Source organism: Bordetella hinzii LMG 13501 (genome assembly GCF_001548475.1).
Lineage (GTDB): Bacteria > Pseudomonadota > Gammaproteobacteria > Burkholderiales > Burkholderiaceae_B > Bordetella > Bordetella hinzii.
The window spans coordinates 112,164-160,273 of record NZ_LRUJ01000010.1; the positions used below are offsets into that span (position 1 = coordinate 112,164).

The following is a 48,110-nucleotide window of genomic DNA, read 5'->3' on the forward strand; positions in this document are numbered from 1 at the left end:
CCGCGAACTCCGGGGTCAGCGTCAGGCCGCCCTGGAAGTTGAAGCCCTTGAGCTCGGGCAAGGACAGCGTCAGCTGCATGCCGCTGGCCAGCCAGCCCACCACGGGGCAGGCGATGAGCAGCGCGATGGCGGCGCGGCCCAGCGGAAAGACCTGCCCGGTCGCGTGCTGCCGCTTCCTGGCCCAGTGTCCCAGCACCAGGGTGGCGATGATGGCCACCGCCAGCCCGGCCAGTATCCAATCCAGCGAAGCGCCCATGGCCTCGGGCACCTTGACGCCCCGGTTGGATATGAAAACGCCAGGCAGCGGATTGTGCGCCTGGCGTGGTCCGGGCATGTTCTCGGTGATGAGCGCATACCAGAAGAAGAGCTGCAGCAGCAGCGGCACGTTGCGCATGACCTCGACGTACATCGAGGTCAGGCGCGCGACCAGCCAGTTCTTGGACAGCCGTCCGATGCCGATCAGCGTGCCCAGGATGGTGGCCAGCACGATGCCGATGACCGCCACGCGCAGCGTGTTCAGCAGGCCCACCAGGATGGCGCGGCCGTAGGTGTCTGCGGGGGTGTAGGAGATGGGGGTTTCCCCGATCGCGAAACCGGCTTCCCTGTCGAGGAATCCAAAGCCGGTGGAGATGTTGCGCACCGCCAGGTTGTGCAAGGTGTTGGACACCAGGAACCAGGCGGCCAGTGCCACCAGGACCAGCGCGACGACCTGGTAGACCACGGCGCGCACGCCGGGGTCATTCCAGTTGAGACGACGTCGCGGAGCCTGGGCCGGGGCGTTTTTCTGGGTTGTCGCCATAGATGCTTCTGCCAATAACGGATTCAAGGCGGCTGGAGGCCGCCCATTGCTACCCGCTCCGCACGGGCTCGGCCGGGCGTCGTACGCCCGGCCGGTCTGCCTGTGCTCAGCGCACCGGCCAGCCGTACATCAGACCGCCCTGCTTGTAGGAAGCGTTCAGGCCGCGCTCCAGCTTCATGGGGCCGCCCTTGCCCAGGGTGGCCTCGAAGCTTTCGCCGTAGTTGCCCACCTGCTTGATGATGTTATACGCCCACTTGTCGTCCACGCCCAGGTTCTTGCCCATGCCCGGGGTCACGCCCAGGATGCGCTGGATGTTGGGGTTGGCGCTCTTGGCCTGCTCGTCGACGTTCTTGGACGTGATGCCGTATTCTTCGGCCTCCAGCATGGCGTTGAGGGACCAGCGCACCACGTTGAACCACTGCTCGTCGCCCTGGCGGACCATGGGGCCCAGCGGCTCCTTGGAGAAATCCTCGGGCAGGATGATGTACTTGTCCGGATTCTCGAGCGTGGTGCGGGTGGACGCCAGCTGCGACTTGTCGGTCGTGAAGGCATCGCAGCGGCCGGCCGAGAAGGCGCGCACGATTTCGTCGTACTTGTCGATCACGACGGGCTTGAATTCGATCTTATTGCCGCGGAACCAGTCGGCCAGGTTGAGCTCGGTGGTGGTGCCCGGCTGCACGCAGATGGTGGCGCCGCCCAGTTCCTTGGCGCTCTTGACGCCGAGATCCTTGGAGACCATGACGCCCTGGCTGTCGTAGTAGTTCACACCCACGCCGATCAGGCCCAGCGTGGTGTCGCGCGTCAGGGTGACGGTGGTATTGCGGGTCAGGACATCGACTTCGCCGGACTGCAGGGCGGTGAAGCGCTGCTGCGTGTTCAGGGGCGTGACCTTGAACTTGCTGGCGTCGCCGAACATGGTGGCCGCGATGGCGCGGCACATGTCGACGTCGATGCCTTTCCATTCGCCCTTGCTGTCAGCGATGGAGAAGCCAGGAATGCCGGTGGATACGCCGCACTGGACAAAACCTTTCTTCTTGACGTTGTCGAAGGTTGCGCCCGCATGGGCCGCCGAGGTTGCGGCGAACAAAGCGGCGCCCAGGGCGGCCAATTTCAGTGCTTTCATGGTGATCTCCGTGTAAGGATGACATCGAAGCGCCAGCCTGGTGGGCCAACGTGCTTGGGCGGATGGTAAAGGTTGGTTAAATTTGGGGACATGGGGGAAATCCCTTTCCGTATTTTCCTCATTTTGGGGACATATTTCGCTGCCCTGGCCCGGGATAAGACGCTTGCCGTTCCCCCGGACGGCGCACCTGGCACCCGGAGAGAAGGCGGAGTTACTATTGCGGCTTCATCTGCCTGCTCGCCATGATCGAATTCCAGCACGTATTCAAATCCTATGGGCGCGGCCGGAACATTCTGGCCGATATCAACTTCCGCGTGGATGCGGGGGAATTCGTGTTTGTTTCCGGGCCTTCGGGCGCGGGCAAATCCACCTTGCTGAAACTGATCGCCGGCCTGGAGCCGCCGACCCGGGGCTCCATCCAGGTGCACGGGCAACGCCTGGACAAGCTCTCGGCCCGCGCCCGTCCCTATTTGCGGCGCGCGGTCAGCGTCATCCTGCAGGACACCCATCTGCTCTACGACCGCAGCGCGCTGGCCAATGTCATGCTGCCGCTGTCGGTGACAGGTCAGGCCTCGGACTCGGCCGCCGCGCGCGCGCGCGCCGCCCTGGACAAGGTGGGCCTGGCGGGCAAGGAAGACCTCAACCCCATCGAACTGTCGGGCGGCGAGCAGCAGCGCCTGGCCATCGCCCGCGCCATCGTCAACCGGCCGGCCATCCTGATCGCCGACGAACCCACCGCCAACCTGGACGATGACAACGCCCAGCGCATCATGAATGTGTTCCGCGACTTCAACCGGGTCGGTGTCACCACCCTGATTGCCTCCCACGACCAGCAGCTGATGGCGCGCTATACGCGGCGCACACTGCGTATCGACCACGGCAAGTTCCTCGATACGCAAGGAGAGGCGGCATGAAGTCCTGGCTGCGGCAACATCGCTACGCGCTGGCCATCACCCTGAAGCGGCTGGCGGCCCAGCCTTTTTCCTGGCTGGCCAACCTGCTGGTCATGGCCCTGGTGCTGGCCCTGCCGCTCTTGGGCAGCGCCGTGCTGGTCTCGGTCCAGCCCCTGGCCCGGCAGATTTCCGTCACGCCGGAACTCACCCTCTACATCCAGCCGGCCGCCCCCGCGGGCACGGCCGCGGCCATCACCGACCGCATCGGACGGGAATTCAGCGGCCAGATCGCGGCCGTGCGCCAGGTGCCGCGCGACCAGGCCCTGAAGGCCCTGCGCCAGAATCCCGCCTGGGAAGAGGCCCTGGCCGTGCTGCCCGGCAACCCCCTGCCCGATGCCGTGGTGGTCACCCTGGCCGGCGGCGAGGACCTGGCCCAGCGGGCCGGCCTGCTGGCCGATGGCTGGCGCAAGTGGCAATACGTCGACCAGGTGCAGCTCGACAGCGCCTGGGTGCAGCGCCTGGAGGCCATCCTGCGCTTCGGCCGCCTGGGCCTGGGCTTTCTGGCGATCTGCGTGGCCGTGGTGGTGCTGGCCACCGTGTTCAACACGGTGCGCATGCAGGCCTTGACCCAGCGCGAGGAGATCGCCGTGGCCCGCCTGGTCGGCGCCACCGAGTCCTTCGTGCGCAGGCCCTTCCTCTACCAGGGCGCCCTGTCCGGCGCGCTGGCGGCCCTGTTGGCCATCGGCGCGGCGGCCGCCGCGCTGGTGCCGCTCAACCATGCCGTCCTGGGCCTGGCGCGCAGCTACGGCGCCGAATTCGCCCTGCACCTGCCCGAGCTGCCCGCCCTGGCCCTGGCGGTGCTGGCCGCCGGCATCCTGGGCGCGCTCTCGGCGCGCTGGTCAGTGACCCGCAGTACGCGCTTTTAAGTCCCTTAATCGTCCGAAAGAAAGCGCCCGCCCGGGACTACAGTCGCCGGACGGGCGCTTTTTTTGCGCCCCATTTGACCGGCTGCAAGACAAACTTCATGCTTGTCCGGCAAAATATTGCGAACGATAATAACAATTTGAAATTTTTCACCGGTTTTTGCGGCCTGACCCCCCGCTGAGTCTGCCCTATGCCTGCCCGCCTTGACGCCCGCGCGACGCGCCACTACTTCGACATCACCTTCGACCGTCCCGCGGTCAAGGTCTTGCCGAACGAGTACTTCGTCACCAGCGGCGAAGACATCATGCTGTCCACCGTGCTGGGCTCCTGCGTGGCCGCCTGTATGCGCGACCCTGTCACCGGCGTGGGGGGCATGAACCATTTCATGCTGCCCGAAGGCGACGCCCAGTCGCCGGCCTCCTCGACCATGCGCTATGGCGCCTTCGCCATGGAAGTGCTGATCAACGAACTGCTCAAGGCCGGCGCGGCGCGCGAACGCCTGGAAGCCAAGGTCTTTGGCGGCGGCGCGGTCCTGAGCGCCATGCAGCAGATGAATATCGGCGAGCGCAACGGGCAGTTCGTGCTGCAATATCTCAAGACGGAAGGTATCCCGGTGCGCGCCCAGGACCTGGGCGACATCCATGCGCGCCGCATCCATTACTTCCCGCGCGACGGGCGCGTCCTGGTGCGCAAGATGGCGCCCCACCACGCCCGCGCCGAGGAAGTCATCGCCCACCGCGAACAGCTGGCCGCCCAGAAGGCGCAGGACAACTCGCGCTCGGCGCCGCGCGTGGAACGTTTCGACCGCCCCAAGATGAAGGTCGAACTGTTCAACATGCCGCGCCGCCGCCCGGCCGACGTGCCTTCCTAGGCCCGGACGCCTGGCTGGCGCCAGGCGTCCGGCCCGCTCATGCCGCGCGCGCCCCGCCAATGGGCAGGACGGCGGCGCTGAACTCGCGCAACAGCGTCTCGCGCTTCTCGGCCGCGCGCGCCATCGCGGCCTCCTTGACGTGGCCATAGCCGCGGATCTCCTGCGGCAGGCTGGCCAGGGCCACGGCCTGCTCCAGGTTGCCCCGGTTGAGCTTGCCGATGATCGCCGTCATGTGTTCGGCGTACTCGCGTATCAGTTCGCGTTCGGCGCGCCGCTCCGCCGTGCGGCCGAAGACGTCCAGGGCCGTGCCGCGCAAAAAGCGCAGCCGCGCCAGCAGCGAGAAGACGCGCAACATGCCGGGCCCGTAAGCGCGCTTCTGCAGATGGCCCTGGCTGTCGCGCTTGGCCATCAGGGGCGGCGCGAGATAGAACTTGAGCTTCCAGTCGCCCTCGAACTGCGCCGCGACCTTCTTGAGGAATTCGCCGTCGCTGTAGAGCCGCGCCACCTCGTACTCATCCTTGTAGGCCATGAGCTTGAAGTAGTTGTGCGCCACCGCCTCGGCCAGGCGCGTGCCGCCCGTGGCCAGACGCTCGGCCTGGGCCACTTTGTCGACCAGGTCGGTATAGCGCTTGGCATAGGCGGCGTTCTGGTAGGCGGTAAGGAAATCGCGCCGCACCGCCACCAGTTGCTCCAGCCCCGTGGCCGGACGCTTGAAATCCACCACGGCCTGCTCGCCGCGGCGCACCTCGACGATTTCCGCCTCCTGGCTGGCCGGCGCCAGGCCGATCAGGGCCTGCACCGCCGCCAGGTCCTGGGCGGCGCGCCGGCCCCAGGCAAAGGCGGCCTGGTTGTTGGGCACCTGCTGGCCATTGAGCTCGATGGCGCGCAGCAGGGCCGCCTCGCCCAGCGGCAGCCAGCCCTTCTGGTAGGCATAGCCCATCATGAGCGGGTTGGCATAGATGGCGTCGCCCAGCAGGCCGACCGCCAGCGCCGCCGCATCGATATGGGACACCGCCGCGCAGGCGCGGCCCAGGTCGCCCTGCAGGTCGGAACCGGGCAGGGTCCAGTCGGGGTTGTGGACGAAGGCGGCGGTCGGCGCCACATCGGTATTGACCAGGGCGCGCGTGCGGTCGGGGCGCATGCGCGCCACGGCCTCCTGGCTGGTGCCCACGACCAGGTCGCCCGCCAGCACCAGGTCGGCCTCGCCCATGGCGACACGGGTATTCATCAGCTCGCCCGGGGTGGGCGCCAGCACCACATGGGAATAGACCGCGCCACCCTTCTGGGCCAGGCCCGCCATGTCCAGCACCGAACATCCCTTGCCTTCGAGATGGGCGGCCATGCCGATCAGCTGCCCGATGGTGACCACCCCGGTGCCGCCCACGCCGGCGATGAAGACGCCGTAGTGGCCGGCGATGTCGGGCGTGCGCGGCTCGGGCAGGCCGGCGGCGATGTCGCCTTCCGGGGCCAGCGCGCGGGGCTTGCGCAGCGTGCCGCCCTCGACCGTCACGAAGCTGGGACAGAAGCCCTTCAGGCAGGAGAAGTCCTTGTTGCAGCTGGACTGGTTGATCGTGCGCTTGCGGCCGAACTCCGTCTCCAGCGGTTCAACCGACAGGCAATGCGACTTCTCGGAGCAATCGCCGCAGCCCTCGCAGACACGCTCGTTGATGACCACGCGGCGCGCCGGATCCGGATAGGCGCCGCGCTTGCGGCGGCGGCGCTTCTCGGTGGCGCAGGTCTGGTCGTAGACCAGGATGGACACGCCGGGGTATTCGCGCAGTTCGCGCATGACGCTGTCGAGCTCGTCGCGATGCTTGACCGGCACGCCCGGCGCCAGGCCGGCGACCTGCTGGTATTTCTCGGGCTCGTCGGTGACGACGATGATCTTCTCGATGCCTTCCGCGGCCATCTGCCGCGTGATCATGGGCACGCTGATGGGACCGTCGACCGGCTGGCCGCCGGTCATGGCCACCGCATCGTTGAAGAGGATTTTGTAGGTGATGGGCGCCTTGGCCGCGACGGCCGCGCGGATGGCCAGCAAGCCCGAGTGGAAATACGTGCCATCGCCCAGGTTGGCGAAGACATGCTTTTCTTCGGTGAAGGGCGCCTGGCCTATCCAGGGCACGCCCTCGCCGCCCATCTGGGTGAACACCTGGGTATTGCGGCCCATCCAGGTGACCATGTAGTGGCAGCCGATGCCGGCCAGCCCCCGCGAGCCCTCGGGCAGGCGGGTGGAGGTGTTGTGCGGACAGCCCGAGCAGAACCAGGGTTTGCGATCGACCACCAGGCGAGGCCGGGACAAGGCTTTTTCGCGCTCGGCGATGAAGGCCAGCCGCGCCTCGATGCCGGCGCGCACGTCTTCGGGCAGCTCCAGGCGCAGCAGGCGCGCGCCCACCGCCTTGGCCACCATGGCGGGCGAAAATTCATAATGCGCCGGCAGCAGCCAATTGCCCTGCGGCACCGACCATTCGCCGCCGTCCTTGTCGTCGAACTTGCCGACCACGCGCGGGATCTTCTTGCCCGTGCCGATCCACGAAAACAGCTCTTCCTTCAGCTGGTATTCGATGACCTGGCGCTTTTCTTCGACCACCAGGATCTCGTCCAGGCCCTCGGCGAACTGCTGCATGCCGGTCGCCTCCAGCGGCCAGACCATGCCGACCTTGAACAGGCGCAGGCCGATGCGCTGGCAGATGGCCTCGGACAGACCCAGGTCGGACAGCGCCTGGCGCGTATCGAGATAGGCTTTGCCGGAGGTGATGATGCCGAAACGCGCGCGGTCTTGCGGCACGCTCCAGAGTTCGCGGTTGAGCTTGTTGGCGCGCGCATAGGCCAGCGCCGCATACAGTTTGTAGTCCAGCAGGCGCGCTTCCTGTTGCAGCGGCGTGTCGGGCAGGCGGATATTGAGGCCGTCGGGCGGCAGGGTGAAATCCTCGGGCAGCAGGATGCGCACGCGGTCGCAATCGACCTCCACCGAGGCCGAGACCTCGACGATGTCGGTAATGGTCTTCAGGCCGACCCAGACACCCGCGTAGCGGCTCATGGCCCAGCCGTGCAGGCCGAAGTCCAGGACCTCCTGCACGCTGGACGGAAACAGCACCGGGATCATGCAGGCCTTGAGGATGTGATCGCTCTGGTGCGGCAGCGTCGAGGACTTGGCCGGATGATCGTCGCCGGCCACCACCAGCACGCCGCCGTGGCGCGAGGTGCCCGCGGCGTTGGCGTGCTTGAAGACATCGCCGCAGCGGTCCACGCCGGGGCCCTTGCCGTACCACATGCCGAACACGCCGTCGTACTTCGCGCCGGGAAACAGATTGACCTGCTGCGACCCCCAGACGGCGGTGGCCGCCAGGTCCTCGTTGATGCCCGGCTGGAACTCGATGTGATGTTCCTTCAGGTACTTGGCCGCCTTCCACATGTTCTGGTCCACGCCGCCCAGGGGGGAGCCGCGATAGCCCGAAATGAAGCCGGCGGTATTGAGGCCCGCGCGCGCATCACGCTCGCGCTGCATCATGGGCAGGCGCACAAGGGCGTGGATGCCGCTCATCCAGGCACGGCCGGTTTCCAGGGTGTATTTGTCGTCCAGATGTACGGACTGAAGCGCCGCGCGCTGCGCGGGCGTGAGAGGGGCATTCATGTCTACTCCGTTGGTGTGGATTGCCGACACGAGCGCTCGAAACAGCCCTTGTGGGGCACACGGATCGCTGCGTCGGGCGCTTACGCCTGTTGTTTCCCCTCTTTTTACCTGTCCCCAACCGTCCCCGCAATAGGGCGATGCGATAATCCCGGCATGGAATTCGCCGCCCTCATCGCCGACTGGCAGGCCCGCCATGGCCGCCACCGCCTGCCTTGGCAGAACACCCGGGACCCCTACCGCATCTGGCTCTCGGAAATCATGCTGCAGCAGACCCAGGTCGCCACGGTCATCCCTTATTACGAGCGCTTCCTGGCGCGCTTTCCCGACGTGGGCGCGCTGGCCGCGGCCAGCCAGGAAGACGTCATGCCATACTGGGCCGGCCTGGGCTACTACGCCCGCGCGCGCAACCTGCACCGCTGCGCCCAGGAAATCATGGCCCACTGGAACGGCCGCTTTCCGCCCGATGCCGAGCGCATCGCCAGCCTGCCCGGCATCGGCCGCTCCACGGCGGCGGCCATCGCGGCCTTCGCCTACGGCGAGCGCTCGCCCATCATGGACGGCAACGTCAAGCGCGTCTTCGCGCGCCATTTCGGCATCGAGGGCGACCCCTCCAAGCGCGAAACCGAACAGAAACTCTGGCAGCTGGCCGACAGCCTGGTGGCGGCCGTGCCCAGTCTGGACATGACAGCCTATACCCAGGGCCTGATGGACCTGGGCGCCACGCTATGCACGCGCGGCAAGCCTGATTGCAGCCGCTGCCCGGTGGCGGACTCCTGTATCGCGCGCCGCGACGGGCGCCAGCAAGAACTCCCCACGCCCAAGGCCCGCCGCGCCGTGCCCGAGCGGCAGACGGCCATGCTGGTGCTGGAGCACGAAGGCGCCATCCTCTTGCAGCAGCGGCCTTCGCCGGGCATCTGGGGCGGATTGTGGAGCCTGCCGGAATTCGACGCCGCGGGCGACGCCAGGCAGGCCTCCGAGGCGCTCGGGCTGGAGCCGCAGGCGCATTACGAGCTGGCGGCCTTCGCGCATACCTTCACGCATTACCGCCTGCATGTGCGCCCCTGGTATGTGCCGGTGCGCGCGGCCGGCCTGCGCGCCGGCGGCCAGCCGGAACGCTGGGTGCCGGCCGCCGAACTGGGCGCGGTGGCGCTGCCCGCCCCCATCCGCAAGCTGCTGCTCGGCCTGGCCGAGGCCGGCCTGCCCGGCACGCTGGCGCTGCGCGCCTGAGCGCGGCCCTCAGGCCGCGGCGCCGCCGAAGACCACGCGCCGGAAGAACTCCGCCAGCACGTTTTCGGCCATCTCGGCCGACACCGCCTGGGGATCGAAGGCATAGCTGAATTGCACCCCGTCGCACAGGGCGATCAGGCCCAGGGCCAGGTGCTCGGGCGGCATGGAGAGCGGCGTGCCCGCCAGGGCCGAGAACTGCCGCGCATATTCCGTGATGGCTGCGCGCTGCTCGCGCATGAAGGCGATGAAGCCCACCCGGAAATCCGGATCGCGGGCCGCCTGCAGCTTGGCTTCTATCCAGAGCAGGAAACAGGAGTTGTCGCGGAAGTGCTGGCTATAGAAACGTAGCACCTGCTCTTCCATCTGGGCGCGGCCAGGCTGGGCCTCGAAGATGACCCGCATCTCGCCGATCATGTGTTCATGGTCGCGCCGCAGCAGCTCCAGGAACATCTCGGCCTTGGAGCTGAAATTCGAATAGAAAGCGCCCCGCGTGTAGCCGGCGGCCGCGGCGATGTCTTCCACGCTGCTGGCGGAATACCCCTGGCTCAGGAACAGCTCTTGCGCCGCGTCGAGCAGGCGCTGGCGCGTCTGTTCACGGCTCTGCTCTCGCGTCAAACGGACTTTTCCCATGAGCGCGAGTGTAGCACCGCCGGCGTTTTCAAATACAGACTTGTATTTGAAAACAGATGCGAATTAGAATCCGTCCTGCATTCCAATCCTAGACTCCACACGGGATGAGCCGCCTCGGCGCGGACCTCCTGGCTTGAGGTGATCGTGTCCGGTCCGCGTATTCCCCCCTCCCCGTCCCGCGCGCTGCGCGGCCTGGGCGCCGCCTGCGTCCTGCTGCTGGCAGCCTGCCAGAGCCGCGAAGAAGCGCCGCCGCCGCCCAAACCCGTGGTCGCCATGCCGGCCGAGCGTGATGCCGGCAGCGCCGGCCTGGCCGTGCCGGGGCAGATCGACGCGCGCTACAGCACGCCGCTGTCTTTCCGGGTGGGCGGCAAGATCATCGAACGCCAGGTCAGGCTGGGCGATGCCGTGCGGGTCGGCCAGGTGGTGGCCCGCCTGGACCCGGCCGACGCCGCCAAGAACGCCGCCAGCGCGCGCGCCCAGCTGACCGCCGCGCAGCACCAGCTTGAATTCGCCCGCCAGCAATTGGCCCGCGACCGGGCCCAGGCGCGCGAACAGCTGATCGCCGCCAGCCAGCTCGAACAAAGCCAGAACAACTATGCCGCCGCCCTGGCGCAGCGCGACAGCGCCGCGCAGCAGGCCGCGCTGGCCGCCGACCAGCTGTCCTATACCGAACTCAAGGCCGACCATGCCGGCCTCATCACGGCCGAGCGCGCCGACACCGGCCAGAATGTGTCCTCGGGCCAGCCGGTCTATACGCTGGCCTGGAGCGGCGAGGTGGACGCCGTGGCCAACATCCCCGAAAACGTGCTGGCGCGGCTGTCCATCGGGCAGACCGCCCGCATCACCCTGCCCGCCGCGCCCGGCACGACGCTGGCGGCCACGTTGCGCGAACTGGCGCCGGCGGCCGACCCGCAGACCCGCAGCTTTCGCGCCAAGCTGACCGTCCAGGATCCGCCGCCCGGCCTGCGCCTGGGCATGACGGCCACCATCGCGTTTGACGGCCGGACGGACGCCACGCCCACTTACACGCTGCCGGCCACGGCGCTGTTTCATGACGGCGCGGCCACGGCCGTCTGGGTGGTCAAGCCGGGCGAGGACATCCTGGAGTTGCGCCGGGTGACGGTGGAGCGCTACACCGACCGCCACATCGTGCTGTCCAGCGGCTTGCAGCCGGGCGAGCGCGTGGTGTGGCAGGGCGTGCACACCGTCTCAGCCGGGCAGAAAGTCAAGCCGGTGGCCCCGCTGCATCCCGAGGACTTCGCATCGTGAGCACGCCGCAGCGCCCCGATGCGCACCATGAAGAAGGCCGTTTCAACCTGTCGGCCTGGGCCCTCAGGCACCAGGCGCTGGTGGTGTTTCTCATCACGCTGGCCACCGTGTTCGGCGTGCTCTCCTACACCCGGCTGGCCCAGTCCGAGGACCCGCCCTTCACGTTCCGGGTCATGGTGATCCGGACCTTCTGGCCGGGCGCCACCGCCGACCAGGTGCGCGAGCAGATCACCGACCGGATCGCCCGCAAGCTGCAGGAAACCCCCTATACAGACTTCATCCGCAGCTATTCGCGTCCGGGCGAATCGCTGCTGTTCTTCACGATGAAGGATTCGGCGCCCGCCAAGGAAGTGCCCCAGGAGTGGTACCAGATCCGCAAGAAAGTGGGCGACATCCAGGCCACGCTGCCGCGTGGCGTGCAAGGGCCTTTCTTCAATGACGAGTTCGGCGACGTCTACACCAATATCTACACCCTGGAAGGCGACGGCTTTTCGCCGGCCAATCTGCGCGACTATGCCGATGCCCTGCGCACCGTGCTCCTGCGCGTGCCCGGCGTGGCCAAGGTGGACTACTTCGGCGAGCAGGAAGAACGCATCTATATCGAGATCCCGAACGCCCAGCTCGCGCGCCTGGGCATCTCGCCCGAGGAGATCGGGCGCGCCGTGGACACGCAGAACGGCGTGAACGCGGCCGGCACGCTCACCACGGCCGACGACCGTGTCTTCGTGCGCCCCTCGGGCCAAGTCAAGGATGTGCGCGCCCTGGGCGAGACCCTGATCCGCGTCAATGGCGGCAATGTGCGTCTGGGCGACATCGCCACCATCCGCCGCGGCTACACCGAGCCGCAGGTCACCGAAATGCGCGCCGGCGGCAAGCCCGTGCTCGGCATAGGCATCACCATGCAGCCCAACGGCGACGTGATCCGGCTCGGCCAGGCCCTGGATGCCAAGACCCGGGAGCTGCGGCAATTCCTGCCGGCCGGGCTGACGCTCACCGAGGTCTCCAGCATGCCGCGCGCCGTCTCGCATTCGGTGGACGACTTTCTGCGCGCGGTGGCCGAGGCGGTGGTCATCGTGCTCCTGGTCAGCCTGGTGTCGCTCGGCCTGCGCACCGGCATGGTGGTCGCGATTTCCATTCCCGTGGTGCTGGCGGTGACCGCGCTCTTCATGTATCTGTTCGACATCGGCCTGCACAAGGTGTCCCTGGGCACACTGGTGCTGGCCCTGGGCCTGCTGGTCGACGACGCCATCATCGCCGTCGAGATGATGGCCGTGAAACTCGAACAGGGCTGGAGCCGGGCGCGCGCGGCGGCCTTCGCCTACACCAGCACGGCCTTTCCGATGCTGACCGGCACGCTGGTCACGGTGTCGGGTTTCCTGCCCATCGCGCTGGCCAAGTCCAGCACCGGCGAATACACGCGCTCCATCTTCCAGGTGTCGGCCATCGCCCTGATCGCCTCCTGGTTTGCCGCGGTGGTGCTGATCCCGCTGCTGGGCTACCGCCTGCTGCCCGAACGCAAGCCGGCCGCCCACCTGCCGGCCGGCCACGAACACGATATCTACGACACGCGCTTTTATCGCCGGCTGCGCGCCTGGGTCGCCGGCTGCGTCGAGCGCCGCTATCGGGTGCTGGGCCTGACGGCGCTGCTCTTCGGCGGCGCGATGGCGGCCTTCAGCCTCGTGCCGCAGCAGTTCTTCCCCAGTTCGGACCGGCCCGAGCTGATGATAGATGTCACCCTCGGCGAGGGCGCCTCTTTCGCGGCGACCAAGCGCCAGGTCGAGCGTCTGGAGGAGACGCTGCGGGGCCGGCCGGAGATCGAGCACGTGGTCAGCTTCGTGGGCACGGGCGCGCCGCGCTTTTACCTGCCGCTGGACCAGAAACTGCCGCAACCCAATTTCGCGCAGTTCATCGTCACGGCCAAATCCGTCGAGGAAAGGGAACAGCTGGCACGCTGGCTGGGGCCGGTGCTGCGCGAGCAGTATCCCGCCATCCGCACCCGGCTCTCGCGCCTGGAGAACGGCCCCCCGGTAGGATTTCCGGTGCAGTTCCGGGTCAGCGGCGACCAGATCGCCACCGTGCGCGCCACGGCCGAAAAATTGGCCGATGTGATGCGCGCCGACCCGCGCACGGCCAATGTGCAGTTCGATTGGGACGAACCCTCCGAGCGCTCGGTGCGATTCGAGATCGACCAGAACAAGGCGCGCGAAGTCGGCATCACGTCCACCGACGTGGCCAATTTCCTGGCCATGACGCTGTCGGGCGCCACGGTCACGCAATACCGCGAACGCGACAAACTCATCGGCGTGGACCTGCGCGCGCCGGCCGCCGAGCGCGTCGATCCCTCCCGGCTGGCCACGCTGTCGGTGCCCACGCCGCAGGGGCCTGTGCCCCTGGGCAGCCTGGGGAGGGTGCATTACGACCTGGAATACGGCGTGATCTGGGAGCGCGACCGCCAGCCCACCATCACGGTGCAGGCCGATGTGCAGGGCGGCGCCCAGGGCATCGAGGTCACCCAGGCGATCGACAAGCAGCTGGCCGGCCTGCGCGCCGCGCTGCCGGTCGGCTACCGCGTGGAGATCGGCGGATCGGTCGAGGAAAGCCAGAAGGGGCAGTCCTCGATCAATGCCCAGATGCCCTTGATGGCCATCGCGGTGCTGACCCTGCTCATGATCCAGCTGCAGAGCTTTTCGCGCGTCATGATGGTGGTGCTGACCGCGCCGCTGGGGCTTATCGGCGTGGTGATCGCGCTGCTGGCCTTCGGCAAACCTTTCGGCTTTGTCGCCATGTTGGGGGTGATCGCCATGTTCGGCATCATCATGCGCAACTCCGTCATTCTGGTCGACCAGATCGAACAGGACATCGCCGCCGGCCACCCCCGCGTCGATGCCATCGTCAGCGCCACGGTGCGCCGCTTCCGGCCCATCACGCTGACCGCCGCCGCCGCCGTCCTGGCACTCATTCCGCTGTTGCGCAGCAACTTCTTCGGTCCCATGGCCACCGCCCTGATGGGAGGCATCACCAGCGCCACCGTGCTGACGGTGTTCTTCCTGCCGGCGCTCTATGCGGCCTGGTTCCGCGTGCGCAACGACGAGCGCGACGAACCGCCGGGCGTGCCTCCGGGCGCCGATGCCGGCCATTTGCAGGAGGCCCACTGAGATGAAACCCCGCCTGCTCTGCGCAGCCCTGCCGCTGGCGCTGGCCGGCTGCGCGCTGGCGCCCGACGGCCGGACCCCGGACATGCCCCATCCCGCGCACTATGGCGTGGCCGCCACGCCGCCGGCCACCGTGTCCGCGCAAGGCGTGGCGCAGCGCCTCATCCCGGGCGGCGGCGCCGTCGCGCAATGGTGGCGCGGCTATGGGTCGCCCGAATTGGATGCCTGGGTCGACGAGGGCCTGGCCAACAGCCCCGACCTGGCCGCGGCCGACCGCAGCCTGGCGGCCGCGCGCGAACAGCTGCGCGCCCAGGTGGGCGAATCCATGCTGCCCTCGGTGGACGCGGGCGCCCAGGCCAACCGCCAGCGCCAGCTGGGCCTGCCCGTCTTCGAATCGCCCACCGCCCTCTACAACACCTTTGTCGGCCAGGTGCGGGCCCAATACACGTTCGACCTGTTCGGCGCCTCGCGCTACGCCAACGCGGCGCTGGCGGCCCGCGTCGACCAGCAGGCCCTCAGGCTGGAGGCCTCGCGCCGCGCGCTGGCCGCCAACATCGTCACCACCGCCATCACCGCCGCCGCGCTGCGCGAACAAGTGGAGCTGACGCAGCGCCAGGCCACGCTGGCGCGCGAGGTCGCGCGCGATGCGCGGCGCCGCTTCGAACTGGGATCCGCCTCGCAGCAGGAAGCCCTGGACGCCGACCAGAATGCCAACGACATCGCCGCCGGCCTGCCGGGCCTGCGCAGCCGCTGGCAGGCCACGCGCCACGCCCTGGCCGTGCTGCTGGGCCGCACGCCCGACCAGGCGCCGCCCGACCTGGCCTATGCGCGTCTCCAGGTGCCGGCCGACATCCCGGTGAGCGTCCCTTCGCAACTGCTGGCCCAGCGGCCCGACATCCTGGCGGCCGACGCCGCCCTGAAGGGCGCGGCGGCCGAAGTCGGCGCGCGCACCGCCCAGATGCTGCCCCAGCTGTCCCTGTCGGCCTCCATGGGCCGCGGCGGCTTTGACTGGGGCCGCGCGCTGTCCGGCGCCGGCGGCGGCATCTGGGCCATCGGCGCTTCGCTGACCCAGCCGCTGTTCCATGGCGGCGCGCTCATGGCCGAGCGCCGCGCCGCGCAGCAGGAGTACGAAGGCGCGGCCGCGCAATACCGCCAGACCGTGCTGTCGGCCTTTCGCAATGTGGCCGACAGCCTGGCCGCGCTGGAAGCCGACAACGAAGCCTTGGCCGCGGCCGAGGCCGCGCGGCGCGCCGCCGAAGGTTCCTGGCGCAACACCGCTCGCCGCGTCGAATTGGGCGCCTTGCCCGGCTACCAGGGCCGCGCCGCCGAGCTGCACTATGTGCAGGCGCGCGTGGCCGAACTGCGCTACAGCAGCGACCGGCTCGGCGCCACCGCGGCGCTTTTCCACGCCATGGGAACCACGCAGCCGCCCACGCCGCCCTCCGGGCCGCTCAGGCCTGCGCCGGCTCGCGCAACAGCATCACCAGCTTGAGTTCCGGGTGGGTGGCCAGGCGGAAGGTCACCTGCTGCAAGCGCAACAGGCCGCGCGCGGGATGGTCGAAATCGCGCAGCCCGCCCTCGCGCTCGACCACCGCATGGCGGGTCCACCAGTGGGCGAACACGGCGCTGGAGCGCACCAGCTCGTCGATCAGGCCGCGCACATCGGACTCGTCGAGGTGGGCGCCGGCATCGGCGCGGAACTCCGCCACCACGCGCCGGGCGCGCTGCTCCCAGTCCACCACCAGCGAGCGGGCCGCCGGATCCAGAAAGATGTAGCGCAGCAGATTGGGCTGCGGATCGCGCTCGGGCCAATGGTCAAAGAGTTCGCGCATGGCGCTGTTGCTGGCCAGCACCTGCCAGGCGCGGTCCAGCACATAGGCCGGCGCGGAGACGGCGTCCACGCAGGCCTGCAACAGCAGGCCGGCGGCCCCGGCGGGTTCGTCGCGCGGATGCTGGGGGTCGGCGCATTCGGCCAGCTCGAACAGATAGGCGCGTTCGGCGCGCGCCAGCTGCAGCACATTGGCGATGCGCGACCACACCGCCGGCGAGACGGAAACCTCGCGGCCCTGCTCGATCCAGGTGTACCAGGTGACGCTGATATCCGACAGCTGGGCCACTTCTTCGCGGCGCAGGCCCGGGGTGCGGCGGCGCGAGCCCGCCGGCAGCCCGGCCATTTGCGGGGTGATGCGCGAACGGGCGTTGCGCACGAATTCGCCCAGGGTCTGGCGGCGCAGGGTGGAGCCCGGGGTGGCACTATTCATACCAGGATGGCCTATGGTCTTGTACGGGTACTGTCGATTGCCTATCTTAGCCGGCATCCCCCTACCCGCGCATAAAGGAAATTCCATGACCGCACCCAGCCATGACGCCGCCGTCCAACGCCAGTTCAGCCCCCAGGCCTCGGCCTACCTGACCAGCGCGGTGCACGCCCAGGGCGAAGACCTGAAACAAATGGCCGGCATCGCGGCCGCCCACCCCGGCGCGCGCGTGCTGGACCTGGGCTGCGGCGGCGGCCATGTGAGCTTCAATGTGGCGCCGTTGGTGGCCGAGGTGGTGGCCTACGACCTGTCGCAATCCATGCTGGACGTGGTGGCCGCCGAGGCCGCCAAGCGCGGCCTGGGCAATCTGCGCACCTGTCGCGGCAAGGCCGAGCAGCTGCCGTTCGGCGACGGCGAGTTCGACCTGGTGATGAGCCGCTATTCCACCCACCACTGGGAAGATCCCGGCCTGGGCCTGCGCGAAGCGCGCCGGGTGCTCAAGCCGGGCGGCCTGGCCGTCTTCGCCGACGTGGTCTCGCCCGGCCAGGCCCTGCTCGACACCTGGATACAGACCATCGAGGTGCTGCGCGATACCTCGCATGTGCGCGACTATTCGCAGGCCGAATGGCTGGCCATGCTGGCCGATGCCGGTTTCGTGCTGCAAGGCATGACCTTGCGCCGCCTGCCGCTGGAGTTTTCGTCCTGGGTGGCGCGCATGCGCACGCCCGAAGCCCTGGTGCGCGCGCTGCGCGAGATGACGGCGATCGCCCCGCAGCCGGTCAAGGCGCACTTCGAGATCCAGGACGACGGGTCCTTTACCAGCGACAACGCCGTCATCGTGGTCATCAAGCCTTGAGGCGCGCGCGCGCTCAGCCGCCCAGGTTGGGCGCCAGGGTGCGCCGCACGTCCTCCTCGGTCCGGCCGCTGCGGGCCACGTAGTCGGCCAGCTGGTCCTCGCCGATGGGGCCCACATTGAAGTACTGCGACTCGGGGTGGCTGAAGTAAAAGCCCGAGACGCTGGAGGCGGGGAACATCGCGTAGCTGTCGGTCAGCGCCATGCCGATGTCCTCGGCCTCCAGCACACGGAACATATCGGTCTTGACGACATGCTCCGGGCAGGCGGGATAGCCAGGCGCCGGGCGGATGCCGACATACTTCTCGGCGATGAGGGCCTCGTTGTCGAGCTGCTCGTCGGCCGCATAGCCCCACAGATCGCGCCGCACGCGGGCATGCAGGCACTCGGCGAAGGCCTCGGCCAGCCGGTCGGCCAGCGACTTGAGCATGATGCTGGAGTAGTCGTCCAGCGCCGCCTGGAACTCGGCCTCTTTTTTCTCGATGCCCAGGCCGGCGGTGACCGCGAACAGCCCGATATAGTCCAGCTTGCCGCTGTCCTTGGGCGCGATATAGTCGGCCAGGCTCTTATTGCTCACGCCTTCGCGCTTGACGCCCTGCTGGCGCAGGTTGCGGTAGGTGAACAGCACCTCGCTGCGGGTCTCGTCGCGATAGACCTCGATATCCTCGTCATTGACCCGGTTGGCCGGATAGAAGCCGATCACGCCGTTGGCGGTCAGCCAGCGGCCCTCGATGATGCGCTTGAGCATGGCCTGCCCATCGGCATAGACCTTGCGCGCCTGCTCGCCCACGACCTTGTCGTCCAGGATGGCCGGGAAGGCCCCGAATAGACTCCACGTGATGAAGAAGGGCCCCCAATCGATGTAGCGCGCGATCTCGGCCAGGTCATAGCTCTTGAAGGCGCGCCGGCCGATGAACTTGGGGCGCGGCGGCGTATAGCCGGCCCAGTCGATCTGCGGACGCGAGGCGCGCGCCTCGGCCAGCGGCATGAGCGGCGTGGCCTTGCGATTGGCATGGCGGCGGCGCACGTCTTCGTACTCTTGCGCCAACTCGTCCAGATAGGCTTGCGCCTGGTCGGACATCAGGCTGGTGGCCACGCCCACCGAGCGGCTGGCGTCGGGCACATAGATCACCGGGCCTTCGTAGTTGGGCGCGATCTTCACGGCCGTGTGCACGCGGCTGGTGGTGGCCCCGCCTATCATCAGCGGCGTCTTGCGCTCGCGGAAATAGGGATCCCGCTGCATCTCGGAGGCCACATAAGCCATTTCTTCGAGGCTGGGCGTGATCAGGCCGGACAGGCCGATGATGTCGGCGTTCTCTTCCTTGGCCTTGTCCAGGATCTGCGCGCACGGGACCATGACGCCCATGTTGACGACTTCGAAGTTGTTGCACTGCAAGACCACCGAGACGATGTTCTTGCCGATGTCGTGCACGTCGCCCTTGACGGTGGCGATGACGATCTTGCCCTTGGCGCGCACGTCGCCGCCGGAGGCCGCGATCTGGCGCTTTTCTTCCTCGATGAAGGGGATGAGGTGGGCCACGGCCTGCTTCATCACGCGGGCCGATTTCACCACCTGCGGCAAGAACATCTTGCCCGCGCCGAACAGGTCGCCGACGACGTTCATGCCGTCCATCAACGGGCCCTCGATCACCTCGATGGGACGCCCGCCGCGCGCGGCAATCTTCTGGCGCACCTCTTCGGTGTCCTCGACAATGAAGCTCGTGATGCCATGCACCAGCGCATGGGCCAGCCTCTCCTCGACCGGCTTGGCGCGCCAGGCCAGGTCTTCTTCCTTCTTGGCGCCCGAGCCGCGGATGGTGTCGGCGAACTGCACCAGGCGCTCGGTGGGCGTGCGCTCGTCGCCGGGCTCTGTCTTGCCCAGGGGCTCGGCGCGGTCCAGGATCACATCCTCGACCAGGTCGCGCAAGGCGGGATCCAGGTCGGCGTAGACGCCCAGCTGGCCCGCGTTGACGATGCCCATGGTCAGGCCTTCGCGGATGGCGTAATACAGGAAGACCGTGTGGATGGCCTCCCGCATCGGCTCGTTGCCGCGGAAGGAGAAGCTCACATTGGAGATGCCGCCCGAAATCCGCGCATGCGGCAGGTTCTGGCGTATCCAGCGCGTGCCCTCGATGAAGTCGACGGCATAGTGGTTGTGCTCGTCGATGCCCGTGGCCACGGCGAACACATTGGGATCGAAAATAATGTCCTCGGGCGGGAAGCCTTCTTCCTCGACCAGGATGCGATAGGCGCGGCCGCAGATCTCGCGGCGCCGCTGCAGCGTGTCGGCCTGCCCCTGTTCGTCGAAAGCCATGACGACCACGGCCGCGCCGTACAGCCGGCACAGGCGGGCATGTTCCCGGAAAGGCGCCTCGCCTTCCTTCATGGAGATGGAGTTGACCACCGCCTTGCCCTGCACGCATTTCAGGCCCGTCTCGATCACCTCCCACTTGGAGCTGTCGATCATGATGGGCACCCGGGCGATATCGGGCTCGGAGGCGATCAGGTTCAGGAAGCGGTGCATGCAGGCCACCGAATCCAGCATGGCCTCGTCCATGTTGATGTCGATGATCTGCGCGCCGTTCTCGACCTGCTGGCGCGCCACCGCCAGGGCCTCATCGTATTTCTCTTCGCGGATCAGGCGGGCGAACATCTTGGAGCCGGTGACGTTGGTGCGCTCGCCGACGTTGACGAAAAGGGTGTCTTCGTCGATGTTGAGCGGCTCCAGGCCCGACAGGCGGGTCTTGACCGGCACGTCCGGCACCACGCGCGGCGTCAGGCGCTCGATTTTTTCGGCGATCGCGCGGATGTGATCCGGCGTCGTGCCGCAGCAGCCGCCCGCCATGTTGACCAGCCCCGAGGCGGCGAACTCCTCCAGCAGGGCCGAGGTGTCGGCCGGCGTCTCGTCAAAGCCGGTCTCCGCCATGGGGTTGGGCAGGCCCGCATTGGGGTAGACGCAGACATAGGTGTCGCAGATCTTGGACAGCTCGGCCACATAGGGCCGCATCAAGGCCGCGCCCAGCGCGCAGTTCAGGCCGATGGTGACCGGGCGCGCATGGCGCACGGAGTTCCAGAAGGCCTCCACGGTCTGGCCCGACAGGATCCGGCCCGAGGCGTCGGTCACGGTGCCGGAGATCATGACGGGCAGCCGCACGCCGCGCTCGGCAAAGACCTGTTCGACCGCGAAGATAGCCGCCTTGGCGTTGAGCGTGTCGAAAATGGTCTCGATCAGCACGATGTCGATCTCGCCGTCGAGCAGGCCGTTCAATTGTTCGACATAGGCCAGGCGCAATTCGTCGAATGTGACATTGCGCGCGCCCGGGTCGTTGACGTCGGGCGAAATGGACGCCGTCTTGGGCTGGGGGCCCAGCGCGCCGGCCACGAAGCGCGGCCGCTCGGGCGTGCTGTAGGCGTCACAGGCCTCGCGCGCCAGCCGGGCCGACACCAGGTTCAGTTCATAGGCCAGCCCGGGCAGGTCATAGTCGCCCTGGGCGATCGAGGTCGCCCCGAAGGTATTGGTTTCGATGACGTCGGCGCCCGCCTCCAGGTACTGGCGGTGGATCTCCGAAATCACCTGGGGCCGCACCAGGGACAGCAGCTCGTTGTCGCCCTTCAGGTCCTTGTGGTGCTCGGCAAAGCGCTCGCCGCGGAAGTCCGCCTCGCTCAGCTTGTAGCGCTGGATCATGGTGCCCATGGCGCCGTCCAGTATCAGGATGCGCTCGCCCAGGAGACGAACGAAATCGGCGCCGCGCGTATAGGCGGACAGCGGATAAGGCATGCGGGGATAAGACACAACGAGGTCCCAGTGTGGCAAAAAAGGCAAAAAATGCCCGAAATGAACACTAGATGGTAACAAAATGGGCTTAATCCCGGCAGGACGGTGATACAGTTCCGACCCCGAACCGGTACTTTCGGCGCCCCCGGGCGTGCGCAAGATTTAAACGGGAAACAGGAAGGCCATGCCGCCGCGAGGCGGCCGCCCAGCCTGTGCTGCCCCCGCAACGGTCCCCACGGCGTTTCCGCCGTGGCAGCCCGACACCGGCCGGTTCGCTAGCCGGGCACGCCCCTCGCCGGGGCGGCCCTTATCCCGAGAACGACGTGCGGGGTCGCGCGTCAACCGAGAGCCTGTCAATGAAAACCCGCTCCCTCCGGCGCTACGCCGGTGTCCTCGCCGTGGCCGCCCCGGTTGCCGCCGGCGCCCAGCAAGCCGCCACGCCCGAACTCGCTCCCGTCGTGGTCACCGGCAGCCTTACCCAGCAAGAACAGAAAGACGCCCTCGGCGACATCAGCGTGATCGACCGCGCCGCCATCGAGCGCGCCGGCCAGAGCAGCGTGGCCGAGCTGCTGCAGCGCCAGCCTGGCGTGGAAATCAACAACAACGGCGGCCCGCAGACGGCCACCAGTATCTTTCTGCGCGGCGCCAACGCCAACCAGACGCTGCTGCTGGTCGACGGCCGCCGCATGAACACCGCCACCCTGGGCGCGGGCGACTTCCAAGGCATGCCCCTGGATAACATCGAGCGCATCGAGATCCTGCGCGGCACGGCCAGCAGCCTCTATGGCGCGGACGCCATCGGCGGCGTGATCAACATCATCACGCGCAAGGGCGGCGGCGACCGCCCCCTGAGCGTGCACGGCAATGTGGGCTATGGCACGCACGACACCAGCCGCGTAAGCGTGGGCCTGGACGGCGCCGCCAACGGCTGGCGCTACGCGCTGGATGCCGGCTATGGCCGCAGCCGCGGCTACAACGCCACGGCCAAGACCGTGGGCGGCGCGCCCAACTGGGGCTACAACGCCGACCGCGACGGCTACGAGCAAGACAATGTGTCCGGGTCGCTGGGCTACACCTGGAAGCCCGGCCAGGAAATCGCCTTCGACTTCTATCACAGCAAGCTCAACGGCCAGTTCGACGCCGGCGGCGGCACGCCGCCGATGAACGAATACGACGACCGCCTGCGCCAGATCATCAACCTCTACACGCTCAGCAGCACCAACCAATTGACCGGCTGGTGGCGCAGCACCCTGCGCCTGAGCCAGAGCAACGACACCCAGCGCAACCTGGTGGCCCCCGGCACCTACGGCTATCCGGAAGACGGCCGGACGCGCTTTCGCACCCGCCAGGAGCAATACACCTGGCAGAACGACTTCCAGGTGGCCGCCAACCAGACCGTGACCGTGGGCTATGAGTTCCTCAAGCAGCGCGTCGACGGCGATCTGTACGACGCCTCGGCCCCCTGGCCGGCGCCGCCCTCCATCGCCGGCTACGGCGTGGACTCGCGCATCACCAATTCCTTCTTCGGCGAATACCGCGCCCGCTTCGACCGCCACCATCTGCAGCTCAATGTGCGCAGCGACCACAACACGCTGTACGGCGGCAAGGTCACCGGCGGCGCCGAATACGGCTTCGATATCACCCCGAACCTGCGCGCCGGCATCGGCGCGAGCACGGGCTTCCGGGCGCCGACCTTCAATGACCTGTATTGGCGCAACGATGGCGGCACGGTGGGCAACCCCGACCTGAAGCCGGAGAGCTCGCGCAATATCGAACTCTCGCTGAACTACGCCGACGAAACCACGACCGCCGGCATCGTGGCCTACCGCAACCGCGTCAAGGACATGATCGTCTGGGCCGACCGCAACGACGGCTCCTTCCTGTGGTCGCCGATGAACATCGGCCGCGCCGAGCTGCGCGGCATCACCCTGACCGGCAGCCAGCGCTTCGGCCAGACCACGCTGCGGGCCAGCGCCGACTTCCAGGACCCGCACGACCGCGACAGCGGCAACGTGCTGCCCCAGCGCGCGCGCCAGGTCTACCGCGCCAGCGCCGAACAGCGCTTCGGCCCGGCCAGCGCCGGCATCGAGTACCTGTGGTCCGGCTCGCGCTACAACGACGCGGCCAACAAGCAGGAACTGGGCGGCTATGGCCTGGTCAATCTCACCGCCTCCTACGACGTGAGCAAGAACCTGACGGCCCAGCTGCGCTGGAACAATGTCTTCAACAAGGACTACACCTTGGCGCGCGGCTACCACACGCCGGGTTCGACGGTGTTCATGAACCTGGCCTGGCGCATGTAGACCGGCGCGGGTAGGATGGGCGGCGCAATTTCCTCCTTGAGGGCATGAGCTTGTTGCGGACCCTGCTTCTCGTCGCCTGGGCGCTGGCCGGCCTGCCGGCCGGCGCCCAGCCCATCGCGCTGACCGACGACGCCGGGCGCGCCGTCTCCCTGCCGGGCCCCGCCCGGCGGGCCATCGCCCTCACCCCCCACGCCACCGAACTGGCCTACGCGGCCGGCGCCGGCGCCTACCTGGCCGGCGCCGCGCGCGGCAGCGACTATCCCCCCGCCGCCCGCGAGCTGCCCAGCGTGGGCGACGCCTTCCAGCCCGACCTCGAACGCCTGCTGGGACTGGCCCCCGACCTGTTGATCGCCTGGCAGCCCTCGGCCACCGGCACGCTGGCCGGCCTGCCCGCCAAATGGGGGATCCCCATCTACTACAGCGATCCGCGCAAGCTGGACGACATCCCCGCCGCCATCGAGCAGTTCGGCCGGCTGTTCGGCACCGAAGCCGTCGCCCGGGACGAGGCGCGGCGGCTGCGCGCCCGTCTGCAGGAGCTGCGCCGCCGCTACGCCCACGTCAGGCCGGTGCGTGTCTTCGTCCAGGCGGGCGTGCAACCTCTGTACACCATCAGCGACAACAGCATCATCGGCGACGCCCTGCGCCTGTGCGGCGCAGTCAACGTCTTCGGCGCCTCCCAGCTGCTCGCCTCCCAGGTCAGCATCGAGGGCGTGCTGGCCGCCGCCCCCGAGGCCGTGGTGGCCGGCGTGAGCTCGGCGCGAGAGGCCGAAACCCTGCAGCACGATTGGCGCGCCACCGGCCTGCCCGCCGCCCGCGCCGGCCATGTCTATGCGGTGGACGCCGACACGCTGTACCGCCCGGGCCCCCGCCTGATCGAAAGCGCGGCGACGCTTTGCGAGCAGATCGACCGCGCCAGGCGGCAATAGGCGCGGCCGGCATAGGCGCGGCCGGCATCGGCGCGGCCGGCATCGGCGCGGCCGGACAAAGACCCGGCCGCCGCCAGGGTCGGGGCGGCGGCGGCCGGCGGGTGCTTTATCATTGGGGCGTCGCTTGTTTTCCGGCCGGGCCCCGCCCGCCGTCCCGTCCCGCATCGCCATGAACTCACCAGACCTTCTCACCATCGCCGGCAAAAGCTACTCGTCCCGCCTCCTGGTCGGCACCGGCAAGTACAAAGACTTCGAGGAAACCCGCGCCGCGCTGGATGCCAGCGGCGCGCAGATCGTCACGGTCGCCATTCGCCGCACCAACATCGGCCAGAACCCCGGCGAGCCCAGCCTGCTGGATTACGTGCCGCCATCGCGTTTCACGCTGCTGCCCAACACCGCCGGCTGCTACACCGCCGAAGACGCCGTGCGCACCCTGCGCCTGGCGCGCGAGCTGCTCGACGGCCACGACCTGGTCAAGCTGGAAGTCCTGGGCGACCCCACCAATCTTTTCCCCAACATGCCCGAGACGCTCAAGGCCGCCAAGACCCTGGTCGACGAAGGTTTCAAGGTCATGGTGTACTGCACCGACGACCCCATCCAGTGCCGCATGCTGGAGGACCTCGGCGTGTCGGCCATCATGCCGCTGGCCTCGCTGATCGGCTCGGGCATGGGCATCCTCAACCCCTGGAACCTGCGCCTGATCATCGACCAGACCCAGCTGCCGGTCATCGTCGATGCCGGCGTGGGCACGGCCTCCGATGCCACCATCGCCATGGAAATGGGCTGCGACGCCGTCCTCATGAATACCGCCATCGCCGGCGCCAAGGATCCGGTGCGGATGGCCAGCGCCATGAAAAAGGGCGTGGAAGCCGGCCGCGAGGCCTACCTCGCCGGCCGCGTGCCGCGCAAGCTGTACAGCGGCGTGCCCTCCTCGCCGACCGAAGGCATGATCGCGCCGGCCAAATGAGCGCGACCTCCGCATCGGCCCAGACGCGCCGCATCCCCAATGCCCTGACCATCGCCGGCGTGGACCCCTCGGGCGGCGCTGGCATCCTGGCCGACGTCAAGGCCATGAGCGCGCTGGGCGCCTATGGCTGCGCCGTCATCGCCGCGCTGACCGCCCAGAACACCCAGGGCGTGACGGGCATCCTGCCGGTCGATCCGGCTTTCGTCGGCCAGCAGATCGACACGCTGTTCGCCGACGTCCGCATCGATGCCGCCAAGATCGGCATGGTCGGCCAGGAACCGGTCATCCGTGTCGTGGCCGAAAAGCTGGCGCGCTGGACGCCGGCCCACGTCGTGCTCGACCCGGTCATGGTGGCCAAAAGCGGCGACCTGCTGCTCGAACGCGGCGCCGTCGGCGCCATGCGCGAGTCGCTGCTGCCGCAGGCCACGCTGCTCACCCCCAATCTGCCCGAAGCCGGCGTGCTGCTCGAAGAACGGCCGGTCGAGACCATCAAGGAAATGCGCCGCGTGGCCGAAAAGCTGCGCAACAAGCTGGCCTATTCCGGCCAGCGCTGGGTGCTCCTGAAGGGCGGGCACCTGCCCGGCAGCGAAACCGTGGACCTGCTGCACGACGGCGACCGCATGCTGGAGCTGCCCGGCCGGCGCATCGACACGGCCAACACCCACGGCACCGGCTGCACGCTGTCGGCCGCGCTGGCGGCCCTGTTGCCGCAAACCGGGGACGTACCGGAGGCGGCCCGCCGCGCCAAGGCCTATCTCACCGAGGCCATCCGCCACGCCGACCGCCTGTCGGTCGGGTCGGGCCATGGCCCGGTGCACCACTTCTCCGCGTGGTGGTAATCCCGCAGCCCGCCCCGCCACGGGGAGCCGGTACAATGGCCTGTTAGTTCACTGTCCATCTTTTTTTCAAGCCGTCATGAACGCTTCAACCCTGCCCGACGTAGAACAAGCCCGTTTCAACATGGTGGAGCAACAGATCCGCCCCTGGAATGTCCTGGACCCGCGCGTCCTGGATGCCCTGTTCGCCGTGCGCCGGGAACAGTTCGTGCCGCCGGCCCTGCGCGCCCTGGCCTTCTCCGACCTGGAGCTGCCGCTCGAAATCAACGCGGTGGACACCCGCCAGAACATGCTGGCGCCCAAGCTGGAAGCCCGCCTGGCCCAGGAGCTGCAGCTGCAGCCCACGGACTGCGTGCTGGAGATCGGCACCGGCTCGGGCTACCAGGCCGCCCTGCTGGCCCATCTGGCCCAGCAGGTCACCACGGTGGAGATCGACAGCCGCCTGGTGGCCTTCGCGCAGCAAAACCTCCAGCTGAACAACATCACCGACGTCAAGATCGAGACCGGCGACGGCCGCAATGGCTGGGGTTCGACCGAATATGACGCCATCCTGGTCACCGGCTCGGTGCCCGTGGTGCCCGACGCGCTCAAATACCAGCTGCGCGTGGGCGGCCGCCTGGTCGTGGTCGTGGGCGAAGCCCCCATCATGACGGCCTGTCGCATCACCCGCACCACCGCCGCCAGCTTCGAGACGGTGGAGCTCTTCGAAACCGTCATCAAACCTCTGCGCGGCACCGCCGTTTCGCACTTCAAATTCTGAAAGAATGCGCGTCCGGTCCGTTGCGGCAGTACTGACTCTGTTCTGCGCCGCGGCAACCGGCGCTTGCGCACATGCCCAGGACCTCATGCAGGTCTGGCGCGATGCCCTGGCCCATGACCCGGTTTATGCCGCCGCCCGCGCGGCCTACCGGGCCAATACCGAAAAACTGCCCCAGGCCCGGGCCGGCCTGCTGCCCCTGGTCAGCGGCGAGACCGGCGGCGTCTACAACGAGGCGCGCAGCACGCGCGGCCTGGCCTACGACAGCAGCGGCGGGCGCGGCACCTGGGACCTCGTCCTGACCCAGCCCCTTTTCGACTGGGGCCGCTGGCAGCGTTTCGAACAGTCCAAGCTGGTGGTGGCCGATGCCGAGGTCCAGCTGCAGCAATCCCTGCAAGGGCTGCTGCTGCGGGTGGCCGACGCCTATTTCGGCATCCTGCGGGCCCAGGATGCGCTGACGGCCACCGAGGCCGAGAAGGCCGCCGTGGCCGAACAGCTGGCCGCCGCCCGGCGCAAGTTCGAACTCGGCAATGCCACCATCACCGACACCTACGAGGCCCAGGCGCGCTACGACCTGATCCTCGCCGAGGAACTGCGCCTGCAGAACGAGGTGCAGACCCAGCGCGACATCCTCACCAAGATCATCGGCCAGGCGCCCGGCGCCCTGGCCGAACTGCCCGCGGGCGTGGCGCTGCCCATGCCGCAGCCCGCCCGCCTGGCCGACTGGTCGGACCAGGCCCAGGGCGCCTCGCTGGACGTGCTGCGGGCCCAGCTGCAGACCCGCATCGCCGGACGCGATATCGAGATCGCGCGTTCCGGCCACTATCCGACGCTCAATCTGCGCGCCTCCAGCGGCAGCGCCTCTGACGGCGTGCTCAAGGGCACCGGGCCCGGCCGGCCCATCGAGAACACCGTCGGCGTGACCTTGTCCATCCCGCTTTACGCCGGCGGCGGTATCTCCTCTCAGGTAACAGAAAAAGTCCAACTGGAACAAAAAGCCCGCCAGGACTACGAAACCGCCAAGCGGGAGGCGCTGCGCGCCGCCCGTCAATATTTCAATGGCGTGGTCACGGGGCTGGCGCGGGTGCGCGCGCTCGAAGCGGGGGAAAAATCCAGCCGGGCCGCGGTCGAGGCCAACCAGACCGGCTATGAACTCGGGGTGCGCATCAACCTGGATGTGCTCAATGCCCAGCAGCAGCTCTACGCCACGCAGCGCGACTTGGCCCAGGCGCGCTACCAGACCTTGCTCGACGGCCTGCGCCTGAAGGCCACCAGCGGCACCCTGGCCGAGACCGACCTGGACGCCGTCAACCGGCTGCTGCGGCTGCCGCCGCCTTGAACGGCGCGGCGCTCAGGCGCCGCGTATCTTGCGCACCAGCGCCGTGGTCGAACGCTCGAACTGGAAAGGGACCGCCACGGCGCGGCCGCCCCAGCTGCGCACCAGCGCGGTCTCGGGCAGTTTTTCCATATCGTAATCGCCGCCCTTGACGATGATGTCGGGGCGCAATTCGGCGATCAGCGCTTCGGGCGTGTCTTCGTCGAACGCGGTCACCGCATCGACGCATTGCAGCGCGGCCAGCAGCGCGGCGCGGTCGGCCTGGGTGTTCAGCGGCCGCTCCTCGCCCTTGCCCAGGCGGCGCACCGAGGCGTCGGTGTTCACGGCCACGACCAGGCTGGCTCCCAGGCGGGCGGCCTCGTCCAGGTAGGTGGCGTGCCCCCGGTGCAGGAGGTCGAACACCCCATTGGTGAACACCAGCGGACGCGGCAGCTTCCCGGCGGCCACGGCGGCCACCAGGTCTTCGCGCGCATAGATCTTGGATTCGAAGCGGGCTTGGGACATGGCGGGATTGTAACGGCTGCGGCCGCTCAAACCCCGATCAGCACGCCGTCGGATTCGCCGCGCACCGAACGCGCCAGCCGGCCGGCCAGCTCCTTGCGGTAGCGGTTCAGGTCCTTGACGTTCTCGAAGGGGCTGTCCAGCAGCTTGGACAGGATGTGCAGGATGCGGCTGCTCACCTTGTTTTCCCATTGCCCGTCAAAGCGGATCTGGGTGTCCAGCCAGTGCTCCAGCCAGCCCGGCTCGGGCAGGCGCGACTGCACCGTGTCATTGGGGAACAAGGCCTTGTTCACGTGCAGATTGGTCGGGTGCATGGCCTGGTTGCTGCGGCCGGCCGAGGCCATCAGCACGCCGATCTTGGCAAAGGCATGGCGCGCATCGCCGCTGACCGCCTCGCCGCGGTCGTGCAGGGCGCGGCGCATGTATTGCAGGTAGGCGCCGGCGTGGCGCGCCTCGTCCTGGGCGATCGTCTTGTAGATGGCGCGGATGACGGGTTCGGTATGCCAATCGGCGGCGCAGCGGTACCAGTGGTTCAGGCGGATCTCGCCGCAGAAGTGCAGCATCAGCGTCTCCAGCTCGGGAGCCGGATCGAACTCGAAGCGCACTTTGTGCAGTTCTTCCTCGGTGGGCATCAGGTCCGGGCGGAAACGGCGCAGGTACTCCATCAGGACCAGCGAGTGTTTCTGTTCTTCGAAGAACCACACCGACATGAAGGCGCAGAAATCGCTGTCGCCGCGATTGTCGCGCAGGAACATTTCGGTGGCGGGCAGGGCCGCCCATTCGGTGATGGCGTTCATCTTGATGGTGAACGCCTGCTCCTCGGACAGCTTGCTGCGGTCGAAATCGTCCCAGGGAATGTCGGTCGCCATGTTCCAGCGCACGGCTTCCATGGTCTTGAAGAGGTCAGGATAAAGCATGAGTCGCCCTTTTTGGAGTTCCCGCTGAAAAGCTCAGGGTGTGGGAGAGACGCTCAAGTCCCGGTCTCCCCTGTTCCACAGGTTTATAGGAATGGTTCTAGTTATCGCCCGCCAACACGAAGCTGTCGTGACAGCGCGGTGACGAACTTATGACAGTGCGGGGCTTACAACACGTGCACCGCCTTATCTCGTCAGCGCCCACAGCGCCACCGCGATCCCCACGGCAAGCACCGCGGTCAGCGCGGCCACCAGGCGATTGCCCTGCTCCTGCGCTTGGCGCAGGCGCTGCATCTCGGCCAGCATCTGGGGCGAGACATTGGGGCGGCTCAGATAGTCGTGCATCAGCCGGGGCATGGCCGGCAACATCTGCGACCACTGCACCGCCTCCTTGGCCAGGCTGCGTTTCAGGCCATCCCAACCCACCCGCTGGCGCATCCAGCGCTCCAGGTAGGGCTTGGCCGTCTTCCACAGGTCGAGGTTGGGATCCAGCTGCCGCCCCAGGCCCTCGACATTGAGCAAGGTCTTCTGCAACAACACCAGCTGAGGCTGGATTTCGACGTTGAAGCGCCGCGAGGTCTGGAACAGGCGCAGCAGCACCTGGCCCAGCGAGATCTCGGCCAGCGGCCGGTCGAAATAAGGTTCGCAGACCGCGCGCACCGCGCCTTCGAGCTCTTCTTCGCGCGTGTCGGGCGGCACCCAGCCCGATTCGATATGCAATTGCGCCACGCGCCGGTAATCGCGGCGAAAGAAAGCCAGGAAGTTCTGCGCCAGGTAATTCTTGTCGAACTCCGAGAGCGAACCCACGATGCCGAAATCCAGGGCGATATAGCGCCCCAGCGTGGCCGGATTGTCGGAGACGTAGATATTGCCCGGGTGCATGTCGGCATGGAAAAAACCATCCGTGAACACCTGAGTGAAGAAAATCTCCACGCCGCTGCGCGCCAGCGTCGGGATGTCGATGCCAGCGGCGCGCAGGCGGTCTATCTGCCCCACCGGCACGCCGTACATGCGCTCCATGGTGAACACGGTGCTGGCCGTGAACTCCCAGATCACCTCGGGCACGATCAGGATGTCGCCTCGGCCCGATTCCGGGCTGAAGTTGCGGCGCAGCTGGCTGCAATTCGAGGCCTCGCGCACCAGGTCCAGCTCATCGTGCAGATACTTGTCGAACTCGGCCACCACCTCGCGCGGTTTGAGCCGCCGGCCATCGGGGCCCAGACGCTCGATGACGCGCGCCACGATGCGCAGCAGCGCCATGTCCTTCTCGATGACTTCGCGCATGCCCGGACGCAGGACCTTGACCGCCACCTCGCGGCCATCGTGCAGGACGGCGAAGTGCACCTGGGCGATGGACGCCGAGGCCACCGGATCGGTCTCGAACTGGGCGAACAGCTGCGTGGGCGGCGCGCCCAGCGCCGCCTCGATGGAGGCGGCCGCCTGCGCCGAAGGGAAAGGCGGCACGCGGTCCTGCAGCAGCGCGAGTTCGTTGGCGATGTCGGCGGGGATGAGATCGCGCCGGGTGGACAATACCTGCCCGAACTTGACGAAAATAGGCCCCAGCGACTCCAGCGCCCGGCGCAGGCGTTCGCCGCGCGGAGCGCGCGGCCGCGTGCCCAGGCGCATGACGCGCAGCAGGCAGGTCGCCAGCGGGTGGTTCAGGCTGGACAGCACCAGCTCGTCCAGGCCGTAGCGCAGCGACACGAAGATAATGCGCAGCAGGCGCAGGAAAGTCATCATGACCTCGCGCCCCCGGGCGCCAGGCCCGCCAGCCGGGCCTGCAGGGCGGCGACCGAGTGCGCCAGGCGCTGCGTCTCGCGCTCCAGGTCGGCTTGGTCCAGACGCCATTGCTCCAGGGCCGGCCTGCCGGCCAGCATGCCGCTTTCTTCGGCCAGGTATTCGGCGGCGTTGCCCGCCAGCCGGCCCGCGGCCTGCCGCGAGCCTTGCAGCACGGCCTTGGCGCCGGAAATCAGGCGCAAAGCCGGGATATCACCCACCACGCGGGCCAGGTCGTCCTCGACATCCCAGCGCAGGTCCCGCGCCAGATCGGCGACCACCTGGGCCAGGGCGGCATCGCCCGAGATATGCGTGACTTCGGCCAGGTCGGGCCGCGGCGAACCCGGCAGCAGGCGCAGCAGGCTGAAACGCTCGGGCACCGCCGATAGCGTCACATCGGGCACGATGGCCGGATCGGCCTCCTGCAGACGTCCCTCGCTGTCTATGGTCAAGGCCGCGCCGAAGCCGCCCAGCGCAAAGCGCAGGGTCTTGCCGCTGTGGCGGACCAGGCGTTCGCGGGCCCAGGCCTCGCGGTCAAGCAAGGTGTTCAGGACGCGCAAGGCGACACGCGCGGGAGTGGGCAGGACGGGAAATGGCAGCATCGAGGACAAAAGACGGACGAACCCGCTGGGCGAGCATTCCAGGAGTTTACCGTTTTAAGGCGCCGGCGGCCCGGCCAGCCTAGCGGCTGGCCCGCGCCATCAGCGCGTCCAACACGCGCAAGCGATGCTCCGCTTCGTCCGGGCCCACCCCCGGGTCCACCGGAAAGGCCAGGCTGGTCAGGCCCAGCTCGCGGGCTACCGGCAGCGGCGCGGGCGGCGCGAGGCCCGCGCGCCGAAACGCCGCCTCGCGGTAGATCTCGGGGCAGGATCCCTGGAAGGCCCTCACGCCATGCGCCTGCAAGGCCGCCAGCAACCCGTCGCGCGTCCAGCCGGCCCGCAGGGCCCGCGGACGCACGAACAGATAGCAGCGGTAATAGGCATGGCCGATATGGGCCGGCGCACGCGCCACGCGCAAGGCCGGGTAGCGCGCCGCGGCATCCATCAAGGCTTGCGCGCGCTCGCGCCGCGCCGCCACCCAGCCGGCGCACTTGCCTAGCTGGAGACGCCCGATGGCGGCCTGCATCGCCGTCATCCTGGCATTGCCGCCGAACTCCTCATGCACCCATTGGAAGCCCGGACCGGCGCCAGCTGGCCTGCCGGGCTGCTTGCCGTGGTCTTTCAGGCTCCAGACGCGGCGCCAGACGGCCTCGCAGGCGGTGGTCACCATGCCGCCTTCCCCGCCGGTGGACATGATCTTGTCCTGGCAGAACGACCAGGCGGCCGCGTCGCCCAGGCTGCCGGCCGGCCGGCCCCGGTAACTGGCGCCATGGGCCTGCGCGCAGTCCTCCACGGTCTTGATGCCATGCTCGTGCGCCCAGGCCAGGATGCTGTCCATCTCGCACATCCAGCCCGCCAGGTGGACCAGCACCGCGGCGCGCGTGCGCGGCGTGCGGGCCGCCTCCAGGGTCCGCGCCGTGACGTTCTGGCTGTCGGCATCCACGTCGGCGAATACCGGACGGGCGCCAAGGGCCACGATGGCGCTGGCCGAGGCCATGAAAGAACGGGCCGTGACCAGCACCTCATCGCCAGGCCCTATCCCCAGCCCCTTGAGGGCCAGCTCCAGCGCCACCGTGCCATTGGCCAGCGCCACCGCATAGGGCAGGCCCAGGTGCGCGGCATAGGCTTGCTCGAAGGCCGCCACGTCCGGGCCGGACCAGGCATTGCCCTGCCCGCGCGACAGCACATCCGCCACCGCCGCGATCTCGTCCTCGGCATATACCGGCCAGCTCATGGCCCGCCTCCGTCCGAACCCCGGAACTCCTCTCCCGTCGGGCGGCCGGGCGAGCCTATGCCCGTCCCGGCAAGGACGATCCCTGCCGTCCGCCACAGGATGCGCAGGTCCAATCGCCAGCTGGCGTGATCCACGTACCAGACGTCGAGCCGCAGGCGCGCCTCCCAGTCCAGCGCATTGCGCCCATGCACCTGCGCCCATCCCGTCATCCCGGGCCGCAACCCGTGCCGGCGGGCCTGTTCGGGGCTGTAGCGCGGCAGATAATCCAGCAGCAAGGGCCGCGGACCGATGAAGTTCATCTCGCCGCGCACCACGTTCCACAGGCCGGGCAGCTCGTCCAGGCTGCTGCGCCGCAGCCAGCGTCCCAGGCGCGTGAGCCGCGCCGCGTCCGGCTCGCCGTCAAAACGGGGCGCCCGCATGGTGCGCAGCTTATACAGCGGAAACGGCGCGCCCCTCAGGCCGGCGCGCCATTGCCGGAACAGGACCGGCCGGCCCTGCGTCAAGACCAGCGCCAGGGCCAGCGCCGCCAGCAAGGGCGCCAGCAGGACAAGCAGGGCGAGCGCCAGGCCGCGCCGCGCCAGGCCACTAACGCAGGACACGGATCTCGTCCGCCACGAGAGAATCGCGTATGACGCCGGACTCGACATCCTGCCGTATGGCCAGCGTGTCGTAGACCACCACGCCCCGCCCGAGCTTGACCGCCGTCGACTCTCCCCGGTAGCCGTGCACGCCGCCCACCACGCACCCATCGGCCAGGTAGCTGCCGCTGCCGACCTCGCTGCCGCGCTTGACCACGCAATGCGCGCCGATGAAACAGTGATTGCCGATGCTGACGCCGTCCTCGATGATGGCGCCGGGACCAATGATGGTGTTAAAGCCGACCACCGCGCCCGCATCGACGATGCTATGGGGATAGCAAATGGATCCGCTGCCGATACGCGCGTCGCGGCTCACCAGCGCCTCTTCGAACACTGCGCTGCCCAAGGACACGCCCAATGCCTTCAGTCGCGTGAAGATGGCCGTGCGGGGCGAATTGGAGAACATACCGTCGCCAAACAGCAGGCCCTCGGCGTCCGGGCACGCCAGGCTGGCGATGGCGGCCGGGTCGGGCCCGAGATTCGGCAAGCAATCCAGGGTCTGCACGGATGCCTCCGGAAACCTGGCGGCGATAAACCGCCGGACCAGCCCGGGAAGATAGGGTTGAGCAAGAATGATCTGCATGAACGTCAATGATGGCCAGGTTGGGGCTCTTGGTAGACGACTCCGCCCATGTAACGCATGAATTGCATGATCGGCGTCTCGTAATCGCCCTGCGTGAAACGAAAGCGGCGCTGCGACATCGCCGCCAGGTTTTGCTGCACACGCCGCAGGATGACGCTGTCTTCCTCGATGACGTGGCGCTCCGAACGCGCAATTGACGTCAGCAGCGGCTGGGCGTCGAAACGGCGCAACATCTGCGGCATCGCGATGCTCAGGCGGTAGTCAAACGTCGTGGCGCTGGTCGGCAGGTACTGCTGCAAGCCGTAATAGCGTCCACCCACCGAATAGAGATTCGTATTGGGAAACAGCAGCATGTCCACGAAGCGGTCTTGCGGCAGCGAGCGCCGCAACAGGCCGTCATACCAATAGCTTCCCTCGTCGAACTCGGGCGTCCAGACATAGCTCAGCTCGCGCAAGGCCGGAATGGGCATCTCGTGGCGGGGCCAATCCTCGCCCTCCGTCGGCCGCAAGCGCACCATGCGATCCTGGCTGAAGGCCTCGGTGGCCTTCGGCAGCACGGGCGAGAAACTGTCGGCGTGCACGAAGAAAGGGTGCAGCGAATCGCGCACGTTCTCGGCGTTCAGCTTCCAGTTGAAATCACACTTGAAGCTCAGCTGGATCATGGCGGAGGTCTGCCCCATGCGCTCGAACCACGCGATGAGTTCCGCGCTGAACTGTTCCTCGAAGGGCAATGGCTGCTCGGCGAGATTGACGAAGATCAGCGGCCCGACACAATGCACCGCCAAGGGTTTGAGACGGCGGCCGCAAGAGCGGTCCCTCAAGGCGCCGTCGTGCTCGAACTGCGAGGCCATGGGCACGCCGGTCAGCTCGCGGCCCTCGCGGAAGGCCCAGCCATGGTATTTGCATACCGGGCGTGTATTGCCCATCTCGGCGGTGGCGATGACCCCGCCGCGGTGCGGGCAGGCATCCACATAGGCAACGATCTCGCCGCCCAGGCGGTGAACCAGCACGCGCTGGCCATGGATCATCAAGACGAAATAGTCGCCATTGTTACGGATGGCGGAACTGAAGCCCGCGGCCAGCCAGAGTTTCTCGAACAGGCGGACCCGCTCATACTCGGCATACTCTGGGCTGACATACCACTCTGGCTTGAAGACGGCCTGCTTCATGACATGCCCGCCACGCTCATGCCGCCAGCCATGGCGCGGTTGCGGCAAGCCGGCACCCTGCGCCAGCCGCCATCATGGCAACGAACGACATTACGGCGCCTCGGCTCGGCTCGGCTCGGCTCGGCTCGGCTCGGCTCGGCTCGGCTCGGCTCGGCTCGGCTCGGCTCGGCTCGGCTCGGCTCGGCTCGGCTCGGCTCGGCTCGGCTCGGCTCGGCTCGGCTCGGCTCGGCTCGGCTCGGCTCGGCTCGGTAAGCATTATCTGCCACATACTTCATGAAATCCATCAGCGGCCTCTCATAATCACCTTGGGAAAATCGGAAATCCTGGCCGACCAAGGCCGATAGATTTCCCTGCACTTTCTTCAATATGACCGAGTCCTCATCGATGACGCAGCGCTCCGACCGGGCGATGGAGACCAACAGCGCGCTGGCGTCGAAGGAGCGCAGCATGCGGGGCATGGCCAGCGTCAGGCGATAGTGGAAATCGGATGCGCCGGTCGGCAGGTATTGCTGCATGCCGTAGTAGCGGCCGGCCACGGAATACAGGTTGGTGTTCGGGAACAGGACGATCTGGAGAAAGCTCTCACGCGGCATGCAACGGTCCACGAGCGCGTCGTACCAATACTGGCCCTCGTCGATGCGGCTGTCCGTGATGAAGGACAGCGTACGCAAGTCCGGCGTTTCGGCGCCGAAGGCCTCATACCGCCGCGGTGGTGTCTCCAGCACCCGCTGGACGCGGTCTTCCCGCAACAGGTTCAGGGCGTCGGGCATCACGCCGGAGAACGAGGCGGGATGCACGAACAGGACATGCAGCGCGTCCCGGATGTTCTCCGCGTTCAGCTTCCAGTTGTAGCCGCCCATGAAATCCGCCTGGATGGCCGCCGACGTCGTTCCCATGCGCCGTATCCAGCCGAGGACCTCCTCGCTGAACTGCGCTTCCAGCGGCAAGGGGTGCTCGCCGAGATTGACGAAAATGACCGGCCCGACCACCTGGATCGCCACACGCCGGAGTGCGCGGCCGCAGGATTTATCACGCCAGGCCTCGTCGGCCTCGAAATCGCTCGCCATGGGGATCCCGGTGAGCGCCGCGCCGTTGCGGAAAGCCCAGCCGTGATACTTGCAGACCGGGCGCGTATTGCCATGGTCGCCCGTGGCGACCACGCCGCCGCGGTGTGGGCATATATTCAGGTAAGCGACCAGTTCCTCGCCCAGGCGATGCACCACGATTTCCCGGCCATATACCGCGAGCGTGAAATAGTCCCCGCTTTTCTTCAGGGCGGACGCGAAACCCGCGGTCAACCAGAGCTTTTCGAACAGATGCTCGCGCTCCAGCTCGGCATAACGCTCGTCGCAATACCATTGCGGTTGAAAAACGGCTTCTCTCATCCCACTCTCCTTGCCGGATTGCCCAGCATTACCGCCTCGGCCGGAACGTCCCTGAGCACGACCGCGCCCATGCCGATCTCCGCGCCCCGTCCCACGACCACGCCGCGGCCGATACAGGCCCGGGGGTGGATGACCACGTCATCCTGGATCAGGCAGTCGCCGCCGATGAAAACGCTGTCGCCGATATGGCAGTAATCGCCGATGCTTGAGTCGTGCCCCACCACCACGTCCGCGGACAGGTGGACATAATCGGCCACCCGGCAATCCGGCGAGACCCTCACCCCGTCAAACGCGCAAGACCGCCCGAACTGGCTGCGCTGGCCCAGTATTGCCGGCGGCAGCGAGACCATGTGGCCGCCGCGCGCCACGATGCCGGCGACCAGGCGGCGCTTGAGCTGCGGGCTGCCAACCGCGCACAGGAATCCCAGCCCCTCGTCCAGCGCAACGTTGTCCGGCGTGCCCAGTATCGGCAGGCCGCCGACGAACTTTCCCCGCATGGCCTCGCGGGTGTCGACAAAGCCGACGACCCGCCGCTCCAGCCACCCCTGCAATTCCCTGGCCAACCCTCCGGCGCCCAACAGGCAGATACGCGGCGTCATACGTCGACCACCCCGCCGGTCATCAGCGTGTCCCAGCCGTTGAACATGCGCGCCTCGTCCGACAGCAGAAAGAGCACCAGCGCGGCCACATCCTCCGGCGTGGCCACGCCCATGGGATAGCGTTCGCGCGCCATCTCATCCAGGCTGAACACATCGCCGCCGGCCGTCATCTTGGTGCGCACCATGGCGGGCGAGACGGCATTGATCCGGATCTCGCGGCGTTGCAGCTCCAGGGCGATGTTGCGCACCGCCGCCGACAGCGCCGCCTTGGACATCGCATAGGGAGCCACGCCCTCCGTGGCCGTGTGCGCGCTGATGGAGGACAGGACCACGACAGAAGCGCCCGCCCTGAGCTTGCGCGCCCGCAACAAGCCGGCCAGCACGGCGATAAAGCTGCCCACATTGATCTCCATGACGCGACGCACGGCGTCCCGGCCCAACATATGAGCCGGCATGAGCAGCGCGTGGCCGATGCAGAACACCATGCCGTCCTGCGGATGCTCCAGCTCGCGCACACAGCGCTTGAGATCCTCGTCATCGAGCAGATCGGCGGCCGCCACGGCGGCATCGGCCTGCGGTTGCCGGGCCACGCCCCGCACCGTGGCCCCCAGGGCCCGGGCATGGCGGGCCGTCGCCTGGCCGATATCCGAGCCGGCGCCCACCACCAGCAGGCGCTTGCCCTCCAGGGACATGAATGGCGCGGCGCTCATGACAGGGGCACCTTGCGCAGGCCCCGGCCTCGATCAGCCACCATGAGGCTGCCCGTCATCCAGCGCGAGGCCTCGCTGAGCAGGAAGAGCACCGGCCCCGAATCCAGGTCTTCGCCGGACAGGAAATTGACCCGGATACCAGCCTGCAGCAGTTCACGCCGGCCATGAAAGAATGCATGCTGCAAGGCGGCCGACGCCGCCGCGGCCGGGCCCGCTCCATCGGCCAGCCGCAGCACAAGCGAGGCACCCGCCGCCAGGCCGCCGCCGGCCATCAAGCCGGTGACGAGTTGCAAAGGCGCCAGGAAATTGCGCACCAGGCCGGCTTCCCATGCCTGGCCGTCGCCCAACAGCTTGGCCGGTCCGCCATGTGTCGGCGCGATCACCGCGCCATGCAGCCGCATGCCGCCCAGTCTGCGCGACAGCGCTTCGGCATCCGGCTGGGCACGCGCGCCGATGCGGCACGCCTCCAGCTCGGGCTCCAGCGCGTCGGCGCTGGCGATATGCACCTCCGCGCCCAGGGCCAGCAAACGGCGCGCGGCCTGCATCTCCGGGCCGGCGGCATCGCCCAGCGCCAGATAGCGGCGCTCACGAAACCCGAGTCGGCTGGAAATCATAGCGATGCTCCAGGACAAAGGGCTCGGGCGCGTAAAAGGGCTCGGTCTCCAGATACAGCGTGCCCCAACTCAGGCCAATGCCGAAACCACACCACAGCCAGCGCAGCTTGCGCGCCCCGGCCACCGCGCTCAATTGACTGGAAATCGTCACCGGGATGCTGGCGGAACTCGTGTTGCCATATTGCTCCAGCGAGGAGGGCCACTGCGCCGGCGATCCGCCGACCTTCTGGCGTATGGTGTTGTTGATCATGCGATTGGCCTGGTGCATGACGAAATAGTCGACATCGGCCACCCCCGAGCCCAGATGATCCAGCATGCGGCGTATCGCCTGGGGCGCGCGCAGGGTCGAGAAACTCAGGATGGCCGGGCCATCCAGCCACACATCGTCGGCGCGGCGCTGCACGCCGTCGACGCACAGGCGGGGCCGGCGGCTGTCCTCGCTGGACGGATAGCGTTTGCCGCCATGCGGGATGATGATGGCCTCGTAGCCCGAGCCATCGGAAAAGCCCTCGAAATACAGTGGCCGCGCCCCGGGGTCGAACTCCAGCGCGGTCGCGGTGCAGGCATCGCCAAACAGGATGTCGCGCCCATTGTCCAGGCCGTCGTTGGACGCCGCCTGGTCGCCCACCAGCACCAGCACCCGGCGAAAGCGATGCTCGCCCACCAGCGCGGCGGCATTGAAGACGCCATAGGTATAACCGGAGCAGCCCAGGTTGATATCGAAAGCGGCGGTGCTCTCGGGCAGGCCCAGCCGGTCCTGCAGGATGATGGCGGTCGCCGGGATCAGGAATTCGGGCGACTGGGTCACCAGGATGAGGGCGTCGATGGACGCCTTGTCCCAGCCCAGTCCCGCGATCAGCTGCTCCGCCGCGTGCTGCGCCAGGTCGGAGAAGATCATGCCTTCGGCGCAATACGGCCGCCATCGCACGCCGATATTCCTGACCAGGCGCTCGCGCTGCGCCAATTGCTCCTGCGGCACCGCCAGGTTATCCAGGCGCCAGCCCGGCACCGCGGTCGTGATGCCGCGCAGCGCCACCTGATCCAGACGCACGACAGCCATCAATCCGCCCCTTGCGCATAGGCATGCAGCGCCGCGACGCTGCCGAGCGTGAAGACCTTGTCCGCCGTCACCGGCCGGCCGTACTCGGCCTCCATCATGATGATGACGCCCAGCATGGCCAGGGAATCGAAATCGGCCATCTCCTCGAAGCGGCTTTGCCCGGTCACCCGCACCTCTTCGACAAAATCACACGCCATCAAGAACGATTCGATAAATTCTTCCAGACTCGTGGTTTTCATTTCTTCTCTCGAATTAACTACAACGCTGATGGAGCGACTTCCCGCAGGCGGCCATGCTCCAGCACGAACACTCGATTGCAGTACCGGCGCAACAGCTGGCGATCGTGCGAAGCCAGCACCGTGATGTGCGTGCGGTCCATCATCTGCCGCAGGCGCCGCAGGCTTTTGTCCTGGAACTCGGCATCGCCGGTCGAGAACCACTCATCCAGCAGCAGGATCTCCGGCGTGACGGCGGTCGCCACGGCAAAGAGCAGGCGCATGCGCATCCCGCTGGAATAAGCCCCGACCGGCACATCGCGCCATTCTTCCAGGCCGCTGAAGGCCAGGACTTCGGGTTCTATGCCACGGCATTGCGCCACCGACAGGCCCATGATGAGCCCGAGGTTCAGGACGTTCTCGCGTCCGCTCAGCTCGGGATCCAGCCCCGCCTCGATATCGAACAGCATGGCGGCCTGGCCGTGGACGACGATACGGCCGCGCTGGGGCGGGTAGATGCCCGCCATGGCCCGCAGCAGCGTGCTCTTGCCCGCGCCATTGTGGCCATACAGGCCGACCCGGTCGCCCTTGCCGATCTCCAGATCGACATCACACAGAGCCGCGATGCTGCGCACCTGCCCGCCCCGACGGCGCAACAGGCCCAGCGACATCCACTTGGCGATCTGGTTGCGCAGAAAGGACGCCTGGAGATCGAATAGCGGGTAGGTCAGCGACACCCCCTCGAACCGGATGCCCGCCATGTCAGATCCAGAACAAGATGCGGCGCGGATTGCGCCAATAGATCGCGGCGCAGACGAGCAACATGAGCACCAGGATGGCCGCCCCGCCCTGGTACACCCAGTCGGCGGGCCGCGGCGGCCCGCCCAGCGTGGACAACAGGGGCGCGCGCACCAGTTCGATGAGATAGGACACCGGGTTGAACCAGATGTAATGGCTCACCAAGCTCTCCGGCCGGAAGAGCACCGGGCTGACGAAGAACAGCAGCGGCAGGCTGACCTCGATGGCATAGCGCACATCCCGGTAGCGCGCCCCCAGGGCGGCCAGGGCCAGGCTGAACAGCGCACAGATCGCCACCACCAGCGCCAGGCCGGGCACGAACCACGCGAGCCCCAGGGTGAGTCGGGCGCCATAGAAGATCAGCACGGCGGCCACCAGCAGCAGGTTGTGCGCGAGGTTGATCAGGTGATAACCCTGGATGCGGGCAACGAAAAACCACACCGGCACGCGCAGATTGCGCATGACGGCGGCGTTCTGGGTATAGGCCGTGACCCCCGAGCTCAGGCAGCCCGAGATGTACTGCCAGAACACCAGCCCCACTGTCAGGGACGGCACGAAAACGGCGCGCTCCACGCGCAGCAACTGCGCCCACACGGCGCTGAAACCGACGATGGCGATGGTGTTGCCCAGCGTCAGCCAAAGCGGCCCCAGCACGCTCTTGCGATAGCGCGTGCGGACATCGACCCAACTCAGATGCAGGGCGTTGCGCAGATAGCGCAGACGCCCTTTTCCCTCGTGCTTCACGCACAGACCTCCACGGACCGCCTTGTTGCAGGCGGTGATCATCACGAACGCAGAGTCTATAGACGAGCCAAAATAGCGTCTGTCGGTCATCCGCACGGCGCTAAACGCCGATTTCCTTTGTGCGCCCCCGCCGACGCCTCGCCCAGCGGCGGGAAAGTTCCGTGACGGTCCTAGCGGAACACGCGGATGGTGTCGCCCACGCTGGCATCGATCATGACATTGGAGGCCATGTCGTCGCGGATCCGGGTGGCATCGCGCACGGCCACGCCGCGCCGGATGGTGATGAAGGGCCGGTCAGGGAAGCTGCGCGCTTCGCCCACATGGCAGCCGTCGGCCAGCAGGACGCTGCTCTCGACGCGGGTGCCGGCCTTGAGGATGACATTCGCGCCGATCACGCAATGATTGCCGATGACACAACCCGCCTCGATGATGGCGTTGGGACCGATCAGGGTGTTGTAGCCTATGCTGACGCCGCCATCGATGATGGCCTGCGGGTAGACCAGCGTCCCATGGCCGAGGGTCACGTCTTCGGCGAGCAAGGCGGCGTCGAACACGGCCGGCAGGATGCGGGCGCCCGCCCGGGTCAGGCTGGCGAAAAGCCCTGCGCGCGCCGTCGTGTTGCCGTCGCTCCCCATGCCGGCGAACAGCAGGCATTCCCTGCCGGCAAGCTCGGCGAGCATGGCCTCGTCGCTGTCAAAGCCCATGCCGGGCCGCCAGTCGACCCGCCGGATGTCGGCGCCGGCGACACGATGGCCGAGGTACCGGCGCACCATGCCCGGCAGATAGGGTTGGGCCAGAATCACGGGGATGCCGCTTGTCACCATCCTCATTCTCCGTATACGCGCTCTTTCAACCAGGTCATCTGGCGCATCAGATTGACCTCGTAGTCGCCCTGCGTGAACCGCCAGCGCCGGCCGCGGAGGCTCGCCATCCCGCGCTGCACCCGCTCCAGCACGACGGAATCTTCGTCAATGACATAGCGTTCGGCCCGCGCGATGGACAGCAGCGTCGGCACCACGTCGAACTTCTCCCGCATCTCCACCAGGGCCAGGTTGACGCGGTAGCGAAAGCGCCCGGCATCGACGGGCAGGTATTGCTGCATCATGTAATAGCGCCCGGCCACCGAGCAGAAGTTGGTGTTGGGAAACAGGAAAATATTCTCGTAATGGTAGGCGGACAGCTTGCGCTTGATCTTGTCGTCATACCACTGCCGCTCGGTGCGCAACAGGCCTTTGACGAGATAGGAGAGCTGCCGCACATCGGGCGCGCCCTCCTCGAAGCGGGCGAAACGCTCGCGGCCGGAGGCCTTGACGCGGGTAACGGGATCCGCCTCGAGGCTCGCGTCGGCCACCGGCAGCACATCCAGAAAGGTCGAGGGATGCACAAAATAGATGTGCATATAGTCCTTGACGTTTTCCATGTTGAGCTTCCAGTTGTAGCGGGCGTCGAAGTCGGCATGCAGCACCGTGCTGGTCTTCCCGGCGCGCTCCAGGCGAGCCAGCACTTCGGGCGGGAACTGCGCTTCGATCGGCAGGGGCGCTTCGGCCATATTGATGAAGATGACAGGCCCGACCACCTTGACGGCCAGCGTGGTCAAGCCCCGGCCGCAGGCGTCGTCCACGCGCTGCGGATCGTGCTCGAACTCATGGGCCATGCGCAGGCCGGTCAGCGCCGCGCCCTCGCGGAAAGCCCAGCCATGGTATTTGCACACCGGGCGCGTATTGCCCGCGATATCGGTCACGATGGCGCCGCCGCGATGCGGACAGAGGTTGAAATAGGCCCTCACCGCGCCGTTGAGCAGGTGGATGACAACCTCGCGGCCGAAGAAGGCGACCGTGAAATAGTCACCGTCTTTCTTCAATGCCGACAGGAATCCGGCCGTCAGCCAGAGCTTTTCAAACAGCCGGCTCTGCTCCAGCCGGGCGTAGCGTTCGTCGGCATACCAATCCGGATCGAGTACGGCTTCTTTCATGGGCGCCCCCTCAAGCCGTGGTCATCGCGCCGGCCGACAGGATGATGTCCGTGCCGTTGATGGCGCTGGCCTCATCGGAAAGCAGGAAGAGCACCGGCGCGGCCACATCGACCGGCTCGCCCAGGCCCTGGGGGTAATGGCGCTTGCTCATTTCCTCCAGCCAGGCCTGCTGCTCCGGCTCGAACATGCGCGTGCGCACCATGACCGGGGAAACGGAGTTGACGCGCACGCCATGGCGCATCAGCTCATTGCTGAAGGTCCTCGTGGCGACCAGCAGGGCGCTCTTGGTCATGGCATAAGGCGCCATGCCGCGCACCCCCAGATAGGCGCTGACGGAAGACACCAGCACCACCGACGCTCCGCGCTTGAGCTTGCGCGCCATCACCAGGGCCCTGAGCATCACGATCAGCGTGTTGAGGTTGACATCCACCGCGCGGTGCACGACATCGGGCGTCAGGCTCGAGAGGGGCGCCTTGATGGAGTCGCCTATGCAATAGACCAGGCCGTCCAGCGGTGTGTCCAGGCGCCTGACATACGCCTCCACCGCGAGGGCATCCAGCAGATCCAGCGCCTCGACCGGAAAGCCCATGTCGCCGGGATCCTGCCTCACGATGCCCTGCACCTCGGCACCCAGGTCCCGGGCGTTCAGGGCGATGGCCCGGCCAATGTCCGCGGTGGCGCCCAGCAGCAGGATGCGCTTGCCGGCCAGATTCATGAAATCGTTCATCGGATAGGTATCAAATTCAAACTCAGACCGGCGTCCACGAGAATGGAGCTGCCATTCATCCACTTCGCGGCCCGTGTCAGCAGAAACAGGGCCGCCCCCGCCGCCTCATCGGCGCCCACCACCCGGCCGGTCCCCGCGCGGTCAGCGGCGTCCGGCACCACCTCCCTGAGCAGGTCGGTATCGACATAGCCGTAGATCACGAAGTTGACCCTCACGCCGCGCAGATCGCGCGCGGCGCTGCGCAGACCGACGTGCAAGGCCGCCTTGGCGGCGGCGTAGGTGGAGGTCGCCGCCGGGGCATAGAAGGCCGCATGCGCGGTGTTCACCACCACCGAAGCCTCCCTGGCCAAGCGCCGCCGGCGATACAGCGATTGCAGCAGCAGATAGGGCGCCACGAAGTTCAGCTCCAGCTGCTGGCGCAGCATAGCGGCGTCGACCATGGGAAAGGGCGTCAAGGCCGCGGCCTGACCGGCATTGAGCAGCAGCCCGTCCAGGCGCACACCGTCCAGCGCGGCCACCACGTTCTCGCGCTGGTCCGCATCGGTGAGGTCGCAAGGGATATGGCGGACGTCCAGCCCCTCGGGAGGCCGGCGCGACGCCACCCAGACCTCGGCGCCGCAGCCGCGCAAGCGTTCGGCCACGGCCCGCCCGATACCGCGCGAGCCGCCCGTGATCAGGTAATGCCTGTCACGAAAATCGATCATTGCGGAAATCATATTTCTCCGTCATTGCAATGGGTTGCGGCGCATAGAAGGGCTCCGTCTCCAGGAACAGCGTGCCCCAGCTCAGGCCGATGCCGAAACCGCACCAGATCCAGCGCAGGCGCTGGCTCGAGGCCTGCTCGGCCAACCGCGCCGAAATCGTCACCGGGATGCTGGCCGAACTCGTGTTGCCGTAGTCATAGAGCGAACTGGGCCACTTCTCGACGGCGCCGCCCATTTTTTTCCGGATGGTTTCATTGATCATGGCGTTGGCCTGGTGCATGACGAAGTAGTCGATGCTGGCGGCGTCCGCGCCGATACCCTGGATCAGCCCGCGTATGGCCTCGGGCGCCCGGGCGGTCGAGAAATTGAGGATGGCGGGGCCATCCAGCCAGACGCCGTCCAGGCTGCGCACGACCCCGTCCGGGCAGGTCAGCGGCGCGGCGCTGTCGGGCCGCCACGGATAGCGCTTGCCCCCGTGGGGCACGATGATGGCGTCGTAGCCCGAGCCGTCGCTATGGCCCTCGAAATACATGGGCGCGGCGGCAGGGTCGTACTCCAGGGCCGTCGCGGTGCAGGCATCGCCGAACAGGATGTCCCGCCCGGCGTCGGCCGCTCCGACCGACGCGGCCTGGTCGCCCACCAGTACGATGACGCGGCGCGCGCCTTGCGCGCCCACCATGGCGGCGCAGGTATAGACGCCGTAGGGGTAGCCCGAGCAGCCCAGGTTGATATCGAAGGCCATCGTGCGCGTGGACAGCCCCAGCCGATGCTGCAGGATGACGGCGGTGGCCGGGATGAGGAATTCCGGCGACTGGGTCACGACGATGAGCGCATCGACCGAGGACCAGCCCAGGCCTTGCATGAGCACCTCGGCGGCGCGTTGCGCCAAGTCGGAAAAAATCAGGCCATGCGCGCCGCAATAATGGCGCCAGCGCACCCCAACATGCTTGACCAGGCGTTCGCGCTGACGCCGCTCCTGCGCCGGGACATTGAGGTTGTCCCAGCGCGCCCCGGGCACGACGCTGACGATACCTCGCACGGCGACATGGTCGATACGCGCAATGCTCACGCGCCCTCCTGCGAATAGGCATGCAATGCCGCGATCGTCCCGAGCCGGAACACCTGGTCGGCTGTGACCGGAGTGGAAAAGCGCGTCTCCATCATGATGATCACACCCAACATGGCGAGCGAGTCGAACTCGGCCATCGCGTCAAAGCGGCTCTGCCCGTCTACCCGCACCTCGTCGACAAAATCACAAGCAACGAGAAACTCCTCGATGAATTCATCGAGTTCCATTTTTTTCATGAAAAGACCACCTCAAAGAGAACAGCCGCGCGCCACCAAGCGGCGGCCGCGGCGGCAAAGCCGCAACGGCGAGCGCAGCGGAACAGCGCGCACCGTGCGGATTAAGGGGAAATAAGGGGAAATAAGGGGATGGCGTGGCGCCCGCCGGGACGACAGCGGAACACCTCCGGCGCGGCCGGAAAAGGGAAGCAAATGAAGCGGGCGGAGCGAGAGAAATGTCCGCCAGACGACGGCCCGGACAACGCCCGGACCGGTGATTACTAAGACCCGGACGCAGGTGTCCTGTCCTGTCCTGTCCTGTCCTGTCCTGTCCTGTCCTGTCCTGTCCTGTCCTGTCCTGTCCTGTCCTGTCCTGTCCTGTCCAACTTCACTCCCCTGTTGGGCCACCCGGCATATGCCGGGGCAACTCTGGCAACAGGAACAGTCTAGAGAAGCGGCGTCGTGGCGTATGTCGGCGCTTTCGCGCAAACCGGCGCCGGTTTCCTGGCTGCCTGTCAACCAGGGCTCGCAGCGGACAAGAAAAATGCCCGCGCATAGCGCGGGCATATCAAAGGGGTACTACGGAGCCTGACAGATCAACTGGCGTGTTCGACAGGGATCTGCTGGATGCCGGCCAGGAGCCAGCCGCCACTGGTGGGCTTGAAGAGGTTCCAGACCTCTTCGAAGCGGAAAGCCTCGGCACCCGGGTTTTCGCGCAGCATGCCGGAGAAGCGGACGCTGGCCAGGTGGCCGTCGGAGACGGTCTCGATGCCCAGGAGCTCGGCATTGAGCAGCACGACTTCGGTCTTGTTGGACTCGTTGCCGCGCGCTTCAAGCTGCGGCTTGAGCTCGGCGATCAGGTCGTCGGTGAGCAGGTCGCGCAGGTTGTCGACGTTGCCGCTATCCCAGATGGCCTGGATGCGCACGAACTGCTCCTTGGCCTGCTGCAGGAAACGCGGCGTGTCGAAGTCGCCCGGAATGAACCAGTTGCCGTCCTCGCCCGCCTTGGGCAGGGTGGCGGCGGCCGGTGCGGCGGCGGCAGGCGCCGGCGCCAGGCTCTCGCGCCAGATCGGCTGCTGCTGCGGTTGGCCGGCGGAGGCGTTGTAGGCGCCCTGCATGGCCTGGCGCGGCGCGGCGCCGCGCAGGCGGCGGACGATGAACAGCACGGCGAAGACCACCAGGCCGATCAGCAGGGCGCTGCCGAGGAACTCGGCCAGCGCGCCGCCCAGTCCCAGGCTGGAGAACAGCGCGGCCAGGCCCAGGCCGGCCGCGATGCCGGCGATGGGGCCCAGCCAGCGCGAGGCGCCGCTCTTGGCCGCGGCGCCCGCGGCGGCCGTGCCCGCCGCGGCGG

The 48,110-nt window shown here is 67.6% G+C and carries 43 protein-coding genes (1 of these 43 only partly in view); 14 read left to right on the plus strand and 29 right to left on the minus strand.

What is annotated here, in order from left to right:
- Positions 1–799 carry the 5' portion of an amino acid ABC transporter permease gene (locus AXA74_RS09255; RefSeq protein ID WP_029580097.1) on the minus strand. 392 nt of this gene lie to the left of the window's left edge, so the window shows 799 of its 1,191 coding nt (coding positions 1–799); it begins with the start codon at positions 797–799; its stop codon lies off the left edge, out of view.
- A gap of 106 nt (positions 800–905) precedes the next feature.
- Positions 906–1,922 (minus strand): amino acid ABC transporter substrate-binding protein, encoded by a 1,017-nt coding sequence (locus AXA74_RS09260; protein ID WP_029580096.1) that lies wholly within the window; start codon positions 1,920–1,922, stop codon positions 906–908.
- A gap of 242 nt (positions 1,923–2,164) precedes the next feature.
- Here AXA74_RS09260 and AXA74_RS09265 point away from each other — a divergent pair, with 242 nt between their 5' ends.
- From AXA74_RS09265 to cheD, 3 genes are all read left to right on the plus strand, one after another.
- On the plus strand, positions 2,165–2,836 hold the full coding sequence (locus tag AXA74_RS09265) for a cell division ATP-binding protein FtsE (protein ID WP_029580095.1): 672 nt from the start codon (positions 2,165–2,167) through the stop codon (positions 2,834–2,836).
- Complete coding sequence (locus AXA74_RS09270) at positions 2,833–3,741, plus strand: cell division protein FtsX (protein ID WP_032979290.1); 909 nt, start codon at positions 2,833–2,835, stop codon at positions 3,739–3,741. Before AXA74_RS09265 ends, AXA74_RS09270 begins: the two co-directional genes overlap by 4 nt.
- Positions 3,742–3,929: 188 nt before the next feature.
- Complete coding sequence (gene cheD / locus AXA74_RS09275) at positions 3,930–4,610, plus strand: chemoreceptor glutamine deamidase CheD (protein WP_029580093.1); 681 nt, start codon at positions 3,930–3,932, stop codon at positions 4,608–4,610.
- A 37-nt stretch (positions 4,611–4,647) separates the two neighbouring features.
- Here cheD and AXA74_RS09280 read toward each other — a convergent pair whose 3' ends face one another.
- The gene (locus tag AXA74_RS09280; protein ID WP_029580092.1) at positions 4,648–8,244 is read right to left on the minus strand and encodes an indolepyruvate ferredoxin oxidoreductase family protein; all 3,597 of its coding nucleotides are present in this window, start codon (positions 8,242–8,244) and stop codon (positions 4,648–4,650) included.
- A 153-nt stretch (positions 8,245–8,397) separates the two neighbouring features.
- On the opposite strand from AXA74_RS09280, the gene mutY reads away from it, so the two are divergent.
- Positions 8,398–9,471: an A/G-specific adenine glycosylase gene (mutY, locus tag AXA74_RS09285; RefSeq protein WP_032957839.1), complete on the plus strand. Its 1,074-nt coding sequence runs from the start codon at positions 8,398–8,400 to the stop codon at positions 9,469–9,471.
- Positions 9,472–9,480: 9 nt separating this feature from the next.
- On the opposite strand, the gene AXA74_RS09290 is transcribed toward mutY, so the two are convergent.
- A complete protein-coding gene (locus AXA74_RS09290) occupies positions 9,481–10,086 on the minus strand; it encodes a TetR/AcrR family transcriptional regulator (protein WP_370736558.1) in 606 nt (201 codons plus the stop codon).
- Positions 10,087–10,260: 174 nt separating this feature from the next.
- On the opposite strand from AXA74_RS09290, the gene AXA74_RS09295 reads away from it, so the two are divergent.
- The 3 genes from AXA74_RS09295 to AXA74_RS09305 are packed head-to-tail and all read left to right on the plus strand — an operon-like array spanning position 10,261 to position 16,014.
- Positions 10,261–11,370: an efflux RND transporter periplasmic adaptor subunit gene (locus AXA74_RS09295; RefSeq protein ID WP_032957992.1), complete on the plus strand. Its 1,110-nt coding sequence runs from the start codon at positions 10,261–10,263 to the stop codon at positions 11,368–11,370.
- Positions 11,367–14,525: an efflux RND transporter permease subunit gene (locus AXA74_RS09300; protein ID WP_032957849.1), complete on the plus strand. Its 3,159-nt coding sequence runs from the start codon at positions 11,367–11,369 to the stop codon at positions 14,523–14,525. The genes AXA74_RS09295 and AXA74_RS09300 overlap by 4 nt, the downstream gene beginning before the upstream one ends.
- Before the next feature lies 1 nt (position 14,526).
- Entirely contained in the window at positions 14,527–16,014 is a 1,488-nt protein-coding gene (locus tag AXA74_RS09305; RefSeq protein WP_032979289.1) for an efflux transporter outer membrane subunit, read from the plus strand.
- On the opposite strand, the gene AXA74_RS09310 is transcribed toward AXA74_RS09305, so the two are convergent.
- The gene (locus AXA74_RS09310) at positions 15,974–16,783 is read right to left on the minus strand and encodes a helix-turn-helix transcriptional regulator (protein ID WP_032979288.1); all 810 of its coding nucleotides are present in this window, start codon (positions 16,781–16,783) and stop codon (positions 15,974–15,976) included. The two genes, AXA74_RS09305 and AXA74_RS09310, sit on opposite strands and share 41 nt — an antisense overlap.
- An 85-nt stretch (positions 16,784–16,868) precedes the next feature.
- Between AXA74_RS09310 and AXA74_RS09315 the strand changes: the two genes are divergently transcribed.
- Positions 16,869–17,636 carry a class I SAM-dependent methyltransferase gene (locus AXA74_RS09315; protein ID WP_029580085.1) on the plus strand — a complete coding sequence of 256 codons (768 nt, stop codon included), beginning with the start codon at positions 16,869–16,871 and terminating at the stop codon, positions 17,634–17,636.
- Positions 17,637–17,649: 13 nt separating this feature from the next.
- Here AXA74_RS09315 and metH read toward each other — a convergent pair whose 3' ends face one another.
- Complete coding sequence (gene metH, locus AXA74_RS09320) at positions 17,650–21,426, minus strand: methionine synthase (RefSeq protein WP_032957853.1); 3,777 nt, start codon at positions 21,424–21,426, stop codon at positions 17,650–17,652.
- 338 nt (positions 21,427–21,764) lie between these two features.
- Here metH and AXA74_RS09325 point away from each other — a divergent pair, with 338 nt between their 5' ends.
- The 6 genes from AXA74_RS09325 (at position 21,765) to AXA74_RS09350 (ending at position 28,536) form a co-directional block, all read left to right on the plus strand.
- Positions 21,765–23,711: a TonB-dependent receptor domain-containing protein gene (locus AXA74_RS09325; protein WP_032979287.1), complete on the plus strand. Its 1,947-nt coding sequence runs from the start codon at positions 21,765–21,767 to the stop codon at positions 23,709–23,711.
- A gap of 44 nt (positions 23,712–23,755) precedes the next feature.
- Positions 23,756–24,637 (plus strand): ABC transporter substrate-binding protein, encoded by an 882-nt coding sequence (locus tag AXA74_RS09330; RefSeq protein WP_029580081.1) that lies wholly within the window; start codon positions 23,756–23,758, stop codon positions 24,635–24,637.
- Positions 24,638–24,806: 169 nt separating this feature from the next.
- Entirely contained in the window at positions 24,807–25,604 is a 798-nt protein-coding gene (locus AXA74_RS09335; RefSeq protein ID WP_029580080.1) for a thiazole synthase, read from the plus strand.
- The gene (gene thiD / locus AXA74_RS09340) at positions 25,601–26,443 is read left to right on the plus strand and encodes a bifunctional hydroxymethylpyrimidine kinase/phosphomethylpyrimidine kinase (RefSeq protein WP_032963281.1); all 843 of its coding nucleotides are present in this window, start codon (positions 25,601–25,603) and stop codon (positions 26,441–26,443) included. The genes AXA74_RS09335 and thiD overlap by 4 nt, the downstream gene beginning before the upstream one ends.
- A gap of 76 nt (positions 26,444–26,519) precedes the next feature.
- Positions 26,520–27,200, plus strand: coding sequence for a protein-L-isoaspartate O-methyltransferase family protein (locus AXA74_RS09345; RefSeq protein WP_029580078.1), 681 nt, complete (start codon positions 26,520–26,522; stop codon positions 27,198–27,200).
- 4 nt (positions 27,201–27,204) lie between these two features.
- Positions 27,205–28,536 (plus strand): TolC family outer membrane protein, encoded by a 1,332-nt coding sequence (locus AXA74_RS09350; RefSeq protein ID WP_029580077.1) that lies wholly within the window; start codon positions 27,205–27,207, stop codon positions 28,534–28,536.
- A gap of 12 nt (positions 28,537–28,548) precedes the next feature.
- Here AXA74_RS09350 and rfaE2 read toward each other — a convergent pair whose 3' ends face one another.
- The 23 genes from rfaE2 to AXA74_RS09465 all read right to left on the minus strand — a co-directional run.
- The gene (gene rfaE2, locus AXA74_RS09355) at positions 28,549–29,037 is read right to left on the minus strand and encodes a D-glycero-beta-D-manno-heptose 1-phosphate adenylyltransferase (protein WP_029580076.1); all 489 of its coding nucleotides are present in this window, start codon (positions 29,035–29,037) and stop codon (positions 28,549–28,551) included.
- A 26-nt stretch (positions 29,038–29,063) separates the two neighbouring features.
- Positions 29,064–29,951: a ferritin-like domain-containing protein gene (locus AXA74_RS09360; RefSeq protein ID WP_029580075.1), complete on the minus strand. Its 888-nt coding sequence runs from the start codon at positions 29,949–29,951 to the stop codon at positions 29,064–29,066.
- 183 nt (positions 29,952–30,134) lie between these two features.
- Positions 30,135–31,688, minus strand: a complete 1,554-nt coding sequence (ubiB, locus tag AXA74_RS09365) for a ubiquinone biosynthesis regulatory protein kinase UbiB (protein WP_029580074.1) — start codon at positions 31,686–31,688, stop codon at positions 30,135–30,137.
- Positions 31,685–32,326, minus strand: a complete 642-nt coding sequence (locus AXA74_RS09370; protein ID WP_029580073.1) for a ubiquinone biosynthesis accessory factor UbiJ — start codon at positions 32,324–32,326, stop codon at positions 31,685–31,687. The genes ubiB and AXA74_RS09370 overlap by 4 nt, the downstream gene beginning before the upstream one ends.
- Before the next feature lie 79 nt (positions 32,327–32,405).
- Positions 32,406–33,557 (minus strand): DegT/DnrJ/EryC1/StrS family aminotransferase, encoded by a 1,152-nt coding sequence (locus AXA74_RS09375; RefSeq protein WP_032979286.1) that lies wholly within the window; start codon positions 33,555–33,557, stop codon positions 32,406–32,408.
- Positions 33,554–34,156 (minus strand): sugar transferase, encoded by a 603-nt coding sequence (locus AXA74_RS09380; protein ID WP_032957865.1) that lies wholly within the window; start codon positions 34,154–34,156, stop codon positions 33,554–33,556. Before AXA74_RS09380 ends, AXA74_RS09375 begins: the two co-directional genes overlap by 4 nt.
- Positions 34,143–34,700, minus strand: coding sequence for an LbetaH domain-containing protein (locus tag AXA74_RS09385; RefSeq protein WP_223850464.1), 558 nt, complete (start codon positions 34,698–34,700; stop codon positions 34,143–34,145). Before AXA74_RS09385 ends, AXA74_RS09380 begins: the two co-directional genes overlap by 14 nt.
- An 83-nt stretch (positions 34,701–34,783) precedes the next feature.
- Positions 34,784–35,947: an aromatic ring-hydroxylating oxygenase subunit alpha gene (locus AXA74_RS09390; protein ID WP_032957867.1), complete on the minus strand. Its 1,164-nt coding sequence runs from the start codon at positions 35,945–35,947 to the stop codon at positions 34,784–34,786.
- Positions 35,944–37,332, minus strand: coding sequence for an aromatic ring-hydroxylating oxygenase subunit alpha (locus AXA74_RS09395; RefSeq protein ID WP_081093929.1), 1,389 nt, complete (start codon positions 37,330–37,332; stop codon positions 35,944–35,946). Before AXA74_RS09395 ends, AXA74_RS09390 begins: the two co-directional genes overlap by 4 nt.
- Positions 37,329–37,931: a PglD-related sugar-binding protein gene (locus AXA74_RS09400; RefSeq protein WP_029580068.1), complete on the minus strand. Its 603-nt coding sequence runs from the start codon at positions 37,929–37,931 to the stop codon at positions 37,329–37,331. The genes AXA74_RS09395 and AXA74_RS09400 overlap by 4 nt, the downstream gene beginning before the upstream one ends.
- Positions 37,928–38,641: an SDR family NAD(P)-dependent oxidoreductase gene (locus AXA74_RS09405; protein WP_029580067.1), complete on the minus strand. Its 714-nt coding sequence runs from the start codon at positions 38,639–38,641 to the stop codon at positions 37,928–37,930. The genes AXA74_RS09400 and AXA74_RS09405 overlap by 4 nt, the downstream gene beginning before the upstream one ends.
- Positions 38,638–39,255, minus strand: a complete 618-nt coding sequence (locus tag AXA74_RS09410; RefSeq protein ID WP_029580066.1) for a hypothetical protein — start codon at positions 39,253–39,255, stop codon at positions 38,638–38,640. Before AXA74_RS09410 ends, AXA74_RS09405 begins: the two co-directional genes overlap by 4 nt.
- Positions 39,227–40,315 carry a ketoacyl-ACP synthase III gene (locus AXA74_RS09415; RefSeq protein ID WP_032957871.1) on the minus strand — a complete coding sequence of 363 codons (1,089 nt, stop codon included), beginning with the start codon at positions 40,313–40,315 and terminating at the stop codon, positions 39,227–39,229. Before AXA74_RS09415 ends, AXA74_RS09410 begins: the two co-directional genes overlap by 29 nt.
- A complete protein-coding gene (locus AXA74_RS09420) occupies positions 40,315–40,554 on the minus strand; it encodes an acyl carrier protein (RefSeq protein ID WP_029580064.1) in 240 nt (79 codons plus the stop codon). Before AXA74_RS09420 ends, AXA74_RS09415 begins: the two co-directional genes overlap by 1 nt.
- 17 nt (positions 40,555–40,571) lie before the next feature.
- The gene (locus AXA74_RS09425) at positions 40,572–41,291 is read right to left on the minus strand and encodes an ABC transporter ATP-binding protein (protein ID WP_029580063.1); all 720 of its coding nucleotides are present in this window, start codon (positions 41,289–41,291) and stop codon (positions 40,572–40,574) included.
- A 1-nt stretch (position 41,292) separates the two neighbouring features.
- On the minus strand, positions 41,293–42,072 hold the full coding sequence (locus AXA74_RS09430) for an ABC transporter permease (RefSeq protein WP_223850465.1): 780 nt from the start codon (positions 42,070–42,072) through the stop codon (positions 41,293–41,295).
- 170 nt (positions 42,073–42,242) lie between these two features.
- A complete protein-coding gene (locus AXA74_RS09435; protein ID WP_029580061.1) occupies positions 42,243–42,896 on the minus strand; it encodes a DapH/DapD/GlmU-related protein in 654 nt (217 codons plus the stop codon).
- A gap of 2 nt (positions 42,897–42,898) precedes the next feature.
- Positions 42,899–44,044, minus strand: a complete 1,146-nt coding sequence (locus AXA74_RS09440) for an aromatic ring-hydroxylating oxygenase subunit alpha (RefSeq protein WP_032979285.1) — start codon at positions 44,042–44,044, stop codon at positions 42,899–42,901.
- Positions 44,045–44,054: 10 nt separating this feature from the next.
- On the minus strand, positions 44,055–44,771 hold the full coding sequence (locus tag AXA74_RS09445; RefSeq protein WP_032957872.1) for an SDR family NAD(P)-dependent oxidoreductase: 717 nt from the start codon (positions 44,769–44,771) through the stop codon (positions 44,055–44,057).
- Positions 44,768–45,475 carry an SDR family NAD(P)-dependent oxidoreductase gene (locus AXA74_RS09450; RefSeq protein ID WP_029580058.1) on the minus strand — a complete coding sequence of 236 codons (708 nt, stop codon included), beginning with the start codon at positions 45,473–45,475 and terminating at the stop codon, positions 44,768–44,770. The genes AXA74_RS09445 and AXA74_RS09450 overlap by 4 nt, the downstream gene beginning before the upstream one ends.
- Positions 45,459–46,544 carry a ketoacyl-ACP synthase III gene (locus AXA74_RS09455; protein ID WP_029580057.1) on the minus strand — a complete coding sequence of 362 codons (1,086 nt, stop codon included), beginning with the start codon at positions 46,542–46,544 and terminating at the stop codon, positions 45,459–45,461. The genes AXA74_RS09450 and AXA74_RS09455 overlap by 17 nt, the downstream gene beginning before the upstream one ends.
- Positions 46,541–46,771: a phosphopantetheine-binding protein gene (locus tag AXA74_RS09460; protein ID WP_223850466.1), complete on the minus strand. Its 231-nt coding sequence runs from the start codon at positions 46,769–46,771 to the stop codon at positions 46,541–46,543. The genes AXA74_RS09455 and AXA74_RS09460 overlap by 4 nt, the downstream gene beginning before the upstream one ends.
- 584 nt (positions 46,772–47,355) lie before the next feature.
- Positions 47,356–48,110 (minus strand): Tim44 domain-containing protein (locus AXA74_RS09465; protein ID WP_060833155.1); only part of this gene is annotated, 755 nt, incomplete at its 5' end.

What these genes read in the sequence shown, in the direction of transcription:
- AXA74_RS09260 (WP_029580096.1), bottom strand. Translation starts at nt 1,922, where the DNA reads ATGAAAGCACTGAAATTGGCCGCCCTGGGCGCCGCTTTGTTCGCCGCA.
- AXA74_RS09265 (WP_029580095.1), top strand. Translation starts at nt 2,165, where the DNA reads ATGATCGAATTCCAGCACGTATTCAAATCCTATGGGCGCGGCCGGAAC.
- AXA74_RS09270 (WP_032979290.1), top strand. Translation starts at nt 2,833, where the DNA reads ATGAAGTCCTGGCTGCGGCAACATCGCTACGCGCTGGCCATCACCCTG.
- cheD (WP_029580093.1), top strand. Translation starts at nt 3,930, where the DNA reads ATGCCTGCCCGCCTTGACGCCCGCGCGACGCGCCACTACTTCGACATC.
- AXA74_RS09280 (WP_029580092.1), bottom strand. Translation starts at nt 8,244, where the DNA reads ATGAATGCCCCTCTCACGCCCGCGCAGCGCGCGGCGCTTCAGTCCGTA.
- mutY (WP_032957839.1), top strand. Translation starts at nt 8,398, where the DNA reads ATGGAATTCGCCGCCCTCATCGCCGACTGGCAGGCCCGCCATGGCCGC.
- AXA74_RS09305 (WP_032979289.1), top strand. Translation starts at nt 14,527, where the DNA reads ATGAAACCCCGCCTGCTCTGCGCAGCCCTGCCGCTGGCGCTGGCCGGC.
- AXA74_RS09310 (WP_032979288.1), bottom strand. Translation starts at nt 16,783, where the DNA reads ATGAATAGTGCCACCCCGGGCTCCACCCTGCGCCGCCAGACCCTGGGC.
- AXA74_RS09315 (WP_029580085.1), top strand. Translation starts at nt 16,869, where the DNA reads ATGACCGCACCCAGCCATGACGCCGCCGTCCAACGCCAGTTCAGCCCC.
- AXA74_RS09325 (WP_032979287.1), top strand. Translation starts at nt 21,765, where the DNA reads ATGAAAACCCGCTCCCTCCGGCGCTACGCCGGTGTCCTCGCCGTGGCC.
- AXA74_RS09330 (WP_029580081.1), top strand. Translation starts at nt 23,756, where the DNA reads ATGAGCTTGTTGCGGACCCTGCTTCTCGTCGCCTGGGCGCTGGCCGGC.
- AXA74_RS09335 (WP_029580080.1), top strand. Translation starts at nt 24,807, where the DNA reads ATGAACTCACCAGACCTTCTCACCATCGCCGGCAAAAGCTACTCGTCC.
- thiD (WP_032963281.1), top strand. Translation starts at nt 25,601, where the DNA reads ATGAGCGCGACCTCCGCATCGGCCCAGACGCGCCGCATCCCCAATGCC.
- AXA74_RS09345 (WP_029580078.1), top strand. Translation starts at nt 26,520, where the DNA reads ATGAACGCTTCAACCCTGCCCGACGTAGAACAAGCCCGTTTCAACATG.
- AXA74_RS09350 (WP_029580077.1), top strand. Translation starts at nt 27,205, where the DNA reads ATGCGCGTCCGGTCCGTTGCGGCAGTACTGACTCTGTTCTGCGCCGCG.
- rfaE2 (WP_029580076.1), bottom strand. Translation starts at nt 29,037, where the DNA reads ATGTCCCAAGCCCGCTTCGAATCCAAGATCTATGCGCGCGAAGACCTG.
- AXA74_RS09360 (WP_029580075.1), bottom strand. Translation starts at nt 29,951, where the DNA reads ATGCTTTATCCTGACCTCTTCAAGACCATGGAAGCCGTGCGCTGGAAC.
- ubiB (WP_029580074.1), bottom strand. Translation starts at nt 31,688, where the DNA reads ATGATGACTTTCCTGCGCCTGCTGCGCATTATCTTCGTGTCGCTGCGC.
- AXA74_RS09370 (WP_029580073.1), bottom strand. Translation starts at nt 32,326, where the DNA reads ATGCTGCCATTTCCCGTCCTGCCCACTCCCGCGCGTGTCGCCTTGCGC.
- AXA74_RS09375 (WP_032979286.1), bottom strand. Translation starts at nt 33,557, where the DNA reads ATGAGCTGGCCGGTATATGCCGAGGACGAGATCGCGGCGGTGGCGGAT.
- AXA74_RS09390 (WP_032957867.1), bottom strand. Translation starts at nt 35,947, where the DNA reads ATGAAGCAGGCCGTCTTCAAGCCAGAGTGGTATGTCAGCCCAGAGTAT.
- AXA74_RS09395 (WP_081093929.1), bottom strand. Translation starts at nt 37,332, where the DNA reads ATGAGAGAAGCCGTTTTTCAACCGCAATGGTATTGCGACGAGCGTTAT.
- AXA74_RS09400 (WP_029580068.1), bottom strand. Translation starts at nt 37,931, where the DNA reads ATGACGCCGCGTATCTGCCTGTTGGGCGCCGGAGGGTTGGCCAGGGAA.
- AXA74_RS09405 (WP_029580067.1), bottom strand. Translation starts at nt 38,641, where the DNA reads ATGAGCGCCGCGCCATTCATGTCCCTGGAGGGCAAGCGCCTGCTGGTG.
- AXA74_RS09410 (WP_029580066.1), bottom strand. Translation starts at nt 39,255, where the DNA reads ATGATTTCCAGCCGACTCGGGTTTCGTGAGCGCCGCTATCTGGCGCTG.
- AXA74_RS09415 (WP_032957871.1), bottom strand. Translation starts at nt 40,315, where the DNA reads ATGGCTGTCGTGCGTCTGGATCAGGTGGCGCTGCGCGGCATCACGACC.
- AXA74_RS09420 (WP_029580064.1), bottom strand. Translation starts at nt 40,554, where the DNA reads ATGAAAACCACGAGTCTGGAAGAATTTATCGAATCGTTCTTGATGGCG.
- AXA74_RS09425 (WP_029580063.1), bottom strand. Translation starts at nt 41,291, where the DNA reads ATGGCGGGCATCCGGTTCGAGGGGGTGTCGCTGACCTACCCGCTATTC.
- AXA74_RS09435 (WP_029580061.1), bottom strand. Translation starts at nt 42,896, where the DNA reads ATGGTGACAAGCGGCATCCCCGTGATTCTGGCCCAACCCTATCTGCCG.
- AXA74_RS09440 (WP_032979285.1), bottom strand. Translation starts at nt 44,044, where the DNA reads ATGAAAGAAGCCGTACTCGATCCGGATTGGTATGCCGACGAACGCTAC.
- AXA74_RS09445 (WP_032957872.1), bottom strand. Translation starts at nt 44,771, where the DNA reads ATGAACGATTTCATGAATCTGGCCGGCAAGCGCATCCTGCTGCTGGGC.
- AXA74_RS09450 (WP_029580058.1), bottom strand. Translation starts at nt 45,475, where the DNA reads ATGATCGATTTTCGTGACAGGCATTACCTGATCACGGGCGGCTCGCGC.
- AXA74_RS09460 (WP_223850466.1), bottom strand. Translation starts at nt 46,771, where the DNA reads ATGGAACTCGATGAATTCATCGAGGAGTTTCTCGTTGCTTGTGATTTT.